Origin of the sequence: Blastopirellula sediminis, assembly GCF_020966755.1 — a bacterium.
Lineage (GTDB): Bacteria > Planctomycetota > Planctomycetia > Pirellulales > Pirellulaceae > Blastopirellula > Blastopirellula sediminis.
On the sequence record NZ_JAJKFT010000002.1, the window covers coordinates 461372 to 519042 of the forward strand.

36 protein-coding genes and 16 tRNA genes (2 of these 52 running past the window's edge) are annotated in these 57671 nt (G+C 59.5%); 23 read left to right on the top strand and 29 right to left on the bottom strand.

Annotated features, from left to right (window positions below):
* Both LOC68_RS02330 and LOC68_RS02335 read left to right on the top strand, forming a co-directional pair.
* Positions 1–2755: the 3' portion of a PVC-type heme-binding CxxCH protein gene (locus LOC68_RS02330; protein ID WP_230215224.1), read on the top strand. Its footprint begins 1088 nt before the window's first position; 2755 of the gene's 3843 nt are visible here — the last part of the coding sequence; the start codon falls outside the window, past its left edge; the stop codon is at positions 2753–2755.
* 245 nt (positions 2756–3000) lie between these two features.
* Entirely contained in the window at positions 3001–4350 is a 1350-nt protein-coding gene (locus LOC68_RS02335; protein WP_230215226.1) for an arylsulfatase, read from the top strand.
* A 9-nt stretch (positions 4351–4359) separates the two neighbouring features.
* Here the strand turns inward: LOC68_RS02335 and LOC68_RS02340 are convergent, their stop codons facing one another.
* The 4 genes from LOC68_RS02340 to LOC68_RS02355 all read right to left on the bottom strand — a co-directional run bounded on the left by LOC68_RS02340 (position 4360) and on the right by LOC68_RS02355 (position 11423).
* Positions 4360–7728, bottom strand: coding sequence for a peroxidase family protein (locus tag LOC68_RS02340; protein ID WP_230215228.1), 3369 nt, complete (start codon positions 7726–7728; stop codon positions 4360–4362).
* Between the two features lie 524 nt (positions 7729–8252).
* Entirely contained in the window at positions 8253–8696 is a 444-nt protein-coding gene (locus LOC68_RS02345; RefSeq protein ID WP_230215230.1) for a hypothetical protein, read from the bottom strand.
* A gap of 152 nt (positions 8697–8848) precedes the next feature.
* A complete protein-coding gene (locus tag LOC68_RS02350) occupies positions 8849–9856 on the bottom strand; it encodes a DUF1559 domain-containing protein (protein WP_230215231.1) in 1008 nt (335 codons plus the stop codon).
* A gap of 373 nt (positions 9857–10229) precedes the next feature.
* Positions 10230–11423: an AraC family transcriptional regulator gene (locus LOC68_RS02355; RefSeq protein ID WP_230215233.1), complete on the bottom strand. Its 1194-nt coding sequence runs from the start codon at positions 11421–11423 to the stop codon at positions 10230–10232.
* Between the two features lie 383 nt (positions 11424–11806).
* Here LOC68_RS02355 and LOC68_RS02360 point away from each other — a divergent pair, with 383 nt between their 5' ends.
* The 3 genes from LOC68_RS02360 to LOC68_RS02370 all read left to right on the top strand — a co-directional run bounded on the left by LOC68_RS02360 (position 11807) and on the right by LOC68_RS02370 (position 14733).
* Positions 11807–13111, top strand: a complete 1305-nt coding sequence (locus tag LOC68_RS02360; protein WP_230215242.1) for a carcinine hydrolase/isopenicillin-N N-acyltransferase family protein — start codon at positions 11807–11809, stop codon at positions 13109–13111.
* A gap of 58 nt (positions 13112–13169) precedes the next feature.
* Complete coding sequence (locus LOC68_RS02365) at positions 13170–13973, top strand: BPL-N domain-containing protein (RefSeq protein WP_230215244.1); 804 nt, start codon at positions 13170–13172, stop codon at positions 13971–13973.
* A gap of 61 nt (positions 13974–14034) precedes the next feature.
* Positions 14035–14733, top strand: a complete 699-nt coding sequence (locus LOC68_RS02370; RefSeq protein WP_230215246.1) for a hypothetical protein — start codon at positions 14035–14037, stop codon at positions 14731–14733.
* A 37-nt stretch (positions 14734–14770) separates the two neighbouring features.
* Here the strand turns inward: LOC68_RS02370 and LOC68_RS02375 are convergent, their stop codons facing one another.
* Positions 14771–15256 (bottom strand): VOC family protein, encoded by a 486-nt coding sequence (locus tag LOC68_RS02375; protein ID WP_230215248.1) that lies wholly within the window; start codon positions 15254–15256, stop codon positions 14771–14773.
* Between the two features lie 458 nt (positions 15257–15714).
* On the opposite strand from LOC68_RS02375, the gene LOC68_RS02380 reads away from it, so the two are divergent.
* From LOC68_RS02380 to LOC68_RS02430, 11 genes are all read left to right on the top strand, one after another.
* Complete coding sequence (locus tag LOC68_RS02380; RefSeq protein WP_230215250.1) at positions 15715–16653, top strand: YybH family protein; 939 nt, start codon at positions 15715–15717, stop codon at positions 16651–16653.
* 38 nt (positions 16654–16691) lie between these two features.
* Positions 16692–18275 carry a protocadherin gene (locus tag LOC68_RS02385; RefSeq protein WP_230215253.1) on the top strand — a complete coding sequence of 528 codons (1584 nt, stop codon included), beginning with the start codon at positions 16692–16694 and terminating at the stop codon, positions 18273–18275.
* A gap of 104 nt (positions 18276–18379) precedes the next feature.
* On the top strand, positions 18380–19039 hold the full coding sequence (locus tag LOC68_RS02390) for a hypothetical protein (RefSeq protein WP_230215262.1): 660 nt from the start codon (positions 18380–18382) through the stop codon (positions 19037–19039).
* A 33-nt stretch (positions 19040–19072) separates the two neighbouring features.
* Positions 19073–20719, top strand: coding sequence for a HEAT repeat domain-containing protein (locus LOC68_RS02395; RefSeq protein ID WP_230215264.1), 1647 nt, complete (start codon positions 19073–19075; stop codon positions 20717–20719).
* A 194-nt stretch (positions 20720–20913) separates the two neighbouring features.
* Complete coding sequence (locus LOC68_RS02400; RefSeq protein WP_230215266.1) at positions 20914–22356, top strand: SWIM zinc finger family protein; 1443 nt, start codon at positions 20914–20916, stop codon at positions 22354–22356.
* A gap of 37 nt (positions 22357–22393) precedes the next feature.
* Positions 22394–24190 (top strand): HEAT repeat domain-containing protein, encoded by a 1797-nt coding sequence (locus LOC68_RS02405; protein ID WP_230215268.1) that lies wholly within the window; start codon positions 22394–22396, stop codon positions 24188–24190.
* A 40-nt stretch (positions 24191–24230) separates the two neighbouring features.
* Positions 24231–25352: an ATP-binding protein gene (locus LOC68_RS02410; RefSeq protein WP_230215270.1), complete on the top strand. Its 1122-nt coding sequence runs from the start codon at positions 24231–24233 to the stop codon at positions 25350–25352.
* Positions 25349–27703 (top strand): DUF5682 family protein, encoded by a 2355-nt coding sequence (locus LOC68_RS02415; RefSeq protein WP_230215271.1) that lies wholly within the window; start codon positions 25349–25351, stop codon positions 27701–27703. The genes LOC68_RS02410 and LOC68_RS02415 overlap by 4 nt, the downstream gene beginning before the upstream one ends.
* Positions 27704–27718: 15 nt before the next feature.
* Complete coding sequence (locus LOC68_RS02420) at positions 27719–28918, top strand: VWA domain-containing protein (RefSeq protein WP_230215273.1); 1200 nt, start codon at positions 27719–27721, stop codon at positions 28916–28918.
* 189 nt (positions 28919–29107) lie between these two features.
* Complete coding sequence (locus LOC68_RS02425) at positions 29108–34030, top strand: PVC-type heme-binding CxxCH protein (RefSeq protein WP_230215281.1); 4923 nt, start codon at positions 29108–29110, stop codon at positions 34028–34030.
* 56 nt (positions 34031–34086) lie between these two features.
* The gene (locus LOC68_RS02430; protein ID WP_230215283.1) at positions 34087–35112 is read left to right on the top strand and encodes a ThuA domain-containing protein; all 1026 of its coding nucleotides are present in this window, start codon (positions 34087–34089) and stop codon (positions 35110–35112) included.
* Between the two features lie 33 nt (positions 35113–35145).
* Here the strand turns inward: LOC68_RS02430 and LOC68_RS02435 are convergent, their stop codons facing one another.
* From LOC68_RS02435 to LOC68_RS02455, 5 genes are all read right to left on the bottom strand, one after another.
* Complete coding sequence (locus LOC68_RS02435; RefSeq protein WP_230215284.1) at positions 35146–36537, bottom strand: RtcB family protein; 1392 nt, start codon at positions 36535–36537, stop codon at positions 35146–35148.
* A 345-nt stretch (positions 36538–36882) separates the two neighbouring features.
* Positions 36883–38493, bottom strand: a complete 1611-nt coding sequence (locus LOC68_RS02440) for a TROVE domain-containing protein (RefSeq protein WP_230215286.1) — start codon at positions 38491–38493, stop codon at positions 36883–36885.
* Positions 38494–38846: 353 nt separating this feature from the next.
* A tRNA-OTHER gene (locus LOC68_RS02445) sits at positions 38847–38992 on the bottom strand.
* Between the two features lie 629 nt (positions 38993–39621).
* Positions 39622–40404: an RNA ligase family protein gene (locus tag LOC68_RS02450; protein ID WP_230215288.1), complete on the bottom strand. Its 783-nt coding sequence runs from the start codon at positions 40402–40404 to the stop codon at positions 39622–39624.
* Between the two features lie 37 nt (positions 40405–40441).
* Positions 40442–40514 (bottom strand) — tRNA-His (locus LOC68_RS02455).
* A 243-nt stretch (positions 40515–40757) separates the two neighbouring features.
* Between LOC68_RS02455 and LOC68_RS02460 the strand changes: the two genes are divergently transcribed.
* Together LOC68_RS02460 and LOC68_RS02465 are read left to right on the top strand one after the other, a co-directional pair.
* Positions 40758–42095: a GDSL-type esterase/lipase family protein gene (locus tag LOC68_RS02460; protein WP_230215290.1), complete on the top strand. Its 1338-nt coding sequence runs from the start codon at positions 40758–40760 to the stop codon at positions 42093–42095.
* Positions 42096–42271: 176 nt separating this feature from the next.
* Positions 42272–42841, top strand: a complete 570-nt coding sequence (locus LOC68_RS02465; protein ID WP_230215292.1) for a hypothetical protein — start codon at positions 42272–42274, stop codon at positions 42839–42841.
* 2 nt (positions 42842–42843) lie between these two features.
* Here the strand turns inward: LOC68_RS02465 and LOC68_RS02470 are convergent.
* The 17 genes from LOC68_RS02470 to LOC68_RS02550 form a co-directional block, all read right to left on the bottom strand.
* A tRNA-Ser gene (locus LOC68_RS02470) sits at positions 42844–42931 on the bottom strand.
* On the bottom strand, positions 42923–43342 hold the full coding sequence (locus LOC68_RS02475) for a hypothetical protein (RefSeq protein ID WP_230215294.1): 420 nt from the start codon (positions 43340–43342) through the stop codon (positions 42923–42925). Before LOC68_RS02475 ends, LOC68_RS02470 begins: the two co-directional genes overlap by 9 nt.
* A gap of 48 nt (positions 43343–43390) precedes the next feature.
* A tRNA-Glu gene (locus tag LOC68_RS02480) sits at positions 43391–43462 on the bottom strand.
* A gap of 18 nt (positions 43463–43480) precedes the next feature.
* Positions 43481–43557, bottom strand: a tRNA-Leu gene (locus LOC68_RS02485).
* A 27-nt stretch (positions 43558–43584) separates the two neighbouring features.
* Positions 43585–43658, bottom strand: a tRNA-Leu gene (locus LOC68_RS02490).
* An 18-nt stretch (positions 43659–43676) separates the two neighbouring features.
* Positions 43677–43750: transfer RNA gene (locus tag LOC68_RS02495), tRNA-Leu, on the bottom strand.
* Between the two features lie 28 nt (positions 43751–43778).
* Entirely contained in the window at positions 43779–44048 is a 270-nt protein-coding gene (locus LOC68_RS02500) for a hypothetical protein (RefSeq protein ID WP_230215296.1), read from the bottom strand.
* Positions 44049–44072: 24 nt separating this feature from the next.
* Positions 44073–44144: transfer RNA gene (locus tag LOC68_RS02505), tRNA-Val, on the bottom strand.
* A 12-nt stretch (positions 44145–44156) separates the two neighbouring features.
* Positions 44157–44227, bottom strand: a tRNA-Ala gene (locus LOC68_RS02510).
* Between the two features lie 13 nt (positions 44228–44240).
* A tRNA-Trp gene (locus tag LOC68_RS02515) sits at positions 44241–44311 on the bottom strand.
* 190 nt (positions 44312–44501) lie between these two features.
* Positions 44502–44576: transfer RNA gene (locus LOC68_RS02520), tRNA-Asn, on the bottom strand.
* An 8-nt stretch (positions 44577–44584) separates the two neighbouring features.
* Positions 44585–44655: transfer RNA gene (locus LOC68_RS02525), tRNA-Gly, on the bottom strand.
* A 23-nt stretch (positions 44656–44678) separates the two neighbouring features.
* A tRNA-Thr gene (locus tag LOC68_RS02530) sits at positions 44679–44750 on the bottom strand.
* An 11-nt stretch (positions 44751–44761) separates the two neighbouring features.
* Positions 44762–44833: transfer RNA gene (locus tag LOC68_RS02535), tRNA-Lys, on the bottom strand.
* Between the two features lie 148 nt (positions 44834–44981).
* Positions 44982–45054 (bottom strand) — tRNA-Pro (locus tag LOC68_RS02540).
* Between the two features lie 13 nt (positions 45055–45067).
* Positions 45068–45140: transfer RNA gene (locus LOC68_RS02545), tRNA-Glu, on the bottom strand.
* Between the two features lie 324 nt (positions 45141–45464).
* The gene (locus LOC68_RS02550; RefSeq protein WP_230215298.1) at positions 45465–46955 is read right to left on the bottom strand and encodes a class I adenylate-forming enzyme family protein; all 1491 of its coding nucleotides are present in this window, start codon (positions 46953–46955) and stop codon (positions 45465–45467) included.
* A 359-nt stretch (positions 46956–47314) separates the two neighbouring features.
* Here LOC68_RS02550 and LOC68_RS02555 point away from each other — a divergent pair, with 359 nt between their 5' ends.
* Both LOC68_RS02555 and LOC68_RS02560 read left to right on the top strand, forming a co-directional pair.
* Positions 47315–51457 carry a DUF1592 domain-containing protein gene (locus LOC68_RS02555; protein ID WP_230215300.1) on the top strand — a complete coding sequence of 1381 codons (4143 nt, stop codon included), beginning with the start codon at positions 47315–47317 and terminating at the stop codon, positions 51455–51457.
* Between the two features lie 34 nt (positions 51458–51491).
* On the top strand, positions 51492–52793 hold the full coding sequence (locus LOC68_RS02560; RefSeq protein WP_230215302.1) for a DUF1552 domain-containing protein: 1302 nt from the start codon (positions 51492–51494) through the stop codon (positions 52791–52793).
* Positions 52794–52807: 14 nt separating this feature from the next.
* Here LOC68_RS02560 and LOC68_RS02565 read toward each other — a convergent pair whose 3' ends face one another.
* Complete coding sequence (locus LOC68_RS02565; protein ID WP_230215304.1) at positions 52808–53644, bottom strand: formyl transferase; 837 nt, start codon at positions 53642–53644, stop codon at positions 52808–52810.
* A 549-nt stretch (positions 53645–54193) separates the two neighbouring features.
* On the opposite strand from LOC68_RS02565, the gene LOC68_RS02570 reads away from it, so the two are divergent.
* Positions 54194–55225: a DUF1559 domain-containing protein gene (locus LOC68_RS02570; protein WP_230215306.1), complete on the top strand. Its 1032-nt coding sequence runs from the start codon at positions 54194–54196 to the stop codon at positions 55223–55225.
* 81 nt (positions 55226–55306) lie between these two features.
* Positions 55307–55783: a hypothetical protein gene (locus LOC68_RS02575; protein WP_230215308.1), complete on the top strand. Its 477-nt coding sequence runs from the start codon at positions 55307–55309 to the stop codon at positions 55781–55783.
* Between the two features lie 2 nt (positions 55784–55785).
* On the opposite strand, the gene LOC68_RS02580 is transcribed toward LOC68_RS02575, so the two are convergent.
* Positions 55786–56757 (bottom strand): DUF4886 domain-containing protein, encoded by a 972-nt coding sequence (locus tag LOC68_RS02580; protein WP_230215317.1) that lies wholly within the window; start codon positions 56755–56757, stop codon positions 55786–55788.
* Positions 56758–57013: 256 nt separating this feature from the next.
* On the opposite strand from LOC68_RS02580, the gene LOC68_RS02585 reads away from it, so the two are divergent.
* Positions 57014–57671: the beginning of a Gfo/Idh/MocA family oxidoreductase gene (locus LOC68_RS02585; protein ID WP_230215325.1), read on the top strand. 698 nt of this gene lie beyond the right edge of the window; only the first 658 of its 1356 coding nucleotides appear in the window; the start codon lies at positions 57014–57016; the stop codon falls past the right edge of the window.

Below are 57671 nucleotides of genomic sequence, written 5' to 3' on the forward strand. Positions count from 1 at the left end.
ACGACTCTACCGCGTCACCTACACCGGCGACAAACCGGCGGTCTCCAAAGAACCGGCTCACGCTCCGCTGCAAGGCGCTACCACCGCCCAGTGGATCGGTTCGCTCGCTCATCCGTCGCACGCCGAACGGATGCGGGCCGAATTCGCCATCGCCCGCTCGGCCGACGCTGTTCGTCGGGCGAACAAGTTGATCACCGACGCCAGCGCCGCTCCGCTCGCCAAGATCCACGCCATCTGGGCCGGTTCGGTACACAGCGAAAGCGACGCGATCCCAGCCGCCGACAAAGTCGATTCAACCCCCGTTTGGATATCCGCACTGAACGACGCCAACGGCGACGTTCGGGCTCAAGCGGCCCGCGCCCTGGGCCTGCATCGTACGCAGCAGGCAACCCAGGCGCTCGCCCAGCATCTGCAAAATGACGGCGATGCGACCGTTCGCTTGCAGTGTGCCGTCGCCCTCGGCCGAATCGGCGATGTGCTGGCGGAGAAAAAGTGGCGGAACGTCGACAGCATCGAGTCTGGCGTCATTCGGGCTCGGGAAGACGACAAGAATTACATCTGGCCGACGCAAGGAAATCGCGATCTAGCGAAGCTCCTCTGGCCGGCCCTCGCGGACGAAGATCCGACCGTCCGCCACGTGACGATGCAGGCCTTGCGTCTGGTCAACAATTGGCAAGACGCCCCGGAATACTTGAAAGACGACAAGACCGCCGCGACCGCGCTGGTCACCCTGACCGGCGTCTATGATCTCGACGCGATCGAAACGCTGCGGCAGTTTGCTCTCACCGGTTCGAATTCTGCCGAACAAGCCAAAGCGGTCGCCGCTTTGAAAGAAGTCTATAAGCAGTCCCAACCGTATGAAAAAGGATGGTGGGGAACGCAGCCTGCCCGCGGCAAACCGGCCCGCAGCAAGAATATCGCCTGGTCGGGGACCGAACCGGTCGCTGCGACTTTCCGCGACGTGCTGAACGCGTCGCAGGTTAGCGAGGTTCGCCTGGCCGCGATCGAAGCGCTGCAAGACGTTCAAGACGAACAATGCATCGAACTCCTCCGTCAGATCGCCGCGAGCGGCAAATCGGCCGATGAGTCGACCGCTGCGATCATGGCGCTCGCCCAGCTGAAAGACCGCGCGTCGGCCGAACTTTTCGCGTCAATCGCCGGCAATGACAAACTGGCCGACGCCACTCGCCGCGAAGCGATTCGGGGCCTGGCGATTCTCGGTTCCGACACCGCCATCGACCAGTTGTTGGCAATTACCGCTTCCAGCGGCGGAACTCCCGAACTGAAAATCGTCGCCTTGGAAACATTGAGCACCCTCAAGAACGCCAAGTCGGTTGATCCGGTTCGCAAGCTGCTGGCGGACGGAACGCCGGCGATTCGCGCCTCGGCGATCAAGGCGCTCGGCCACATTCAAGGGGCGGACGCAGTCGCGGCGATTTTGCCGACGCTGAAGGATGAGAACGCTGATGTCCGTAAAGCGGCCCTCAAAACCCTCTCGTCCCTTCAGTCAGCCGAGGCGGTTCCCGCGATGTTGACCGCGGCGGATGATCCGGAAGTTCAGTTTGAAGCGCAGATGGCGCTGGCCGCTGTGCCTGATCGCCGGGCTCTGCCGCATTACATTCGCGGCGTCACCAGCGCGAATCAAGAGCTGCGCACCGCGACGATGAACGCCCTGCTCGCGATTCGCGACTCGATCCGAGACGATATCGTCGCCCTCAACACGACCGGCGAACTGGCCAACAATGCCCGTCGTCCACTGCAGGGCGTCTTCGAAAAGCCAGCGCCGATCCTGAAGTGGGATCTGATCGGCTCGTTCCCGAAAGAAGGGGACAACAGCGAGCCGCCGGGCTTCAACTTTGCGGGGGCGCCTGACCTGGGAGAATCATTCCACGTCGGCACGCGCAGCGTTGCGTGGCAAAAGATCGAAACCCAGGACAAGGATGGCCGCGTTTCGCCGGCCAACTATCTCAAAGGACCGCGCGAAGGAGTTTGGTGTTACGCCTATGCCCCGGTCGAACGCGACGAAGCCGGCCTGGCGACGCTGCAAATCGGCAGTGACGACCAGTTGATGATCTGGGTCAACGGCAAGCAAGTCTACGACTTCAATCGCAACAGCGGCTGGTCGAAGGATCGCGATACGATCAGCGTTGAGTTCAACGCCGGCGTCAATCATCTCTGGCTCCGCTGCGGCAACGACGGCGGACCGTGGGACTTCTCGGTGGCGATCGGCCAGCGCGACAAGAAGCTGGCGTTCCTTTACCAGGATGTTCCCGAGAAGCTCGACATCGCCTCGTTCCGCGACTTCGCCGGCAAGAACTCCGGCGACGTGACTCGCGGCAAGAAGTTCTTTGAGAACACCCAAGGCGCTGCCTGCGTGAAGTGTCACGCCGTCAACGGCGTCGGCGGTAAGGTTGGTCCTGACCTGGTCGGAATTGGCTCGAAGTATCCGCGGGAAGAGCTGATCCGGTCGATCCTCGAACCGTCGCTGCGTATCGCCAACGGTTACGACACCGGCGTCGTGATGACGGTCGACGGCACGGTCGTCACCGGCGTCTTGAAACTGGAAAGCCCCGAAGCGGTCGAACTGATGACCGCCGACGGCAAGACGATTCGCATCGCCGATGACGACATCGAAGACTTCAAGCGCAGCCCGCTGTCGTCGATGCCGAACGGCATTCAGGAAGGAATGCAGCTGCAGGACTTCGCCGATATCGTGTCGTACCTGGAAAGTCTGAAGATTGCGGACAAGCCGTAGTTTCTGACCTGCAAATCTGACGAACGAAAAGCCGCTGGCGCTCGCGCCGGCGGCTTTTTTCTGTCTCATGGTTTGGATGGTCAACGTCGCACCAACCATGGGGAGCGTATTCAACACGTCATTCTTTGTCCGACTTTCCCCAATTCTCCCAACAATTTCCGAGCCTTGCGCATCTAACCTACAATAGAGTTGGTCGCGAAGAAGAAACGCGGCCTGAACTTCGACTTCTGACGAGGGATAACGTTTTGATTGCTGCTCTTAGAATCGACCGTCGTGCGCTGCTGATTGCGGCGACTTTGTCTGTAATCGCGCCGCTTGGGCTGAAAATCTGCAACGCCGCGGAGAAAACCCCCGACCGGCCGAACGTGATCTTTCTGTTGGCGGACGATCTCGGCTACGGCGATCTAGGCTGCTTCGGTCAAAAGCTGATCAAGACGCCGCACATTGATCAGCTGGCTGCCGAGGGGATGCGATTCACCCAGGCGTATGCCGGTTCGACCGTCTGCGCTCCGGCTCGCTGCTCGCTGATGACCGGTCTGCATACCGGGCATAGTGCGATTCGGGGCAATAAGGAACTCCCCGGCGAAGGGCAAACCCCGATGCCCGGCGACACCTTTACGATCGCCCAACTGATGAAGCAGGCCGGCTACGCCACCGGACTGATCGGCAAATGGGGTCTTGGCTATCCCGGGTCGGAAAGTACGCCCAACAAAATGGGCTTCGACTATTTCTATGGATACAACTGCCAGCGCCAGGCGCATGAATACTACCCAGAATACCTGTGGCGGAACGACGACAAGGTGATGCTACTCGGCAAAGAGTACTCGCACGACCTGATGGCGGACGAGATGTTGCAGTTCGTCAAGCAGCATCAGGAAGAGCCCTTCTTTCTGTACGTCGCGTTCACCATTCCTCACTCGAAGCTGCAAGTGCCAGAGCTGGGTGAGTACGAAGACAAAGAGTGGAGCGATCCCGAGAAAAAGGTGGCGGCGATGATCACCCGGATGGACAAGGATGTCGGCCGCTTGATGAGCCTCTTGAAAGAGTTGAAGCTCGACGACAACACGCTCGTCTTCTTCGCCAGCGATAACGGAGCGGCGCATAACTTCAAGCGATTTGATCACTCGGGCCCGCTGAAAGGTCGCAAGCGTTCGATGTACGAAGGGGGAATTCGCTCGCCCAGCATCGCACGTTGGCCCGGTCACATTCCGGCCGGCGTCGTCAGCGAGCAAATCTGGTCGTTCTGGGACATGATGCCGACCTTGGCCGATCTCACCCAGCAGAAGCTGAAAGTCGAAACCGACGGGATCTCCTTCTTGCCGGCGATGGTCGAGAACCGCGTCGTCGAACACCCGCCCCTTTACTGGGAGTTCCACGAAGGCGGCTTCTCGCAAGGGGCGCGGATCGGCGACTGGAAAGCGGTACGCACCGGAGTCGGAAAGCCGATCGAGATTTACGATCTCACCCAGGATATCGGCGAAGAGCGTAATCTGGCCGCCGAGCGTCCCGAGCTGGTGAAACAGTTCGCCGCTTATCTCGATTCGGCCCGCGTCGATTCCGATAACTGGAAGGTAAAAGCGAAGCCGAAGCGTTAACCGCTGCGGCTAGACGATTTCTTCCATGCTGGTATCTTCCGCAAACACCTGGTCGACATCCTCGTCGGCCAGGTTCTCCGAATCGGTTGATTCTCCTTCGAGCAAGTCGATCAACGAGAGGACCTCGTCGACATACTCGCTGCTGAAGTAGACCGAGCTGCCGACCATCTCGAAGTATTCGATTCCGGCCGCCAACACTTGCGAGAACTGCGAGTTGCCGGAGACGACCGCCCGTTGGAACGAGAAGCTGTACGCCGTGAATGGGTTGCCGGCAGGATCGGTGAAGGCGCTGCCGAACACGACCGAGAAGCTGGTATCCGGCAGCGACCCGCTCAGATCGAAGCTGAAGATCCGCGTCAAATTATTCCAGCGCGGATTGAGCGGCGTGACGATGCCGGAGATATTCCCGATGACGGTCATCGCCGCCAGGATATCGGAGAGCGGCGCGAATTCGTTCAGCTGCACCTGAAGGGTGAAGTTGCTGGTGTTGGCGCTAACGACCAGGCCGTCGGAGCTCGGCCCGGTTGCGACGACGTGCGGCGCGATCGTATCTAGCGTCAATGTCAGCTTGCGGGTGAGCGTCTGACCGAACTCGTCGGTCGCGGTCACGATGACGTGATTCGCTCCTTCGGTCAGCGTCACGTCGAAGCCGTAGCTCGCCCCATTTTCGTACATGCCGGCGATCATTTGCCCGTCGATCACGCCGTCACCGTTGACGTCAACGGTGACCAGCGCACCCGGCGTGGCGACGCCGCACAGATGCACCATCGCGGTCGAAGTGATTCCATCGCCGAGAATGCCGGTATCGGAGGCGGGATCCAATTGCGCCGACAAGTAGATCGGCTGCAGCGTGGTGCCGCTCCAAAGGTTACCGGCCATATATTCGATGTCCGATTCGGTCAGAAAACCGTCGAGATCGACATCGAATCGCGAAAGTAAGTAGTTGCTGGCGCTACCGGAGATGCTGGACGCAATCGCGTGCTCCAAGGCTCTGACGACATTCAGAACACTGACCGTACCGCCCCCTTCCGAATCTCCAGTGAGCAAGGCCTGCAAAATGAAGCTGCCGGTCGTTCCATTCTGGCCGGTGACGACGATGTGATAATCGCCGGGAGTCAGGTTGGCCATGACGAAGCTGGAGTTGCCGTCGCTGGGCGTATTTTGCCAGACGATGCTCCGCGGAACGAGCTGTCCCTGTGAATTAAAAATCAAAACCGCCGCTGGATCGAGCGAACTCCCTCCAGTCGCGATCACCTTCCAGCCGATCTTGATCCCACCTTCAGCCATGCTGAAGTCGCTGGCCGAAACGGAAATGTCGAACGTCTGCGGCAGTCCCGGAAACTTGATATCGCCCGAGAAGTGGGCGAATACGTGCCCCGATTCCGATTCGTCCTGCGCAAGTTGGATCGCAGGGAGAATGACGTTTTCGGCGCCGGAGTAAACCTCGTGCCCCAGCAAAACGTTCACCTTGCCGGAGGTGTACTCGTAGGTGACGTTGGTCACCGGGTCGACGTAAGCGGAGCCGTCGATGTTCAGATCGTTGCTGACGCCGCCGGGGGTCAAATCGAGGTCGTGATCAAGCAACTGTCCCCAGAAGACGAAGAAGCCGCTCGTTCCCCCGGAGTTTGGAACCGACGCCGACTGGGCCATGACGGTATTGCTGATCTCGCGCGTGCCGGGACGATCGGCGCCGGCCGGCGTAAAGTAACCGTCGCCGTAGGAGACGGTGAAGTTTAGCGCGAGATTGTCATTCGTCGCCCCGGCGCTCGGATCAAGCAAATTGTTACCGGAGCCGTCCGCAGTTCGGTAGTCGGTCGAAACGATCGTCGCCAACGTAGGATTGGCGGTCGGCGACGTCCCGGCTCCGCTCAGCAAAAATGCGTTGGAGTTCATTCCGGTGATCGACGTGTTTCGCTCGATCAACGACGTCAGCGTGGTCCCTTGGATTAGCGCCAATTCAGCGGCGGTAAACTGACCGTTTTCAAAGTAAAAGCGGTCGCCGTCCCGAGAGCGTTCAAACTGGTCGGCGATGATCTTCTGGAAGAGAGGACCAACTTGGGCGCCGGCGACGTGATCTTCGGCGATGCCGCCGACCCATACGTCGATCAAGTCGACGTCACCATAAGCCGCTTCCAAACGCATCGCGACGACAGGATCGGACGTAATCTCGCTGAACGAGGTGACGGCCGGGAGACCGAAATCAAGCCGCGCCTGGTTATAGCTGGGCAAGCCAAAATCGCGACCGCGCTGAATATTAATTGCGGGCAGGTCGAGTCCGCCGGCGCCGGGCGGGCCGAACAGGAAGTTCCGCACGTCGTCGATCACGAAAGCGTCGATCTCTTCTGATTGGCTCTGGAACAAACCTCGCAAATAGGGTTCGATACCGTCATCGGCAACCGCTTGTGGATTGAAGAACGCAAACTTCAGCTCTAGCGATCCGCCAGGTAATGAATCGAGGTTCTCGTCCAGACGCTGGATCTCACTGAACAACTGCGTGTGTCCAACGCGGTAAGCGGCGCTGGAGAATATTGCGCTCACGGCGGGATCTACCGCGTCATCGTAGCCGGAATACGTCGGCAAAGCGTTCGTACCAAGCATGATCGGCAGATATTCGTAATAGGTAATCTGCTGCACGATCCCGCCAACCAGGCGGCGCGCTTGCTGGTAGATCTCTTCATCGGTCAGCGAAGGACTCGCCGTTTTGATTTCGTCGGCCAGGCGATTGTGCTCGCGCACCAGCAGCGTGTGAAGCGACGTGAGAGCGACGTTTTCGTTGGCCCGCACGTCGCCGCCGACGAACAAGCTCGCTGCGTCGTACGGACCCGCGTTGTCATTGTCGAGCATGCCGTCCGGGAACGTCGCCAGATTGTTGAGCGGCAGCAGTTCGCCGTCGCTCGTCTTCAGCTTGCCGTCCACAAACGTGCGCAGCGCCGCGGCGCGATCAGCATCGCTCCCATAGACCATGCTCGCGTCGAGGAAGCTGGTGATCAGGTTTTGATGTTGCAGCGGATTGGCCACGCTATCGCCGGTCGTCCCATCGTACCGAGCGCGCTGCATCGGTATGGTGACGGTTCCCGTGTTATACGGATCAAAGTAGGGATCGCCTGCCGGAACGGGAATATTGAAAGAGTCGGTGGGTAAGGCGCTCCAGGGCAACTCGATGGTGAAAAAGCCTTGCGAGTCGGTCACCGTCATGCGACCAGCCAACTCGACCGGTACGCCTGCGAGCGGCTCGTTGTTCTCGCTGAGGATTTGCCCCGTGATCAACGTGCTGGAGCCGGCCGGTCCCAGCTCGGTCGCGTCTTCGCCAAGCTGCGCCACGGCGAACATGGCCCGCTGTTCGAGCTGCTCGTATCGAACTTCGGAAACCGTTTCCATCCAACGTCGGTTTCGGGGTGACCTTCGCATCTGACTTCGCTTCCAATTTTGACTCGGGGAGGACAAACCAGGTGACTCAATCGCAAGCAACTTCATCCGGCGCGCTGACGCTGCGGATCAAAGTGGGTCAAGAAGCGGGATCGTGACCGTGTGCCGGGAGAGATGGCTCCGCGAACCTGAGAATCAACGACGTTTACCACTGCGGGAAACATGAAAGCTTCCTCGGCAAAAAAGGGTACGTCTGGGGGGTGTCATATAGAACTGATCATATAAAACCCCTCTTAAGCAAGCAATAGGCTGGCGGTAATAACCCGCAAATTTTACCTGACATTCCCAACCGCACCATTCACTCGGACTATTGGGGGGAATCAAGAGAGAAGTCGAACCTGAGAAGGCGTTCGACCATTCGAGGCGAAATCAGCCTCATTACCTAAGGGCAAACGTGAAGAATGCGTGAAGCTGAGTTCAACGCGGCCGCGATTCGTCAATTCGAACCGCGGCTCGGCGACGTTGCTGTGAAGCGCCTATTGCTCGCTCTCTTGAGCCAACCAATCGGAAGCTTTGCGCGACGGCTTGCTGACCAGATTGAAATCGAATTGCCGTCCCTCTTTCGCATCGACAGTCACGGCGGCGACTCCTTTTTCGCTGTAGATCTTCGGAATCGTCACCTTCTTGCCGGACCCGCCAAATGAGGTTTTGTCAGTCATAAAGATCTTGGCCGTGTAGTTCCCTGGAGAAGCTCCCTTACCATAGCGCCGCGTCGACAACTCATATTTCCCTTCGGCGTCGGTAATCCCAAACGCCATCGGCAATTCGTCCGATTGAAACGCAACTTCGACGTTTTCGACCGGTTTCCCCTCCAGCTGAACGATTCCCTGTACCGAAATCGTTTCGATTTGGCTGGAATACATGTTGCAGCCGCTCATGGCGAACAAGGCGCCCAGATAGATCGGCAAGTATCGTTTCATGCGGTTGACTCTTGGCAAGCGAGGTTTGCGGGCGTCGGCTAACGTTACTTCGACGCAAAACTCAGTTCTCCTCGGGCGGCTCTCGGCGTCCGCAATTTGGATCGCCGAGAACGATTTGAACGCGCCTTATGCTCTTGCGTACCGGCCCCGGTTTAGAATTCGCCGACCACTTCGCCGTCATCGCGGACCGCAATCCGGTTGACCAAAGCTGGATCGATGGTCGCGGCGATGAAACGAGCGCTGGCGTCCGCCAGCACGAACTGCGCGCCGCCGCTATGATGCGAACCGAACGCGTTGCTGTTGGTGCCGTTGATGATGTACTCTTTACTGGTCGAACCGCTGGCGATGACTCCGCGGAAGGTTTGAATCGTCGCGACGTTGCTACGGACGCCGGCCGACGAAGCGCCGTTGGCTGTGATGCCGATCCAGACGGCGCCACGATAGTCGATCAACGAGCCGGAGCTGTTGGTCGTTCCGTTCGGACCGTAGGGGACCTCGCCGACCATGACCGTGTTGGTGGTGCCGTCCGTAATATCGCGGAAGCGAACTTTGCTGTTGGGCGAGAAAACGCCATTGCCGCCATCGACGCAACTGCCCGCGTAGTAGGAGCAATTCGGGAGCGTCGAGCTGTAGCTCGCTTGCGTGTTGCGATCGCCGAAGACCCCTTTGTAGGTCGAAAGGCCATGCGCCGGCACGGTCGACGAACTGGGAAGCGACTCGTTCAGGTCGCCGCCCGGGGTGCTCGGACAACGATAGGCGCTGATCGGCGACTGCGAATAGGTGAGAATGCTCGCGTCATCCGAGGCCGGACGCGTGTTAGGGCTGAGCCCGTCGAACCGGTTGTTCTCTTCGATTTGGGGCAGAATCATCGCTCCCCAACCCCAGCCTGGACCATTGAAGGCCGAAACGCTCGAGTCGTCATTGTGACGATAGTATCCGGCCGGAAACGACCCATGAATGTCGTGGTAGTTGTGCAGGGCCAAGCCCATCTGCTTCAGGTTGTTGCGGCACTGCATCCGTCGGGCCGCTTCGCGGGCTTGTTGTACCGCCGGCAAGAGGAGAGCGATCAACACGCCGATGATGGCGATCACGACCAGCAGTTCGACCAGCGTAAACCCGCGACGAGCGGCAGCGGTCTGCGAGAGATTTCGCGAAGTCATCGTTTCCCCTTTTTCCGCATTCGATAAATGGATGGATAAAAAACAAAAAAAGGTCCCAAGCGTCACGGTTTGCTTGCCTGGCAGAGATTAAGTTACGTTCACATTCCGGCCGCTCCTATGGTCGTTCACGCAAAATGATTAACCAATTTTGCAAGGCCGGCTCAGTTTTTTATTTCATCGAGGTCGTCCGCACATTTCTTGGGCGCCAGAGGAACGGCACACGTCAATTCAGTCCGCAGTAGTCGGAACGAAACGATAAAATTCGAAGCCGACGCAGAGTGTAGAAATGCTTGAAAACCAAGCATTTGTCTATCGAGCGCACGTAAAAAAGAGAGTCGTCTGCGCAATACGATCACTTCGCGCGGACTACAAATTAAGAATGCGAAGCGCTGACCGGGTCGTAGTTGCGGCGATATTCGCCGGGGGTCATTCCGGTCATCCGTTTGAAGAAGCGAAGGGTGGCGTTCTCGCAGCTAAAGCCGGATCTCGCGCTGATTTCCGCCAATGAAAGATTCGTCTGGCGCAGATAGTCTTTCAGCACCAACAGCCGCGCATGGCGGATCTCTTCGGCCGGCGTTCGGTTGAGCGCCTTGCGAAAGCGGTCTTCCAGCGAACGCCGCGAGACGTCCAGGTACCGCGTCAGATCCGAGACGTTAATCGCCGTGTCCGAATTCCGTTTGATGAACGCTACGGCGTCTTGAACCATCGCATCGGCCGCAAAAATCGTATCGGTCGACGGCTTTTCGATGATTCCTTCCGGAGCGATGCAGATCGGTTCTTCCCGCGGCGTTCCCCCGGCAATCAGCCGGCGAAGTTCGCGAGCCGCCTCGTATCCGACCAGTTCCGGACGTTGCTGGATATACGAAATTGGCATCGGCGAAAGCTGCGAAATGAGCGGATCATGCTCGACGGCCAGCACGGCGACGTCGTTCGGGACATTGATTCCTTCGGCAGAGCAAGTCAGCATCACTTCCCGGGCGACCAGCGTCGAAAAGGCGACGATTCCGATCGGTTTCGGCAGCGCCCGGACCCATTCGACCAGGCGAGCCCGTTGATAATCGTAGTCGGACGAAGGGGAGGCCGGATCCGGCGAAAAGGCAGAGACCGAAAAGCCGGCCTGGTTCACCACCCGCTCGACCGCCGGCAGCACCGGGTCGCGATAGTTGAAACAGAGGGGCGGACCGATGTAGCCAAAATGCTGAAATCCCCGCTCCACAAAAAAATTACCCGCCAATTGACCGCATCCCTGGGGATCAGCGATCACCTTGGGAAAGCGATTGGAATGTGCGCTGTGCCACGAAACATTGACAGTGGGGAGTTTGTGACACTCGAGCGACTCCTGGACGCGCTCGTCGGAAATCCGCGCAATGATCCCTTCTCCCTTCCAGTCGGACGGCATCAGCGCCTGCGTCTTCATGCCGCGGGGATTCAGCCAGAAGTCCCAGCCGCCGTGCTCGGCTGCAAACCGTGAAATCCCTTCGAGAATCGAGCGACTCCAGTGACTTTCGTTCAAAACCAAGAGCGCGATGCGGAGTCGATCAGGGTATACCGAGAGTCGTTGGATCATGCGGAGTAATTCTTACTCGGTTGAAAATTTGGCCCGTGGGGAACTGGTGAGAGCGGCTGAAAGCTTCCTCCTCCGCCCGAGGATCCAGCCTGCCGTTCCAATCATCGCCTTAGAATAGCAATTCCCGGACCGAAAATGGGTGCGGGTTTCGCCACTAGCCGTTTTTCATGGGTGATGATTCCTTCACACATCGAGTTTCGATTTCGCCATCTGGCCGGAAAAAACGAACATTTTTCTGCGCATAAAATCATTGTGACGATTTCCGCCAAAGCGATACTTCATAAAAAGCAGGCGAGCCTGCACAGAATAAGTGCAGTCGCCTCATTGCCATTACCCACCGATGCGTCTGAACGCTTCCCCCAAACGAACTTCTGGGAACCAACATGGATCGACGAACCTGCGCCCATCCCACATCGATTCTCCTTGGTTTGTTGGCGATGTCGGCAAGCTTGTTGAGCGGCGTCGAAAGCCGAGCTTGCACGACGGCCGTCATCAGCGGCAAAGCGACCATCGACGGTCGGCCGATTCTTTGGAAGAACCGCGACACGACTTCGTCGATTCATAACGAAGTCGCGCTGTTCGAAGAGGGCAAGTACAAAGCGATCGGCATCGTCAACGCCGGCAATCGGGGCGCGATCTGGATGGGGATGAACGAAGCCGGCTTCTGCATCGAGAACTCGGTCAGCCGAGATCTTTCGGTGCAAGGGGAAGGGAAGGGGCCCGGCAACGGCGGCTTGATGAAAAAAGCGCTGCAAACCTGCGCCACCGTCGAAGACTTCGTCAAATTGCTCGAAGAAACGAATCAATCAGGGCGCAGCACCGTCGCCAACTTCGGCGTGATCGACGCTTCCGGCGGCGCAGCGCTCTTTGAAACCGGCCCGAAATCGTACAAGAAGTTCGACGCCAACGATCCCGAAATCGCGCCGAACGGCTACGTCGTTCGCTCCAACTTCTCAACGACTGGACGGAATCTCGACGCGAATCCGACGCCGGAAGAATTAGGCGAAATCTACTCGGCCGAGCGTTACCTGCGAGCTTGCTCGCTGATGAAGATCGAAGATGGCTCAAAGCTCTCGGTGGAACATGTCGTTCGTCGTTGCACGCGCGACATGGCGGCGATTGATGGTCCCCATCCCGGCACCGTCAATTCGCCGGAAGGGAAGCTTCCGGAAACGATCGCCACGACCAATACCATCAGCCGGACGACCACCGTTTCGGCCGCCGTCTTCCAAGGCGTGCTGCCTGGCGAAGACGCCTCGCTGACCACGATGTGGGCGATCCTGGGAGACCCCAAGTTTTCGATCGCCGTTCCTTGCTGGGTCGCCGGCGGAGTCGCCGACGAGTTGGAAGACAAGCGGGGCGGAGAGTTGGGAGAGATTGCGATCTCGCTTCGCGACTGGAACCTGACCCCGGACAAAGATGGCGTTTTCACCCACGCCCTGCCGGGAATCTGGAATGACCTGTGGGCGACCGAAGACGCGCTGCTGGCCGAGACGAAAAAAGTGAAAGAGTCGTGGGCCAAACGCAAGATCGCGCCGGCTGTCGTCGCTCGCTATCACGCAAATAGCGCCAAGCGGGCGATGAAGGCGATGGAAAAAGAATTTGTTGAGACGAAAGAGGCCGCGCTCGCGGTTCCGCAGCCTGCAGTTCCGGCGTTCGCTCCGGAAGCGACGTCGACCAATCCGTAGTGACGTTTCGCGCGGAACCTTCGACTTCCCTTCGATTCTCTCAGGATAAAAATACGCTATGACCTCTCGCTTCCTCCAGATCGTTTCGCTTCGCCTGATTGTTGGCTTGACCCTGTCGCTGGCGGCGGCGCCAGCCATCGCTTTGGCGGAAAAAGACGCCAGCGAATCTTCGAGCGAACTGATTCGCGTCGCGATCTACAGCCACTCGGTTCCTGACGGTCCCACCTCAGGACCGACCAATCTGCAGCGTTTCCTTTCGTCCGAGAATGGCTTCCAAGCGGTCGTCGTCTCGCCTGAGGATATTCGCGGCGGCGTCCTGAAAGACTTCGACGTCTTGGTCATGCCCGGCGGATCGGCCAGTCTGCAGGCCAAGAAGCTGGAAGAGAGCGGCTGCGAAAACGTGAAAAACTTCGTTCGCGAAGGAGGGGGCTATGTCGGCATCTGTGCCGGCGCCTATCTCGCTTCGGCCCAGTATTCGTGGTCGCTGGGGATTGTGAACGCCAAAGTTTGGGATCGTTCCCACTGGGCTCGCGGTACCGGCGAAGTTTCGCTTTGCCTCACTCCGGCCGGCTGCGACGTGTTGCAGTCGAAGAATGCGAACCTCGACGTTTATTACGGTCAGGGCCCATTGCTCGTTCCGCACAATTCGCCGGAACTGCCGGGCTACGAAGTGCTGGCGACCTACAAGACCGAAATCGCGGAGAAGGGGGCTCCAGCGGGGGCGATGGTTGGAACGCACGCGATTATCCGTACGATGTATGAAGATGGTCGCGTTATTTGCTTCAGCCCGCACCCGGAAAAATCGGGCGGTCCCAACTCCATCATGATGGAAGGGATTCGCTGGGCCGGATCGGGGCGCTAATCACGCCGCGAAGTTAGGCGGAACCTGGAATTCGCGTTTTCGTCATCGAGGATCAGTCGTTTTGTTTCGTTCTCGTCACGCTCCGTTGCCGTTGCTTGCAAGTCAAAAGCTGGCGAGCATGCCGTCTCTCTGCACGGCGCGGCATGCAATCGAGTACCACTATCCGTGGTCGATTGACGACTTGTTCGATTCGCCCGGCAAACGATTGCCGCTGATCGGATATGGGAGCCTGATGAATTTGGCCTCGGCGCGACGCTCGCTCAACGCACAATGTTTGGCTTCGGCCAAGCCGGTGATCGTGCTCGGCGCTCGGCGCGTCTACGAATATGTGATGAGTCCGAAAGGACGCGGCGTCTACGGCGACTCCGTCGCGCACGACCAATTCGGCGTTTTGAATGCACAGTCGACCGGCGATCGTTCCGATTGGTTCAACGGCGTGATGTTTCAGGTTGGCGCGGATGATATTCCGGCGCTTCTCTCGCGCGAATCGGCCTACGATTTGATGCCGGCGTGGACTCTCTCTTGGAATGAAGCCTCGCCGCAGCCGTATATCGCCTATTTCCTGTCGTGCCGCCGCACCTCATACGCGGGTCGACAGCTCATAGATTCGCAGATTCTGCCCCATCCGCATTATCATGCGATTTGCGAAGAAGGGTGCCAGGCGATTTCTAAAGACTTTCTGCACGCCTTCCGTACGACGACGTGGGTCCGTCAGTCGCGACTGATCGACGCCGCCGATTACCAATTGGAATCGGCTTAGGCGTCGTCGCTTTTTCAATCGTCGCTCGCCAAGTCGGTTACTTGGCGAACAGATTCCCCAGGTCGCGAAATCCTTTGATTTCGATCGCATTCCCTGACGGATCGAAGAAGAACATCGTTCCTTGTTCGCCCGGTTGGCCGGCAAAGCGGATGTAGGGAGCGATCACAAACTCGATGCCGAGCGACTTCAAGCGTTCGGCAAGTTCCGCCCAAGTTTCTAGGTCAAGTACGACGCCAAAGTGCGGAACAGGAACGCCATGTCCGTCGACTTCGTTATAGGCCGGCGTATCTTTTTTGTTCTTGTTCACGTGGCAGACGAACTGATGACCGAAGAAGTCGAAGTCGACCCAGGTCTCGGCGCTTCGTCCTTCCGGACACCCCAACAGCTCACCATAAAACTGACGTGCTGAGGCCAAGTCATGCACTTGAACCGCCAGGTGAAAGGGGCGAAGCGGCTTGTCGGCTTGCGCGGTAACGGCGCCCGCTGAAACTTGCGTCACATCATCTGCTGAAGAATTCGGCATCGGTGGTTTCTGTGTGGGGTAAATGTTGATTTTTCGCAACCAAGCGAGAGTATCCAAAAGAAAACGCAAGAATCATACCGGCAGATGCTCTATCTAGGCGAAATTACGCATGGAAAACGCCGGATGTTTGCGTAGGTCGGACGCAGCTTAAAACGCGCAGGTTCGTGGTCGGATTCGGGCGCCAAATGAGATTTTTCCAGCAAACTCCCTGAAGATTGTTACGGATGTTCCCTTGGTGCAGATTGGTCGGCCACCGCCGCAAGCGTTCTCCGTCTCATCGCGATTTGTCGCTCCCGCCGCAGGCGGGCGTTTTCTGGCAAATTTGATCTGAAGCGACAAAATTGCTAGTTAGGCGAAACTATGTTTTACTTAACGTAAGCGTCACCCACAGCCGGAGGAGGATGCCGGTTTCTTGGTCGCAGGACTGCGGCGATTCCCCCTCATTATGGATTGCACCCGTGACTACTCTCTTTACAGCGACGCGAGCCGCGTTGCTCGCCGCCCTCTTGTTGCCGATGACCGTATTCGGCGCCGAAGGGGATGCGAAAGAAGCCCCGGTCGCTCAAACCGACCAAAACGAAGACCTCTCTGCGATTCGCGAACAGTCGAAAGCGTTCGTGACCGCCTTTAATGCCGGCGACGCCGCGGCCGTCGCCGCGATGTGGACCGAGCATGGTCAGTATGTCGACGACTCGGGCCGCAGCTACATCGGGCGCAAAGCGATCGAAGCGGCGTATGCCGATCACTTTAAACAGCACCCGGGGATGAAAATCGACCTGAAGATCGATTCGCTTCACTTGCTGAGTGACGAAGCGGCGCTCGAAGAAGGGCGGACGCTCGTCACCCCGGTCTCCGACGGCGACCCAGGTTTTAACGCCTACTCGGCGATTCATGTGAAGATTGACGGCAAGTGGCAGATGGCGTCAGTTCGCGATCGTTGGGTCGCGATGCCTTCGGCCCATCGCAACATCGCTGACCTCGAGTGGCTGATCGGCAAATGGTCTGCGGAAGAGTTTGGCGTGCAAATCGATTCCGAATGCCGCTGGATCGCCAACAAGAGCTTCGTGGAACGGAGTTACACGACGACGAGCCCCGGCGGAGCGAAAGCTTCCGGCGTTCAGCTGATCGGTTGGAATCCAATTCAAGGACGGATTCAATCGTGGAACTTCAGCCCGGACGGAGGTCATGCCGTCGGCTTGTGGACTCCGATCAAAAACGGCTTTGTCGCCGAAATGCGCGGCGTGACCGGCGGCGGACTGCCGACCGAATCGGTCAACACGCTGACCAAACTGGACGACAACGCGTACGTCTGGCAATCGACCGGTCGTTCGATCGGCGGTACGCCTCTTCCCGATACCGGCGAAGTGGTGATCAAGCGTCAAACCTCGCAGCCGTAATTCTCCTCCCCAATTCAAACGCATAACGGATATTAGCCATGAAACGTCATCTTTCCTGGACGGTAACCTGCGGGCTTGTGCTCGCAATCGCCAGCACGCAATGTTGGGCGCGCGGCGGCTTTGGCGGCGGCGGCGGCGGATTCCACGGCAGCATGGGTGGCGGCGGCTTCGGCGGCGGCATGCATGGTGGAATGGGAGGCGGCTTCGGCGGCGGCGGCGGAATGCCTCACGGCGGTAACTTTGGCGGCCTCGGAGGAGGCGGTCTTCCTCACGGCGGCGATTTCGGCGGCCTGGGTGGCGGCGGAGGCAACTTCGGCGGTCTGGGCGGCGGTGGAGGCAACTTCGGCGGACTGGGCGGCGGTGGTCTCGATCACGGCGGAAACTTTGGCGGCCTTGGCGCTGGGGGACTTGGCGCCGGCGGTCTGGGCGCTGGAGGTCTCGGCGGCGGTCTCGACCGCGGCAATTTCGGCGGCCTTGGCGGCGGCGCTGGTCTTGATCGCGGCGGTCTCGGCGCCGGCGCGTTCGGCGGAGCGGCCCCAAGTCGCAGCCAATTGAACAGCTTCCTGGGGCTTCCTTCCGACGGCGGAATGCATGGCCTCGGCACGAACGTGAATCATTACAGCCACGACGGCAACTACTTTGACGTCAACCACGCGTCGGTCGATGGTCCGCGCGGCGGCGCTGCCGCCGGAACGACGGTCACCGGCCCGCGCGACAATACGGTTGGTCGCGGCGCTGCCGTTGGTCCTAATGGCGGCGCAGTCGCGGGACGTGGTTTTGAAGGCGCCGGCGGAGCTGCCGGCGGTCAAGCGGTCGCTCGCGGTCCGCGCGGCGATGTTGCGGCCGGGGGCGCGGTTCGCGGTCCCAACGGCGGAGTCGCCGCTCGCGGCGCGGTGGTCGGGCCTCATGGCGCGGCGGCCGGTTTCGTCCGCGTTTCTCCGTCCGATCGGTATAGCTGCGCCGTCGGCGTTCGCACCAACTTCAATCATTGGGGCGTCTATGGTCCTGGCTGGTACACCAATCATCCTGGCGCCTGGTTCGCCGCGGGTTGGACGGCCGGCTATTGCTGGCGAGCCGCCACTTGGGGTTCGGTCGACGCATGGATGGGCTACTATCCGGTCGCGCCGATCTACTATGATTATGGGAACACGGTCGTCTATCAGAACGATTCGGTTTACGTGAACGGCCAGAGCGTCGGCACGCCGGAACAGTATTACGATTCGGCCAGTACGCTCGCCGAAGATGGCGCTCAGGCCGACGCCTCGTCGGACGGCGATTGGATGCCGCTCGGGGTTTTCGCCCTGTCGAAGTCAGGCGAAACGACCTCGGACGTGACGATCCAATTGGCGGTCAACAAACAAGGGATCATCCGCGGCAACTATACCGACACCACGTCCGGCAAGACGCAAGTGATCCAAGGTTCGGTCGACAAGAAGACGCAGCGCGTTGCGTTCACCGTCGGCGACAATACGAACAACGTCGTCGAGACCGGACTCTACAACCTGACCAAGGATGAAGCGCCGGTTCTGATTCACTTCGGCAAGGACAAGACCGAGCAATGGCTCCTCGTTCGCTTGAAGAAGCCGGACGATTCCAACTCGGAAGATCCCTTGAGCGAATAATCACGTCGCGCTCATCGAAAACTCACAAATCGGCGATCTCTTCGGAGAGCGCCGATTTGCATTCTCCTCCAAGATTCACTTCTCGATCCTAGAGAGTTCGCAAAATGAAACTGATGTGGTATTCGCTCCCGGTCCTCCTCCTTGCAGGCGTCGCCTTGGCGCAGCCGGCCGGCTATCCGCCTCCGGGATACGGCTATCCTTACTATGGCGGCGGCTATCACGCTGCGACCGCCGAAGAATCAGCGATGAATGGGATGGCGAATCTGACGAGCGCTCAAGGTTCGTACAACCTGCAAACCGCTCAAGCCGCCGTCTATGCGACGCAAGCGCAGAGCCAAGAGATCGCCAATCACCAGCAATACGCCAACACTTACTTCCAGATGCGTGAGCAGCGCGACGCCTATGAAGCGACGAAGCGCGTTCACCCATCCGAAGAACAGCTGGCCTATCTCGCCCGCGAAGCGGCGCCGAAACCGCTGACGCCCGACCAGGTCAACGCCGTCAGCGGCCAGGTGAAATGGCCGACCTTGCTGCAATATCCCTCCTTCGAAGCCGAGCGTCAGGAATTGACCTCGCTGTTGGAAAAGAAGGCGACCAACGGCGACCTCGGTTACCAGGACGTCAATGCGTTTATCCAAACGGCGGACGATATGAACGCCAAGTTGAAGAGCGGCATCCAGAAAGTTCCGCCGCAGCAGTATGTCGAAGCGAGCTCCTTCTTGAAGAGCTTACTCTATCAGACCTGCCAGGTTGGTTTGCAGTAATTCATCGACGCCCTCATCCCAGAGATTTCAACCATGCGTATTTCTTTCCCCCGCTTTCTGGCGTCGATCGCGATAACCGCGTCGCTGGCGTTTGCCGGCACGGCCTATTGCGCTCCGTCAACGGTCGAACAATCGATCGCAGCGCTCTCGTCGACCGACGAAGAGACGCAGATTTCCGCCATTAGCCAGTTGGGCGTTGCCGGCAATACCGCCGCCGTCGCTCCGCTGACCAAACAACTCATGTCGACGTCCCCGCTGATTCGCGCTCACGCGGCTCATGCCCTGGGAGCGATCGGCCACGACGCCGCGCCGGCCGTCGACGAACTCGTCAAACTGGTCGGCGATGCCGATCCGCTCGTTCGCCGTCAGGCGATCGACGCGCTGCAAGCGATTCATCCTGATCGCCAAAAAGTGATTGGTCTGTTCGCCACTTTGCTCAGCGACTCCGATCCGGCGGTTCGCCTGCGGGTGATGCACGCGATTTCCGACGCCGGCAAAGCGGCTGTTCCCGGTTTGTCCGCAGCGCTGAAGAATGAAAAGGCGGCCTTCTGGGCTTGCTTGATCTTGCGTGAGATGGGACCGGAAGCGAGCGAAGCGGCCCCGGCCCTGACCGCGCTACTATCCGAAGCGCCGATCGAAACGCAGCGCGAAGCGATTTTGGCTCTAGCCGCGATGCCAGAAGCCGCGGAAAAATCAATCCCCGCGATCTCGAAGTGCCTGGATGCCGACCATTTGAAACTTGCTTCGACTTTCGCTTTGGGTCGGATCGGCAAGATTCCGCCGGAAGCCAGCGAACGAGTCATGGCCAACGTCAACAGCCCGGATCCGCTCCTCGGCCTGATGAGCCGCTGGGCTTTGGCGCGTGCCAATCCGACGGACGAACCGTTGCAGAAAGACGTGGTCGAGCGGTTGGCCAAGGGAGTCGCTAGCGAAAACGGCTGGATTCGCTCTGCGTCGGCTCAGGCCCTGATCTCGCTGCACGCGAAGCCGGACTTGGTGATCGCCGAACTGCACAAGACGCTCCCTGGCGCCGATCCGGCGATTCTCGGCGATGCGATCCAAGTGCTGGCCAGCCTTGGTCCGGAAGCGATTCCGCACCTGACGGCGGCCCTGAAGAATCCGCAACTCCGTCAACCGGTCGCGGCGATTCTCGGCGAAATGGGCGCCAAAGCGGCCCCGGCTGTGCCAGCGCTGATCGGTCTGATCGACGACGAGAATCCGCGTACCGCCAACGCCGCGATCTTGGCGATCGGCAAGATTGGTCCGGCCGCCAAAGAGGCGGTGCCGCGTTTGACGAAAGCGCTCGAAGAAGGGGAAGGGCAGACGCCTCATGATGCGGCGCTGGCCCTCGGCCAAATCGGCCCCGACGCCAAAACGGCCGAGCCGGCCCTGACGAAAGCGATGACCAGCAGCGAAGACGTGACGCTTCGCGTATTGTCCGCTTGGGCGCTGCTGAAGATCGACGGCAAGTCGGCGGCGGAGAAAATCTTGCCGGAGCTGACGGCGGCGATCAAAGCGAAAGCCCCGCTCGCTCGCAAAGGCGCCGCAGAGTTGCTCGGCCAATTGGGAGCCGCCGCGAAAGAAGCGGCGCCAGGCCTAAAAGGTCTGTTACAGGATGACGACGCGGCGGTTCGCGACGCGGCCGCACAAGCGCTGCAATCGATCGACGGCGAAAAGTAACATCATCACTCGCTGATGAAAAAACAAAAGCCGCAGTCCTTCCTGACAGACTGCGGCTTTTTTTCTGCGCGAATCGAATTCAAAAATTTCAATCAATCTCCACGTTCGCAACTTGAAAGTCACTTCCCCCCCGGCAACAATGCGGCGGTCCCGGATGGACGGTCTCCTCTAGTCAATGCGTGGGATGGATTTTCATGATTTCGATTGACGCCGACTTCGTCGCTGCCGCAGCGCCGAACGCCGCAGCCGCCGCCAATGGTCGCGGTCTCGTCCTGAAAAATAAGTTCGTCAAACTGCATCAGTCGGACGACGAAACGTTGTTGTTCGGCGAATGCCAGGGAAGCGGGAAGACGCCGTATCTCTGCTCGGCCGACTTCACCAATCCCGAAACGGTCACCTATCGCTGCAGCTGTCCCAGCCGGCAGTTTCCCTGCAAGCATTCGCTCGGACTTCTCTACGCCTATGTCGAAGGGAAAAAGTTCACCGAAGCCGAAGTCCCCGCGGCGATCGCCGACAAGCGGGAGAAAGCGGCGGTGCGAGCCGAGAAGAAGAAGGCGGACGCCGACAAACCACGGACCGTCAACAAATCGGCCCTCTCCAAAAAGATCAAAGCGCAGCTCGCAGGGCTCGACCTGCTCGAAAAGCTGACGCACGATCTGGTGAAGCTCGGCATCGGCAATATGAACGCCAAGTCGGCGGCCGAAATCGAGAAACAAGCCAAGCAACTAGGCAACGCCTATCTCCCCGGCGCCCAATCGGCCCTGCACAGCTACACGAAGCTCTTCGCTGACCACGACGAGGACAAGAGCTCCACCCAGCGCGAGTCGGTTTACAGCGAAGCGCTCGATCAATTGGGACGGCTCAGCTCACTGGTTAAGCAAGGACGCGCCTACCTGGAAAAGCGTCTGGCTGACCCCGAACTCGCCCCCGAAACCGAGTCGAGCATCGCCGCGTGGCTGGGACATGCGTGGCAATTGCGCGAGCTGAAAGATGCCGGACTGGTTCAGGAAAACGTCGAACTCGTGCAGCTCGCCTTCAATGCGTATGACGACGTCGCACGACGCGAGTACGTTGATACCGGCATCTGGATGAACCTCAGCAACGGCGCGATTCAACTGACGCAAACGTTCCGTCCCTACAAAGCGGCGAAGCATATCAAAGCGGAAGACAGCTTCTTTCAGGTCGCGTCGGTCAGCGAACTTTGCGTTTATCCCGGCGACGTTAACCCGCGAATTCGCTGGGAAGGGATGACGATGCGGCCGTTGGACAAGAAGGACTTCAAGAAAGTCCAAAGCTGCGGTCACGCCAGCTTTACCGACGTCATCAAACAGGTCAAAACGCAGCTGAAGAATCCGCTCGCCGACAAGCTGCCGATTTACGCTTTGAACTACGCCCAGATCGGCATGGTGGGAGATCAGTACGTCGCGGAAGACGCCAAAGGAGAGCGTCTGGTGCTGACCGAAACAGGCCTCGACGAAGAGCCAAAGACCTGCAATTTGCTGGCGCTGCTCCCGTCCGACTTGCTGAAAAAGCAAACGCTGATCGCACGGTTCCGGCACGACCTCGATACCGGCAAGCTGCAGATCAAACCGTTGTCGATCGTCACGGCCGACGCGATCCACCGTCTCACCTTCTAACTTCGTCTTTTCTCGCTTCGGCTGAAGGAGTCTTCCGATGAGCATTCCCGTGCTGACCCAGGTCTACGACGAAGTCCGACGGTTGTCGATCGCCGGCAGCAGCGTCGCGTGCGGCGACTTTCGTCTGAAAAAGCTCGTACCGCCGCTCCAAAAGGCAGGCGAAAAGGCCCCGGTCTTCGCCAAGGTGGCCGAAGCGGTCAACAACGTCGTGGAAAGTAACGAAAAAACCGCGCCAGAGGCGCTGCTCAGCCTCAGCACGCTGATTAACGCGATCCTCTACACGCAAGGGGCGACTGGCGCCGAAGGGAAACTGGCGCCGATCGAGCGCGTCGGCGAGGGGATCACACCGAAACGTTCCCCGGCCAGTCTGCTGAAGTCGGTCGCGACCGCGCTGACCAGTACCGGTTCCGGTCGGTTGGAAGTAATTCGGGAATCGCTCGAGCGAAACCCGTTTCCCGATCCGCGCCTGTTGGGTCCCGCAATCGCGGCGCTCGACGGCTCGTATCACGAGGTTTGCGATTTCGTCGAAGCGAACGTATTGGCGCAGTACGGCAAGTCGATCGTGCCGATGATCGTCGAGAAGTTCGATCAAAAGGGTGGGGCAGGGGACGCGCGGCGGTTATCGCTCCTCTATCGCGTCGATCCCAAAGGCGCCGACAAGTATGTCCGCAACGCCCTGAAAGAAGGCTCCAAAGAGGTCAAAGTGGTCGCGATCGCCAAGCTCCGCGATCCGAGCGACGTCCCCTTCTTGATCGAGCAATCGTCCGCCAAAGCGGCCGACGTTCGCGAGGCCGCCTATTTGGCCCTCGCCGAAATCAACTCGAAGGAAGCCGCTACCGCGCTCGCTGAAGGAATCCAAAAGCCGCGCAATTTGCAAGCGCTAAAAGCGGCCCGTCAAGGGAAGCATCCCCTCGTCGTCGCCGCCCTTCATTCGGAAACGCGGACGGCTCTCGCCGAATACCTGGCGACCAAGCCGAAAGACAAAAACCTCGCCGCGCGCAGCGCCCGCTTGCATGAGCTGCTCCAGGCCCTGCGAGATCGTAGCGACAAGGATACCGAAGCGCTCCTCATCGAACTGTTCGAGCAGCGTGCCGCGATTACCAAGTTGGAAGGAACCGGCTCGTACGATTCGATCGTCTTGCTAATCCTTCGCGCCATGGCGACCTCGACCGACAAAACGCGCGACTTGGTGATCGCCAACCATGAGTCGCTCGACGAACATGGACTCGACATCGCAGTCGAAGCCGCGATCCGCCAAGAAAAACCGAAACGATTCTACGATCTCTTTCATGGCTATCTGATCCCGCCCAAGGATGGCAAGAAGGGGAAAGCGGCGGCAGCGGCCAATGCGAAGGCGGAGGCGGTCTCGAGCACGCTGATCAGCCATACGCGGCTCCCGAATCTTCTGTACGACTATCAGCCTGAGATACGGAATGTGGTCGAACTCGATCCGCGTTGGCTCGACCTGGCGATCGAGGTCGACGATCTGCCGCTGGCGATTCAGATCGCTCGGCCGAAACACCCCGGCGTTCAGAAGTACCTAGAGGAGAATGTCCAGGCTTTCCTGAAGGGCAAGACCGAATCGTACGAGATGCTCGAAGCGCTCCAGGCGATGATTCGCATCAATCATCCCAAGGCGGTCGACTGTTTAACCCAGGCGATGCTCAAAAAAGTGAAGTACGCCGTCAGTTACTACTCCGGAATATTCAGCCGGCTCATCGGAATGCTCACGCCGGCCGACGTTCCGAAGCTGGAAGCCTGCATCGCCAAAATGGACGAAGCGGACGCCGACCGCTACATCGTTGCAATCGCCGACCTGAAGAACCGCACCTAATCGCACAACTCTCCCAACTTTCGCTTGCAAGGAATCGCCCATGGCGAAGAAATCGAGTTCCGCCGCCGCCAAACCTTCCTCGGGAGGCGACCTTCGCTCTCCAGCCGAAGAGCTCTACGCTCACGAGATCGAAGCCCTCATCGAGCAAGACAAATACGACAAGCCGCCAGGCTGGCGAATGTCGGCTCGGGCTGTTCATACCTATATCTGCGGCGGCAAGGCAGGGAAGCTCGACATCACGCCAAAGTACATCGGCTACAACCGTCTGGTCGAGATCGCCATCGCAACGCTGGTGACCGACCGCGCGCTGCTGTTGATCGGCGAACCAGGGACCGCGAAGAGCTGGCTCTCGGAACACTTGGCCGCGGCGATCAACGGCGACTCGACCAAAGTGGTGCAGGGAACCGCCGGCACGACCGAAGAGCAGATTCGTTATACCTGGAACTACGCGATGTTGATCGCCCGTGGTCCCAGTCATGAAGCCCTCATCAAAAGCCCGGTGCTGCGAGCGATGGAGTCCGGCTCACTCGCGCGGTTCGAGGAAATTTCCCGCTGCGCCTCCGAAGTGCAAGACGCGATGATCTCGCTCCTCTCGGAAAAGCGGGTTTCGATTCCGGAACTCGCGACCGAAGTGCCGGCCCAAAAGGGATTCTCGGTCATCGCGACCGCCAACACCCGCGACCGCGGCGTCAACGACATGTCGGCCGCCCTCAAACGACGCTTCAACATTATCGTGTTGCCGACGCCGAGCACGATCGAAACCGAGATCGAAATCGTCGGCAAACGGGTCGCCGAACTCGCCTCCAACCTATCACTCAAGTCGGACCTCCCCTCCGAAGATGCGATCGAGCAGGTCGTCACGATCTTCCGCGAACTTCGCACTGGCCAAACGCTCGACGGCAAGAACAAACTGAAGTCTCCTTCCGGCGTCCTTTCGACCGCCGAGGCGATCTCGGTGCTCGCCAACAGCATGGCTCTGTCGGCTAGCTTCGGCAGCGGGTCCGTTTCGGCCGAAGATGTCGCCGCCGGTCTGCAAGGCGCCGTCGTCAAGGACGAAGAGAAGGACAAGGTCGCGTGGCAAGAGTATTTGACCAACGTCTTGAAGAAGCGGGGCTCCGCTTGGCGTCCGTTGTTCAACGCCTGTTCGGAGCATAACGGTTGAGTTGGAAGATCCACGTATTCGGCGTTCGCCATCTCTCTCCGATGGGAGCCTGGCAGCTGCGCGCTTATCTCGATCAGATCAAGCCTGACGTCGTGCTGATCGAAGGGATCGACGACGCGACGCCGCTGATCGCCGACATGACGCGTCCAGAGACGAAGCCGCCGATCGCGATTCTCGCATACACCGATTCGCTGCCGGTTCGCACGATCGTCACGCCGCTGGCCCGCTACAGTCCCGAATACCAGGCGATCTGCTGGGCCAAAGAAAATGACGCCGACGCCCAGTTCTTCGATCTTCCGTCCGAATGCTTCCTTGGCCTTCTCGACGCCGAATATGAGCAGCGGGAAATCGAACGAAGGGAAGCGTTGCTGAAGCAGGAAGAAGAGAAGGAATCGCCGCCGGAGGAAACCGCCGAAACCTCGGAGATCGCCGCTGAGCTCGACGAACCGAAGGTCTCGCTGTATCAGCAAGTCGCCCACGCCGCCGGCGAGACCGACTTTGAAACCTACTGGGAGCGCCAGTTCGAGCACAACGTTTCGCTCGGCAGCTATCGGGGCGGCGCCTATGAGTTCGGCCAGGCCGTACGCGAGCTGGAAGAAGACCGCCCCCGCTGGCGTGCCGAAAACCTGGTTCGCGAAGCCTACATGCGACGTCGGATCGAAGAGACGATCGCCGCCGGTACGCCGCCGGAAAAGATCGTCGCCGTCGTTGGCGCCTTCCATGCCTCTGCGCTGACCTCCGACTTGCCTGCGATGACCGACGAAGAGCTGGAGTCGCTTCGTCGCCGCACCAGCAAGTTGACGCTGATGCCGTACTCCTACTTCAAGCTCTCGTCGCAGTCGGGCTACGGCGCCGGAAATCAGGCGCCTGCCTACTTCGAGCTGATGTGGGACGCGCTCAACGAAGGGAACGTCCGCGGGCTCTCGCATCGCTACCTGTCGAGCGTCGCTCAGCATCTCCGCAAGGCCGGCACCCATCGCTCGACTGCCGAAGTGATCGAAAGCGTCCGTTTGGCCGAAACCCTCTCCGCGCTCAAAGATGGCCTGGCGCCGACGCTCTCTGACCTGCGCGACGCGGCAATTACGCTCCTCGGTCAGGGAGAAATAACAACCGTCAAAGAGGCGCTCGCTCATGTCGACGTCGGTACCGAGATCGGCGAACTGCCGGACGGGGTCAGCCAAACTTCGATCCAGGCCGACTTCCAGCGGGAACTGAAACGGCTCAAGCTAGAAAAGTACAAAACGACGGTCGAAACGCCGCTCGATTTGGACCTGCGAGAGAATCGCCAGGCCAAGAGCGAAGAGGCGGCCTATCTCGACCTGAATCGTTCGTCGCTGTTTCATCGTTTGCGGATCCTGGAAGTTCCGTTCGCCAAGTGGACACACGCTCGGCAAGAGTCGACCACGTGGGCTGAGCGGTGGATGATGCAGTGGACGCCGGAGAGCGAAATTGCCCTGGTCGAAGCGGTGCTGGAAGGGGAAACGATCCTGCTAGCGACGGCGTTTCGCTTCAACTCGCGGCTCGAAAAGTGCGTCACCATCGCCGACGCGGCGCACCTGGTCAACGACGCTTGCCAGTGCGGCATGATGGCCGCGATGGATCAAGCCCGCGCGCGACTGCAGGAACTGGCCGTCGTCACCTCCGACTTTGGCGCGATCGCCGATGCGGCGTTTGAGCTGATGCAGGTCGTGCGCTACGGCAGCGTCCGCCGCTTCGATCCGGAGCCGCTATTGCCGCTGCTGGAAGAACTGTTTGTCGAAGGCGCCCTTTCGCTCTACAACGCCGCAGGCTGCGACGACAAGGCCGCGAAGGTCTTGCTCGAAGCGATCGATAAGCTGAATCGGGTCGGGTTGGAGTTCGCCGAACTGGTCGACGAAACGCTTTGGACGACCCGTCTGCAACAATTGGCCGACTCCGACGATCGAAACCCGCTCCTATCGGGCTATGCGTGTGCGATTCTGCTGGAGCGTGGTTTGATCCCGAACGAAGATCTGTCGCGGGAGGTATCGCGACGTCTTTCCCCTGGCGTTCCAGCCGATCTTGGCGCCGGCTGGTTTGAAGGACTCGCGCAGCGGAATCGTTACGCGTTGATCGCGCGGCAAGCCCTGTGGGAACAACTGGCCGACTACGTATCCTCGCTTGACGACGATCAATTCGCCCGGGCCCTCGTGTTCCTTCGCCGTGCCTTCAGTACGTTCGTCCCGCGCGAGCGCCGGCAGATCTGCGAGAACCTCGGCGAACATTGGGGGCTGAACAAAGACCAGACGGCCGAACTGCTGGAAGCGCCTCTCTCCGAAGAGGAAGAGGAAAAGCTCTCCGACCTGAACGACTTCGATTTCGGCGATTTCTAGAAAGCGACGATCAACATGGATGCGGAACAACTCGCTCGCTGGCGACTGATTCTCGGGGCAAGTTCCCAGGAGTCGCTCTGCAATATGGGATCGGGCTTCCAGCTCTCGTCGCAGCAGATGGAAATGGACGCCGCGCTCGCCGAAATCTACGGCGGCGACGATTCCGAGTTGTCGCAAGAAGAATGGTCGGAAAAGCGCGTCGGGCACGGACCAGCCAAAGGGCGCGTCGCGCCGAAAGTGGCAAAGTGGCTCGATCAGATTCGCAATTTCTTTCCGACCGACGTCGTCACCCTGATTCAACATGACGCCATCGAGCGCCGCGGGATGAAGGAGCTGTTGTTCGAGCCGGAGATCTTGTCGAAGGTCGAACCGTCGCTCGATCTCGCCAGCACGGTCCTGCAGCTAAAGAACCTGGTTCCCGACAAAGCGAAAGCGGCCGCCCGTGAACTGGTCAGCAAGGTGGTCGACGACATTCGCAAACGGCTCGAGCAGCGATTCGTGCAAGCGGTCCGCGGCGCCCTCAATCGCAATCGTCATTCGCCGTTTCGCAGTCTGCCGAATCTCGACTGGACGCGCACGATTAGTCAGAACATCAAAAACTACAACCCGACGATCAAGACGATCATCCCCGAGCAAATGTCGTTCTTTAGCCGCCAGCAGCGGCAGAACGACTGGAACATTATCATTGCGATGGACCAGTCTGGATCGATGCACTCGTCTCTTATCTTTGGCGGCATCATGGGAGCGATCCTCGCCAGCATGCCGGCGGTCGAGACCCACGTCGTCGCTTTCAACCATCATGAGGTGGTCGATCTAACCGAACATTGTCACGATCCGGTAGATCTTCTGTTTGGCGTGCAGCTAAGCGGGGCCGAAGACTACTGGATGGCGACCAGCTACTGCGAACGCTTTATGCATACGCCAGACAAGACCCTCTATATCGTGTTGGGGGATCTCTATGACACCAGCCCCAACGAGAATCGCTTCGTCCGCAAAATGGAGGCGTTGCTCGAAGGGGGGTTAAAGGCAGTCGGGCTACTGGCGATTTCCGATCAAGGGCGCCCCTCGTTCAACGAGAACCTCGCCAACAAGTTGGCGAAGCTGGGAATGCCCTGTTTCGCGTGCACGCCGAACCATCTTCCCGACATGCTGGAAGCCGTATTACGGGGTCAGGACCTGAAAAAGTTCGCGGAAATCGCCTCTCAGAAGGAGTAGTGCACAGATTTCGGAAGTTGTGATCAATAGCGGCGAAATGACCACGCAACGGTTTGCAACAACCCCCGGAATCTTGCCTTAGCCTGGAATTGACGTAGGTTTGAGTTTAAGATTGGCCTCACCTCCACTCTTATTCACGTAGGGTAACTACGTCATTTCCAACTCCCGCCCCGATTGAGAATTGACTCTATGCGAATCGCCCTCCCGTCTTTGATGGCGTGCCTGTTGCTGTTGGTCGCCACGAGCGCTAACGCGGAACCGCTCACTTTGAAACAGGGAGACCACGTCTCCGTCATCGGCAACACCACCGCCGATCGAATGCAACATCACGGTTGGCTGGAAACCTACATCCATGCCCTCCATCCGGAACTGAATCTCACCTTCCGGAATCTTGCGTTCCCCGGCGACGAACTGAAGAGCCGCCCGCGTGAAGATAACTTCGGCAGCGCCGACGAGTGGTTGGCCAAGAACAAGACCGACGTCGTCTTCGCCTTCTTTGGATACAACGAAGCGCTGCGCGGACCCGCCAACCTGGCGACCTTCAAGAAGGACCTGGAAGAAACAATCGACGGAATGCGCGCTCAAAAGTACAACGGCGCCAGCGCTCCGCAGCTTGTCTTCTTCTCGCCGATCGCTCACGAGAATCTTTACAGCCGCCATCTCCCCGACGGTTCGGCCAACAACGTCAACCTGAAGGCCTACACCGAAGCGATGCAGCAAGTCTGCGCTGCGAAGGACGTCAAATTCGTCGACCTCTTTACGCCGACGCAAGAGATGTACGCCGCCGCGAAGAAGCCGTTGACGATGAACGGCGTTCACCTGCTGGAGAACGGCGACAAAGCGGTCGCCCAAGCGGTGGTGAAAGAACTGTTCGGCAAGGGGGCGCCTGCCGACTCGGACCTGATCGCCAAACTACACGACGCGGTTCTCGAAAAGAACTATTACTGGTTCAGCCGCTATCGCGTGGTCGACGGCTACAACGTCTTCGGCGGTCGCTCGAAGCTCGCGTGGTTCGGCCAGTCGAACGCCGACGTGATGCTGCGTGAAATGGAAATCTTCGACGTGATGACCGCCAACCGCGACAAGGTCGTGTGGGGTGCGGCCAACGGTCAGCAGATCGCTCCCCAAGACGACAACCTGCCGGAAGAGTTGGTCGTCAAAGCGAACCGCGAAGGGGACAAGCCGGACGGCAGCTTCTCGTACCTGACCGCGGAAGGGGGTCTCGAAAAGCTGCAAATGGCCGAAGGGCTGCAAGCGAACATCTTCGCGTCGGAAGAAATGTTCCCCGAGCTGATCAACCCGGTGCAGATGGCGGTCGATCCGAACGGACGTTTGTTCGCTTCGGTCTGGCCGAGCTATCCGCACTGGAATCCGGTCCAGCCGCGTCATGATCGCATCGTCTGCTTGCCGGATGACGACGGCGACGGCGTCGCCGATCGCTGCACCATTTTCGCCGACGGCTTGAACAGCGTCACCGGTTTCGAGTTCTGGGGTGGCGGCATGATCGTCGCCGCGCTGCCGGAACTCTGGTTCCTGAAAGACACCGACGGCGACGACAAGGCCGACGTCAAGATTCGCATCCTGCAAGGTCTTTCCAGCGCTGACTCGCACCACTCGGCCAATGCGATGGTTCTTGGTCCGGACGGCTGGATCTATTGGTCGCGCGGTATCTTCAACGTCGCGGCGATGGAAACTCCGACGCAGACCTATCACTCGACCACCAGCGGCGTTCACCGCTTTAACCCGCGGACCTACGAAATGGAGTTCCATTTCCCGATCGGTCCGAACCCGCACGGCGACGTCTTTGACAAATGGGGCTTCCAGTTCGCCAACGACGGCACCAGCGGTACCGGTTCGTACGTCAACATCGGCAAAGGACGCGGCAACAAGCAATGGTTTGACAAGCGTGTTCGTCCTGTCGCCGCAACCGGCATCCTCAACAGCAGCCACTTTCCCGAGAAGTTTCAGAACAACTTCCTGATCTGCAACTGCATCGGGTTCCTCGGCGTGTTGCAGCATGAAGTGAAGTACAACGGCGCCGACATTCGGGCCGAAGAGATCGAGCCGATCCTCGTCTCGTCCGATCCCAACTTCCGTCCCTCCGACGTCGAAATCGGTTCGGACGGCGCCCTCTATGTCGCTGACTGGGCGAACGCGCTGATCGGGCATATGCAGCACAACATGCGTGACCCGAACCGCGATCATCAGCACGGCCGCATCTTCCGCGTCACTGCGAAGGATCGCCCGCTGGTCAAACCGGTCAAGCTGAAGGACAAACCGCTCGCAGAAGTTCTTAACGCCTTCTACGCACAGGAAAGCGCGACCCGCTACCGCGCTCGTATCGAATTGAGCGGCCGCGATTCGGACGAAGTGGCCGATGCGGTCGCCAAGTTCGTCGATACCAAGGACGTCAACAATCCGGAAGACGCCCAGGCGATGCTCGAATGCATCTGGGTCCACGAAGAACACCGTCTGCCGAACCGCGATCTGGTCGCCCGCGTTTGCGGCGCCGCCGAACCGCGGGTTCGCGCCGCCGCGATTCGCTCGCTCGGTCACTGGGCCGGTAAGGTCGACGACTGGGCCGAGCTGCTGCTTGCCGCGGCGCAAGACTCGGAACCGCTGGTTCGGGCCGAAGCGATCAAAGCGGCCGTCAACTTCGAAGGCCCCGACGCGGCGGAAGTGATCTTCCTCGCCGCTTCGCAGCCGACCGATCCCGAAATCGACGCCGTGCTGGCCTATGCCCGCGGTCAGATTAACGTCGACGCGATGATCACCGACGCGATCGCTTCGGGTAAAACCCTCTCGCCGGCAGCCGTTTCGTACGCGTTGCAAAAGGCGAGCACCAACCTCTTGCTGAAGTTGGACCGGACGCCGGAAGTTTATCAGGCGATTCTGAGCCGCAGCGGCGTGCCGGCCGACGTTCGCGTTGAAGCGATCGCCGCCCTCGCGCAAGCGTCGGGCCGCACTCCGATCGCCGAAACGTTCTTCTGGGTCGGCAAGGCGGAGCAGGACAAGCTCGCCAGCCTGAATGACCTGACCAACCTCCTGGCGAAAACTTCGCCCGAGAAGCTGACCGGCTCGGAAGAGCTGCTGGCGGAACTAGCCGATACGGCGTCGACGTCGAAGGTTCGCTCCGCCGCGTACCAGGCCTGGATTCAATCGGGCCGGGCCGAAGACGCTTGGGCCAATGCGATCGAATCGCGCGATGCCCTCGCCGATTTCCTGGCTGCCGCCAAGCAAGTGAGCAAGGCGCCGCAAGCTTCGTCGCTCTACGCTCACATTCGCCCGCTGATGTTCCAGCTGCCGGCCGCGTTGCAGCCGATGGGACAGACCGCCGCGACTTCGGACGCTCCGGCGGTTGCGTTTGAATACTACGAACCGCACCCCGCGCAGAACTGCGCGAAGGAAACGCTTGACGCCGTCAAACCGACGATGGTCGGCCGAATGGAGAACTTCAACAAGTACGTTCCGAAGGGACGTCATGATGAGTTCGCCACGCGAATGACCGCCGCGATCGACATTCCCGCGGCCGGCGACTACACCTTCTTCACCGCTTCGGACGACGGTTCGCGGATCTATATCGACGGCGCCTTGCTGGTCGATCATGACGGTCTGCACGGCATGACCGAAAAGGGAGGCAAGCTCAACCTGACCGCTGGTCTGCACGAAATGGTCGTCACCTACTTTGAAAATGGCGGCGGCGACGGACTGCGGATTTCGTGGGACGGACCTGGCATCAAGAAGCAGCCGATCCCGACCTCATTCCTCCGTCCGGCTGGACAGACGGACCTTCGCCTGGCCGCGATCGATACGATTTCGGCCTGGCCCGGTCATCAGGCCGACAAGATCGCCGACTTTACCAAGCTGAGCTTGGGCAAAGAGAACGCGGCCGCTGGTCTGGAAGCGCTCGCCGCTTTGCCGTCGAAGCCGGTCATCGATGGCCTGGCTCCGGTGGTTCGCGCCGAAGTGCTGAACAAGCTGATCGAACTCGCCAATCAGGCGACGCCGGTCGATCGTCAGGCCGACCGCTATTCGCGGCAATTGAATCTGGGCGAAGCGCTCGCTCGCACCATGACTTCGGATCAAGACAAGTACGCCAAGACGCTCCGCGATCTGCGTAATAGCATCCCGGTCAAAGTCGATCCGCAGATCCTGGCCATGGGCAAGGAAGTCTACCTGCGAGAAAGCCACTGCGCCACGTGCCATCAACCGCACGGCCAGGGGATGCCGAACCTTTACCCGCCGTTGGACGGCAGCATCTGGGCGACTGGTTCGGAAGATCGATTGATCAGCATGGCGCTCGACGGCATGCACGGTACGATCGAAGTGAAAGGAAAGCGTTATAGCTCGCCGCCGCTTCCGCCGATGACTGGTTTCCGCCAGTTGCTGAACGACGAAGAGATGGCCGCGGTGCTAACGTACGTCCGCAACAACTGGACGAACCGCGCCAAGCCGATCACGCCCCAGCAAGTGGCGAAGATCCGCGCTGTCGATCGTGGCGACGCCACCTTCTGGTTCGCCAACGACTTGCTCGCCAAGTTCCCGCTGGAAGATGGCAGCAAGCCGATTATCGCCGAATCGACCGGAGACGGCTGGACGCCGAAGTTCGTCAAAGAATGGAAGCTGGCCGACCTGACCGCCGACAAAGTGACGAGCGAAAAACGTTCGTTCGCCACCGGTCAGGTTTACTTTGCTCGCCTTGGTTGCGCCCAGTGCCATCAGTTGAACGGCAAGGGGGGCAACTTTGGTCCGGATCTGTCGAAGCTCGATCCGCGCCGTCAAACCGCGGCCCATGTGCTGGAATCGATCCTCGATCCTTCCAAGCAGATCGACCCGCAGTATCGGATGCAGTCGGTCTTGACGGTCGACGGCAAAGCGATTTCCGGCATGGTGATCAAGGAGACCGATAAAGAGCTCCACCTCCTCACCGATCCGCTCAGCCCTGACAAGCCGACGGTCATCAAGCAGGACGATATCGACGACGTCGCCAAAACCAACACCACGATCATGCCGAACGGCCTGACCAACTGGTTGACCGAGGAAGAGATCTACGATCTGGCCGCCTTCGTGCTGTCAGGCGGAGACGAGAAGAGCAAGGTCTACGGCAAGTAGTCCCTTCTCGTTCCCCGTCGTTAGTCTCTCGAATCACACTTTTGGAAAGTCCCGACATGATCCGCTTTGGTTTGCTGCTGATCGCTTCCCTGTTCGTCTTCCCGACGGCGATTCTCGCTGAATCGCTCGTCTACGAAGGGGAAGCCGGCGTCGGCAAGGGAAAACATATCGTCTTCCTCGCTGGCGATCATGAATATCGTTCGGAAGAAGCCCTCCCGGCGCTGGCCCGTATTTTGGCCAAGCGTCACGGCTTCAAGTGCACCGTCCTCTTTTCGGTCGATCCGAAGACCGGCGACATCCTCCCCGGTTCCAGCTATATGCCGGGAACCGAGGCGCTCGAGACCGCCGATCTGATGGTGATCTTCCTCCGCTTCCAGAACTTTCCGGAAGAGCAGATGCAGCCGATCGTCGATTACCTGGAACGCGGCGGTCCGGTGATCGGCATGCGAACCGCTACCCACGCGTTCAAAATCCCCGGCGACGCAAAGTTCGCTCGCTTCGACACGAACTTCAAAGGGAAAGAGTACGAAAAAGGATTCGGACGCCAAGTGCTTGGCGAGACGTGGGCCGGCCACTACGGCACGAACCACAAGATGAGCACGCGGCTCGATATCATTCCCGAGCAAAAGGATCACCCGATCCTCCGCGGCGTCGAAAAGCCGTGGGTTCAATCAGGCGGCTACTGGGCCGATCCGATGCCCGATAGCGTCGTCCTGGCCAACGCGCAGCCGCTCAGCGCCATGACTCCCGACGCCGCCCCGGCCGAAGGGAAAATGCCGTGCCCCGGCGTTTGGGTTCGCACTTACGAAGGAAAAGATGGCGCCGTCGGTCGCGTCTTCACCACCACCAACGGCGCGTCGGAAGATTTGCTCGACGACGACTTCCGCCGGATGCTGATCAATGCGACTTATTGGTCGCTTGGTCTGGAAGAGAAGATCACGCCCGAGTTGGCGATCGACTTCGTCGGCCCGTATCAGCCGGTTACGTTCAGCTTTGGCGGACACCGCAAAGGGGTGCAGCCGCTCGAGCTGAAAGGTTGGGACTCGCCGATCCTGCCCGACCATTCGCAAGAAAAGAAATAGACGAGAGCCAGGCGGACTCTCGTCTATTCGTGGTTAATCTTCGGCCTTGCTGCCGTCATCGCACATCTTCACGATCTTGGGATCGAAGCGGGCGATGATGTCGACCAGGTCGGCCTGCTCGTTCATCACCTGGCGAATATCTTTGTACGCGCCAGGCACTTCGTCCGCGCCGGCCGAGAGTACGCGAACGCCCTTCCTTTCGAGGTCGTTCTTCACCGCTTTCCAGCTGTACTTCTCCTTGGCCTTGGTGCGCGACATTTGCCGGCCTGCGCCGTGCGACGCCGAGCCGAGCGACGCAGGATTTCCCTTGCCGCGGACGACGAACGCCGGGTCAGCCATCGAACCGGGAATCACGCCCAATTCGCCCTTCGCGGCCGGCGTCGCTCCCTTGCGGTGAACGATCACTTCCTTGCCGCCGTGCGTTTCCTTCCAGGCGAAGTTGTGGTGATTCTCGACTCCAGCGATGATGTGCGAACCCAACAGCTTCGACACCTGACGGTGAATCACATCGTGATTCGCCGCGGCGTAGTCGCCCATCAAGTTCATCGCCGCCCAGTATTCCTGACCCGCTTCCGAGTTCAGGTCGAGCCACGCCAACCGGCCGAAATCTTCGTACCGCTTTGGCAGCGACGTTTGCGCGATCGAGCTGTACGTCGAGCAAACCGCGGCGCCGGCGCCACGGCTTCCGCTATGGCTTAGCAGCGCTACGTAGTTACCCGCGTCCAGGCCCAACTCGTCATCTCGCTCGGCCAGCGTTAGCAGACCGAACTCGACGAAGTGGTTGCCCGAACCCGACGTACCTAGCTGCTTCCACGCGCGGTCCTTCTTCTCGCGCGTAATCCGCGTGATCGACCAGTCGGCGTCCATCACGTCGTGCGACATCGGCTTTTGATACTCGCCGCCGACGCCGAACCGCGTACCGCCTTCCAGCGCTTCTTTGAAGCGATTGAACTCCGAATCCATCGACTCCGGCGCAATGTCCAGAACCGACAGCTTCATACGGCACGCAATATCAACGCCAACCGCGTACGGGATGACCGCGTTTTCGCACGCCAACACGCCGCCGATCGGCAAACCGTACCCGACGTGCGCATCCGGCATCAGCGCGCCAGCGACCGCTACCGGTACGCTGCATGCTTGCCGCATTTGGTAGTGCGACTCCAGGTCGATCCCTTCGCGACCCCACGTTTCGTACGCAACCGGTTCCGGCCGGACGAAATCGCGGTCTTCAATCAGCGCTTGCGCGAACTGGCCGAAGTGCTCGTCCGCCACATAGGCTTCCGGAGCATCCAGGATCTGCTTGATCGTCGTCTTGATCTGCTTGCTGTTGGTCGCACCCGAAGAAATCGCGAATTGAATCGCCGTGATCGCCTCGCGGTGACACGTATCCGGTACGCCGAGCTTTTGCAGTTGCCGTCCGTTCATAAAATCAACGCTATCCAAATGGGAAATGGTCGCCGCTCCTCTGGGCGACCTGTAGTCTATCGCACTTTACGATGAAAATCTTCTAAGCCAACCAGGACAGAGGAGCGCAAAGAAAGGTTCAGCCACGAATCATTACTAGCCCGCAGCGCAAGCGAGGGAATGCGTTTGGAAAAATGACGAATGTCGAAACCAGAATGACGAAACGAGGTGAGATTCGTCATTCGAGCTTCGACATTCGTCATTGACTTGCAGCCTCATTCCCTCGTTCGCGCTGCGGGCTTGTGTTGGCCCTGTGCACGCAAAAAAACGCCCCTGGCTCCACTCGCAAAACCAGGGGCGTTCGCATTACAGCGCGATCGCTTCGACCTCGCGGACGAGCCGCGTTTGGTCGTCGCGGAGGAACGCGGCGACCACGTTGAACACCGCGTCACTGAAGCCGCCGACGTTCAAAATGTCCTCGCGCTCCGGCGCCTGCGTCGTTTGGTACGGCTGGATGTCGATGCAAACCAACTTCGGCGCGCTTACGCCCAGCTTCTGTTGATTCGCGACGAACTCGTTCCAAGCCGTCATCACGCCGGTCGAGCCATGACGGCCGCGGCCGACCCAGCTCTCGTTGTCGCTGACCAATACGCAGCCTGCAAACTTCCGCTTGCCGTACTTCTCGTTGGCCGCACGCAGCGGCAGCGAGCAGTCCGTTCCGCCGCCGCCGTACTTCGCCAGCCGCTCCGACAGACTCAAAATCGAGTCGTCCGGGTCGAGCCGCGCGTCGTAGGCCTTGGTATCGAACGGAATCACCACGCTGTCGGGGTTGCGACGCAGGATCGCCGCCGCGAACAACGCCGCCACGTCGACGCACCGCATCTTGCTCGTTGCGCCGTGGCCGCGATTACCGGTCACCGACCAGGTCATCGAACCCGACGTATCGAGACCGATCACGATCGGACCCGGCAGCTGCGGAATGTTGCCGCAAGCGATCTCCGCCGCTTGCTTCAGCGCCGCACGTACCTCGTGCGGCATCTCCGGATCCGCGTTCAGGTACGCTGCCAGGTACTGGTACGGGAACTGACGACCGCGGCGGACTTCCTCCGCATCCCCCAAGCGATCCGCCACAAAGCGAATCATCTCCGGGTCGCGCAGCACGTCGTGCCGACGGAGCGTGTTCAGGTTCATCCGGAGCGCCTGCGGACCCATTTGCCGCGCGATCTCGGTCCAAACCTGGCGATTGATCGCCGCATCCGCTAGCAAGTCCCAACGAACGTTCAGGCCACGGGCGATTTCCGCCTGCGCCTCGCCGCTGTTCGCCTTGCGGTACGCAATCAGTCGCTGCACCAATTGCGGCAAGTCGGCCTCCGTCGCCGGCGCCCACTTCTCGACTTCCTTATCGGTTAGCCAACCGAACAGCGCACGCCGTGCGTTATCCTTCGGCGTTGGCCGAGCCAGACGTAGCACGTCGCGCAGCGATGGATTCGCGCCGATCGACGCCGACAGCAGCTTGCTTTCCGAAGCCTCGTTCAGCCAACGCTGGAACGCACGTTGCAGCGACGCCGAGAGGCTCGTCCGGCCAAATTGGCCCGAGCGAATCATTTGGAACAGCGTCCGCAACACGCGACCGTTGTCGACAACCCGATCAAAGATCTGGTGCATCAGCTTCGTGTCGCGCTTCGCCAGCGCCAGCAATAGCGCGGCCGGCATGTCCTTCATGAAGGCCTTCTCGCGCGCGTAGAGCGCCAGCTTCGCCAGGAAGCGGTTATCGTCGACCTGCGCGATCAAACCCAACAGCTCGTCGAGCTGCATCTCGGCCGTCGTGTAGAAGGCGCCGTTGAAGCAGCCGGTCGCCGCCAGCTGCGCAAGCGCATGCTTCGGCACCAATCGATACGCGCGACCGCCGGCTTCGTTGCGTGCGGCGGCTCGCGGTAGTTTGCTGTTACGACCCGAGAATAGACTTTTGTTGGCCATCGTGACCTCCTCATGAGAGTCCGCCTGGTCGCGCCAAGAATGGCCCGCGACCAGGGCTCTCCAATAAAAATGGATCTGACGAAGATTGGACAGAGAAACCGCCCAAACAAAGGGCGTTTGCCGGACTTGAACCGGCGTAGCTTTGCAAGCTAGTTACCATGTACTCTGCACCGGCAGTCAGACCGTTGTGCCGGTAAGAACAGGTGGGTCGAAACCACCGAAAGGTTCGACGTCGCCTGCTCGATTTTTCTTGACGCCGCAGCGTCCGTATCCTCGCTAAATAAAGTTCCCGACGAGGGGATGAATCAGAGACGGCGCTCTGCCATTGAGCTACAGCGCGACGCACTTAAAAGTAGCGCCGGCGGGACTCGAACCCGCAACCTCCGGGGTCATGATCCATGGACTCCAATTCGGCAGTCGGGAATGTACGTAAAGAAGGGGCTGACGAAGTTTTTGAACCAGAGAATTCTCGATGCTCTCCCAGTTGAGCTACGACGCGTACGAGAAACACGTCGATTGGAATCGAACCAATAACCTTCGAATTAACATGTACTCCGACTCGGCAGTCAGCCTCAATCTTCTCTTTTCAGTTGTCTGAATAGAACTGACGAAGTTTGTCATCGAGAGCGTTTCCGCCGCTCTCCAGTTCGCATCTATCGGTCTTGCGACCAATAGGCGGGACTCGAACCCGCAAGCCCTGTTCGGGCCACGAAATTTCATGGACTCCCGATCTGCAGTCAGTTCGCGATATCAAATTACGTCCGACGAAGGATAACGAAGAGGCAGGCTCTCACCTATTACGATCGTCCCATATCGGCACTCGCGTAGGCCGATGGTTGACAGGCCCCATTGTCTGCGAGAGACTCCGGCGCCACTGACTAGTCGGTCGCCCGACATCGCTACCTTAGGACCGTCATGGACTCCACGTTGGCAGTCGGACGTTCGTCGCTAATAAAGTCCCCAACGAAGAAGCGCCAAGAGATCGGTGCGCTTTCGCGCTTACCGTACCAGGGTAATGATGTACTCCTGACAAGCAGTTGGGTAAAGGATCAGACGACAGAGCAGGGGAAAGGTTCAGACATTTCTGTTTAAATCAAAAAGAATGTCTGAACCTACGTTCCTGCCCGCTCACTTCGAGCGCTGCTTCGCGTATCGCTTGGCGGTGCGCTCGTAGTCTTCGTAACGAATCTTGACGATCTGGCGGCGATCGTTCGTGCGCACGACCACTCCTTCCGGTCTACCGCCGGCCGCTTCGTCTAGCTTTACCAGGCTCGTCGGCATACAACCGATGAGCCACTCGTGCGTCGCTTCGATTGAAGTTGGAATCCCGTCGACCACCGCAATCCGCGGCGTCAGCTCCAAGTCCATTTCAGCGACAAAGGCCGCCAACGCGCCTTCGTCCAAGAATTCCTGGCCGCCGTTTTCGCGCCAGAGCGCAATCGCCTCCGGCTCTTCTTCGAGTCGGCTGAGCGATACGCGGCTGACGTCGAAGACGCGGTAGCCGAACTCGCGGCAACTGGTGTACTGCTTTGCCGCCGCGGTCGTCTTGCCGCCGTACGTTTCGAGGTAGACCGTCGTGACGGTATCCTCCGGCGTACGGTAACGAGCGACAATCCGCTCCGCCGTCGCCCGCAGCGTTTCAACAATGCCAAGCGCCGGGTTGCAGACCAGGTCTCCCCGCGCGTGCAGCAGCTCTTCGCGACTGCCGATCAGAAAGTATCCGTCCGGCATCACGATCATGCGGCTGTTCGTGCCGTCGACCTTTTCGGTCACGATCAGCGCATCGCTTTCCAGCGCGATCGCCTCCTCCAGCAGCACGCCTCGTTCGCCGATCGCGTGGTAGGTAGGAATCGATGGGTACTTCGTTGCGCTGTTAAGTCGGCGCAGATTGATCTCGCGGGTGTTCATCATGGTTGGACCTCCCTGGTTCCGTGGCTTGATAAAGAAGGGCGGCCGAAGGGAGTTGAACCCTTACTTCCTGCTTCACAGGCAGGCGTGCATTCCACGTACACTACAGACGCCAGAGTTTTCGAAGCGACGAAGAGCTCGCTCCGATCTTTGTTGGGAAATCGTCGCCCGGCCATTCGCCGAAAAGAGTTACCGGACAAGTTCCTGCTGTCAAAAGAGACGTACCGCCGGCCAGGGTTCGCGCCTGCTCCTAGATTTCCGGCGTGATCCCCAAGGTGCATCCCGTTTTTCGGCCGACTATAATGGGCCCCAATTCACCCGCTTCCCACCGTCGCCTTCCCATCATGGATTCGCCGATGATTTCTACGCAAAACTTCCGCAGATTGCTCGCCGCCGCTTTACTTTTTTCGATGTCGCTCACGCTCGTCGCGCAGGATGCGGCGCCGGCGGACGCCAAATTCGAGATTCCCGCGACCGATGATGGTCTGCCGGGCGCCGGGCCGATTCGCCGTTACGATTGGTTCCGCAATCTGTGGCGTTCGCGTCGTAGCCAATGGGCCAAAAAGGTCGAGGCCGATCAAGGCGCCGTCGTCTTCCTGGGCGATTCGATCACGCAAGGTTGGGGTGACAACATGGGGGGCGGTTTCGGCGACATGAAAGTCGCTAATCGCGGCATCAGCGGCGATACGACCCGCGGCATGCTCCTTCGCCTGGATGAAGACGTCCTGTCGCTCCATCCCAAAGCGGTCGTCATGCTGATGGGAACGAACGACCTGGAAGAAGGCGCCGAGCCGGCCACGATCGCCGCCAACTTGAAGCTGATCATCGCGGCGCTGAAAAAGCACAACCCGGACATGCCGATCATCCTGTGCGAAGTCTTCCCCAGCTCCGAAACGAAGCGTCGTCCGGCCGACAAGATCAAAGAGATCAACCGTCTCTACAAAGAAGCGGTGCATGGCGATCCGCAAATCACGGTGGTCGATACCTGGACGCTGTTTGCCGACAAGGAAGGGAACGCCAAAGCGGCCGAGTTCCCCGATCTGCTCCACCCGAACAAGGTTGGCTACGCGATGTGGACCGCCGCGCTCCGCCCGATCTTCGCCACGCTCGGCTATCTCGAAACCGAACCAGACAACTTTGAAGTGGAGCCCGGCTTCGTCAGCCTCTTCAACGGCAAAGACCTGACCGGCTGGATGTTCAAGAAGACGCCGGAAGGGCAGAAGTTTCCGAAAGGCCTGGCCTGGCCCACCTACAGCGAAGACGTCGTCTTCGATGGAAAGACCAAAAGCGACGATGGCCGCTACGAAGCGATCCATGATCGCCTGGTGGTGACGACGCCGGCCGAAGGTCGCCGCATTCAGCAATTGTGGACCACCAAAGAGTTCCCCAGCGACTTCATCCTGAAGCTCGAGTTCCGCGCCACGCCGAACGCCGACAGCGGCGTCTTCCTGCGAGCCCCGCAGCTGCAATGCCGCGACTATCCCCTGGCCGGCCCTTACAAAGAGCTGAAGAACTACAAGCCGGGGGACTGGAATGAAATGGTCGTCACGGTCAAAGACAACGTCGCCCACTGCACCTGCAACGGCGAAGTCCTGGAAGAAGCGCTGAAGCTGCCCGAGACTGGACCGATCGGCCTGGAAGGAGACCGCGGGCAGATGGAATACCGCCGGATTCGGGTGAAGGAACTGAAGTAGTCTTCTCCCGCGACCACAAAACTAAAAACGCCGATTGTTCCGCAATCGGCGTTTTTTTATGCGTTTGGTTGGTCGACGGTTTTTAGGGTGTCGCACGCGTCTCGAATTCGTAAGAGCTGATCTCCCGCGCGCTGGATTACGTGGTATCTGCTCGTGAATTCGGCTACGATTTTTCTATGGACTCTTCGGAAGAATCACCAACGGTTGGCCTCCCTCAATCGCGCTACGTGTACGCCGTGCTGAGCGTCGTCGCGGCGGTCGTCATCCTGGGGATCTTGATGATCGTCTTGCGCCAGATCGTTCCGGCGAACCCTGTGTTCTACATGAGGAATGTGAAACCGGCTTGGGCCCGCTTCAATGCCCCGAAGTCCGCCGTCTATCTGATCGTCCAGGGTCTTCCCGATCGGACGATTCTGGCCGAATGGAGCGACAATCCCAAGAACTTCAACGCTTGGCTCGCTGAACAAGCGAAACGCCCCGGCGTGACCGATTTTCAGCAACAAAAAGTCGTCGAGCCAATTGACTATCCCTATCCCAATTCGCTCCTGACCTGGGGGAGCAGCGCCACTGCCGAGAAAGGCCAGCGAGCCACTTGGCAGGAAGGGGATCGTACGTACGAAGTGCTCTGGGACGACGAATTTGGCAAAGAATTCGGAGAGATGCTGATCAACTACGTCGAGCGGAACGCTCCTGTCGGCGTCGCTGACGACACGAGCAGCGCAGCTGAGCTGCCAGAGTCTGAGTGAAGCGGAAGGCATGGGATTCGAACCCACAAGACCCTTTCGAGTCGCACTGTTTAGCAAACAGGCCCGGCAAGCCGTATCCGGCTACCTTCCGTAGATTTTTTGGCGGCGAACTCTCTTTCCGCCGCGGCGAAAGCGCCGCACGCCGTGCGGGATCGCCGCGACTTGATGTTCGTCGCTGTACTCGATTTCGCCAGGACGTTTGGTCCGAATCCGGCGGACGTGGGCCCCTTGGTCGCTCAGAATCCAAACCAATTCCCAAATGCGGGCCATCATCTGTTGCGAACTGGCCCGAAACCAGAAGATGGCTTGCTGACTGAACTCGTCACTCGGCGGCACGGGGAGGTTTTCATTAAACCACCCAAGCGATTCGCAGAGCGCACTCCGTTCGGCCGGAGTCAAATCAAAGTTGTCTTCGACATGACCGGCCGAAATGAAAATCCCCCGTCGGCGTCCACAGCCAGGACCGCGGATATCGGTTTGAAAACGAATGTAGGTTTCCATCGCGCATCTACGAATCCTCGCGGATCTTGCCAAGTGCCGGAAAAAAAGTGACCCGTGCGGGAATCGAACCCGCGTCGTGAGAATGAGGGTCTCACATCCTAGCCGCTAGAAGAACGGGCCATGTCTCGTTGCGTGAAGTAGCACGGGCGGGAGTCGAACCCGCAATCGATCACGAAGGTTTGAGCTTCGTCGCTTTTCCGTTTGCGTACCGTGCCGCATTCGCTTGCGATTTCTTTTCGCAGTAGCCCGGGTGGGATTCGAACCCACAGCATAGCTGATTCTAAGTCAGCTTGGTCTGCCAGTTGCCTACCGAGCCATGTCGCTTGTTGCACAGTGCCTAGAGCAGGACTTGAACCTGCAAACATTCGGGTTTAAGCCGAACCGCTCTGCCGATTTGCGTATCCAGGCGCCTGCACGAAGGCGTTGCGATCGTGCGTTAGTTTTTCTCACGGCGCGAACTGTCGCCGGTTTGCTTGCGATGCGCGCGGATCGCTTTGTGCGAATCGGGGACGTCGTCGCTGTCGAGAATCGCGAGGCCGACTTCTTCCACGATCCAGCCGTCGGTCCACTGGTCCTGCTCATCGCGCAAGCGAAGGACGCCCCCTTGCTTGGCGAATTGTTCCGGGATGTAGGACGTCGCGCGGAGCGTGCCGTCATTCAGTTGACGCCGCAAACCGCATTGGACGTAGCGTACCTGTTTCGTCATCGTCGCTTCTCCCCATTGCGTAAGTAGTCCCGGACGGAATCGAACCGCCGTTCTCTGTTTGTAAGACAGATGTCGTCGCCGCTGGACCACGGGACCAAATTGACAAAGTGGACCTACCGGGAGTTGCACCCGGATCGCCGGTTTGCAAGACCAGCATCTTCCTGTTAGACGATAAGCCCGTTCGTTTGTAAGCACGTCCCCAAGGATTTGAACCCTGACCAACTGGGTTGGAACCAGTGATGCTGCCGTTACACTAGAGACGTAAGTTTCTGCGGGAAGAATGGAACGCGGAAGCCACGGATGAATCACGGACGAGCACGGTAAGAAGAGAGGAATTCGGAGGTTGTTTGACCGATTTCCTTCGCGAACACTCCTTCTTCTAAATTTTTGTTTCTTACCGTGCTCGTCCGTGCTCTTCGCCGCGGCCTCCGTGTTCCATTCTTCTGAATCAAGCTGCGGTGGCAGGAATCGAACCTGCGACAAAGCGATTAACAGTCGCCCTCCAGTACCAACACTGGATCCACCACAATAAAAAGAGCGCCCAGTGGGAGTCGAACCCACACTTCCGCCATGGCAAGACAGTAGGCTGCCGCTACATCATGGGCGCAATAGGTTGTTATCAAACTCGAGAGCACCGAGCCGGAGTCGAACCGACGTCGCCGTAGTACGAGTACGGAGTCTTCGCCACTAGACCACCGATGCGTCTGAGTAAGTGAGGCTGGTAGGATTCGAACCTACGCCGTGCAGATTAAAAGTCTGCTGTGCTGCCGTTACACCACAACCTCAAAATGAGTTGCGGCGTACGTTTAGGCCGTAATACGCGAAACATGTTCATTCTCCTGTAAAAAGTGATAGCCCTGAGAATCGAACTCAGCGTCATCTGGATATCAGCCGGATGAGGGCGACCAGCCCTCGACTACCGTCGCTAAAAAGTCGGGCACCTCGGAGTCGAACCGAGAGCCTCCGGTTCCCAAAACCGGCGTGCTTCCTTCTGCACCTCTACCCGAAAATTGAAAAAGCAGCCCGTGTGGGAGTCGAACCCAACCTACGCGGATTGAAAAACCGCTGACCTCACCCGAAGTCGAACGGGCCAAAATGTACCCAAAGTCCACAAAAAAAGGCCTGATGCCGCTTGCGACATCAGGCCTTCGTGTAAGGCTTCAGGCACATGTGCCTGCGTCACAAGCGTAGCGGGAGCGCTTCCGGAATATTCAGTTCCGGTCCGGCGAGCAAGCCGAGACTCTTACCGCTTTCAGGTTTCGTATTGAAGAGTTGGAGCAACATGGCTTTGTATTTGCACTTAATAAGGTTGGCGTCTTGGTGACTGAAAGTTAGACGATCGACTCGCCAGATGGTTCGCAATTTTTTCCACAAAAGCCACGATGCGCGTCGCGAACCGATTATTGGCGTCATTTCTCAGCTGGGCGAAAGTTTTTCGATCGTCCACTGTTTCAGCGCCTCGCGATTGACTTTTCCGCTCGCGGTGAGCGGCATCGTCGCTAGAAACACGATCTCTTCCGGCGCCTTATAGCCGACCCGCTCGCGTGCGAATTGAATCAGCTCGGCGCTGGTCGGCCGCTCCATGCCCGCTTTCACGGTGACGAACGCGCGGACGTTTTCGCCATGGATCACGTCATGCACGCCGATTACGCCGACCTGATCGATCGCCGGATGGGCGGCGACCGCTTCTTCCACTTCCTGCGGGCAAATGTTCGAGCCGTCATGAATGATGATTTGTTTTTGGCGGCCGCAGAACCAGAGATAGCCGTCGTCATCCAACCGAACCATATCGCCGGTATCGAGCCAACCTTCCTTAATCGTCTCAGCGGTCGCCTCCGCGTTGCGCCAATATCCAGTCATGTTGGTGCTGGACTGAATCCAGAGACGACCTTCGACGCCGACCTCTACTTCGTTTCCTGCGGCGTCACGCAGCGACATCCGATAGCCCGGGCAAAGCTTGCCGAGCGAGCCGAGCCGAATCTCTCCCGACGGCGGACTGATCGTCGCGAGTCCGATTTCAGTCATCCCGTACGACTCGTCGATCGGCATGCCGGCCAGTTGAGCGAACTCTTCTTCCAAAACGGCCGAAACCCGATCGCCGCCGGAGACGCACAAGCGAATCGATGCGAAGTTGTCTTGCCGCACCTCATGGTCGCGCACCAGCGCGATCAGCGGCGCCGGCAACATCAGCATGACGGTCGGGCGAAACGTTTCGAGCAGCGGCAAGACTTCTGGCGCGTCGGCCGTGCGCGGAACCAACAGTCGCCCCCCGGCTGTCAGCGTCGCCAAACCAAAGAGAGATGCGCCGATGTGCGAAAAAGAGGAGGCCGGCAGGAAGGTATCGTCCGGCGTCAGTTCCATCCCCGCGATGACCGACGTCAGCATCGCGTTGAACGTCCGCTGCGTGTGCACGACCCCTTTCGGTTTGCCGGTGCTGCCGGACGTGAAATAGATGAACGCCGGACTGTCAGCGTCCGGCGTTTCCAACGGAGCGTCGACAGGCGCTTGCCCCATCAGCGATTCCCACTGCAAACCAACCGAATCTTCGGCCCGATAGCGAATCGTGCCGTACGGCAAATGCTCGATCATCGGGCACGCGGCGACATCAGCGTCGCGCTCGCCATGATGCAGCAAGATTGATGCGCCGCTCAGCTGCAGCGCATGGTCGATCTCCGGCGGCATGTAGCGATAGTTGAGCGGCGTGGCGACCAGCCCCGACTTGAGACAAGCCAAGTAATGAATCACCAGCGACGTCCGGTTCGGCATCAGCGATGCGATGCGATCGCCGGGTCGCAATCCCAGTTGCAAATACTGTTGCGCTAAGTGCGTACTGACGTCGTCGAGTTGGCGCCAGGTCCATTGCATCTTCGCCGACGCGAGCGCCACACTCTCAGGGTCGCTACGCAATCCCTTTCCCAGCAGATCACCAATCGGAATGGTTTGATTGATCGGAGGTCCACTCCAAGGCATCGCTACGTCCTGATGTTGCGAAGAAAGAAAAAAGCCGCGAGCTGGCCGCTAGAATTCTAACCTTCTTTCGGCGGTCGATCTCGCCATTTTGCGTGATGAATCGCCACAACGGGTCAAATATCGAATCGCCTCTGAGCTTCTTTTTGCTTAAAGCGGGAAGGTCAACTTTGTTGCCGGGAAAGAAGTGACAACTTTCGCCGCATCGAGTAGATTCAGGAATCCACAGAGACTCCTTCCCACGAAGCTTCCGCTTCACGTTTCTCGCCCCACATCCCTTCTGCAAAACGGATCCGCACATGCGGTCTGCTCCGCTTTCACCGGCCTCCTTCATCCAACGATGTTACGCTTGTTGGATCGCGGCCGTCGTTCTGTTAGCAACCAACCAAGCAGCGCTCTCGGCCGACGAGTTTCCTCCCCTCGCCGAGCAATACGAATCCTCGGTCCATGCGCTGCTGAAAAGCTATTGCCTTGATTGCCATTCAACCGACGCCAAGGAAGGGGAACTCGATCTGGAGCGCTTCGCCGACCTCGCCGCGATCCGCAAAGATCCCGCGCCATGGCAGCGCGTTGTCGAGATGGTCGATCATGGCGAAATGCCGCCGGAAGAGAGCAAGCAGATGACGCCGGCCGAGCGTCAGCAGCTGTTGGCCTGGACGCGAAGTTATCTCGACGCCGAAGCGAAAGCCGGCGCCGGCGATCCTGGCCCAGTTCTCCTCCGTCGCTTGAACAACGCCGAATACGCTTACACGCTGCACGATCTCACCGGCGTTGCGATCGACCCGACGCGCGAGTTCCCCGTCGACGGCGCCGCCGGCGAAGGCTTTACCAACACAGGCGCTTCGTTGGTGATGTCGCCGGCGCTCTTTCGCAAGTACCTCGACGCAGGTCAGCAGATCGCCCAGCATGCGATTCTGATCCCCGAAGGCTTTCGCTTTATCGAAGGGACGACCCGCCGCGATGCGACCAACGAGATCATCGCCGAGATCCGTCAGATCTACTCACGTCATACGCTCGACGGCAGTGACCCCAGCATTCTCAATCGCTGGAACGTCGCCGACCCCGGCACCAGCACGCAGCTGGACGGCCGCGTCGATCTCGACCTTTACCTGACCGCACTGGTCAAACACCGCGATCGCCTCCGCGCCGAACCAAACGCCGCGACCGTAATCGCCGCGGAAGAGAAGATCAATCCCAAGTACTTCGCGCAGATCGCCCGTTTGCTGCTGAGCGATCCGACCGGTTCGCCGCTACTGGACGATCTCCGCAAACAAGTCGCCGCGGCAGGTCCCGAGGACGGCAAGCAGATCGCCGGCGTCATTCGTGCCTGGCAAACGACCCTCTGGAAGTTCAACAGCGTCGGCCACTTCGGCAGCATTCGTCCTTGGCAACAAGCGGAGAACGCGCTGACCGCATCGCAAGAGTTCCGTTTTCCGATCACTTCGGGCGAAGATTCTCTGCTGCTGACCGCAGGCTCCGTTGGCCAGCAGAACGCCGTCGCCGTTTGGCGCAATCCGCGCTTTGTTCGTAACGGCGGGCGTACGATCCCGCTTCGCGATTTGCGCGACATCGCGGCTGCCCATGAGCAGAATCGCCAGGCGGTCTCGAAGGACCTCGCCAAATACCTGGCTGCCGCTTGGGAAGTAAAGACAACAGCCGAGTCGCCTGATTTGCAGGAGATCGCGGCGAAGCGTGAGCTCGATCCGATCTTGCTGTCAGCCTGGACGCGTTACCTCGGCATCGCGCCGAACCAACCGGTCACGATTGCCGAGTATCTCGATCTGCCGCTCAACAACAGCGCGGCGATTCGCGGCTGGGGCAGGGGAGGGCTGCAAGATCTGTCGCTAATCGCCAACTCGTCGGACGAATTGCTCCGCATTCCGGGCGACATTCGGCCCCACACGATCGCCGTTCATCCGCGCCCGGAACGTTGGGTCGCCGTCGCGTGGCGATCGCCGGTCGACGGGACGTTTCGAATTCGCTCGGAAGCGTTCGACGCCCATAACGCGTGCGGCAATGGTTTCCAGTGGCGTCTCGAACTTCGCCGACCTGGGGAGCGGCGCGTCCTGGCCGCCGCCGACGTCGATTCCGGCCAGGCAGCCGAAATCCCACCGATCGCCGATCTGGAAATGAAGCAGGGAGAAATGTTGACCCTGCTGATCGGGCCGCGCAATCAAGAGCATACGTGCGATCTAACCGGCATCGATCTGGAAGTGACCTCGACCGCCGATAGCGGTCTCAACTGGTCGCTGTCGAAGGATTGTGCCGATTCGATCGCCGCGGGCAATCCGCAGGCCGATCAACTCGGCAACGCCGACGTCTGGCACTTCTTCACCGAGCCGCTCGATCCGTCCCCCAGCGGCAGCCAGGTCGAGAACCCGCAGATCGCCCAATGGCGCTCGGCCGCCGACGCCGCCAAAGCGCATGAAATCGCCTTGGCAATTCAAACTCACATTGAATCGGATTCGAACGCCGACCTTTATCGCGCACTGACGTCGCTCGATGGCCCGTTGCTCTCGTCGCTTCCGGTCGAGGAGCTGTTGAAAGTTCGACGAACGGCAACTTCCGAAGCGGGATTGCCGTCGGAACGCTTCCTCGCCAGCGGCGACCTGCAATCCCAGGCGCCTGAGACGATCACGATCACGCTTCCGCCCAATATGCTGACCGACTACGCGTTTACCGTCACCGGCACGCTCGCGGACCAGTCGCACGCGGAGGGAAGCGTGCAGATGGAGGTCGGAACGTCGCCGCCATCCTCCGGCCATTTGGTCCCCGGCGGCAAGATCATTACCGTCGCCGAAAGCCCCGGCGGCAAGATCATTACCGTCGCCGAAAGCCCCGCCGCCAAACGCATCGCCACTTCCCTCGAAGAGTTTCGCCAGAACTTCCCGATCGCGTTTTGCTATCCGCAGATCGTGCCGGTCGACGAAGTGGTGACGCTCGTCCTCTACCATCGCGAAGACGAACCGCTGCAGCGTTTGATGCTCTCGGAAGCGGAAAGCGATCGACTCGATCAACTTTGGTCGGAGCTCCGCTTTGTCAGCGGCGACGCGCTGATTAGCGTTGCAGCGCTGGAGCAACTTCTCGAGTATGCGACGCAGGACGCTGATCCAACTGTCTTCCAACCGGTGCGGCAACCGATCCTCGACAACGCCGCCGCCTATCGCCAGCAACTGCTCGATGCGGAGCCGGGGCAGATCGACGCGCTGGTCGACTTTGCCGCAAAGCTTTATCGCCGCCCGCTGACCGCGAAGGAAGAGGCCGGCATTCGTACGCTCTACGCCGACCTTCGCAACCAAGAGTTCGATCACGATCAGGCGTTTCGCTTGTCGCTCGGACGCTTGTTCGCTTCGCCGGCGTTTCTCTATCGGCTTGAAACGCCGCAGGAGGGAAGGGAGTCGTCCCCAGTCTCCGATCGTCAATTGGCGACGCGGCTCAGCTATTTCCTCTGGTCTTCGCTCCCGGACGACGAACTAAATCGTCTGGCGAATACGGAAACGCTGCAAGACGATGCGGCGCTACGCGCACAGGTCGAGCGGATGCGGACCGATGCGCGCAGTCGCCGCCTGGCGATCGAGTTCGCTTGTCAGTGGATGCACATTCGCAACTTCGATCAGTTTGACGAGAAAAGCGAACAGACCTTCCCCGAGTTCGCCGAACTCCGCGGGCTGATGTACGAAGAATCGGCCCAGTTCTTTAGCGACCTGATCCAGCGCGACGGCTCGATCCTCGAGATTCTCGACGCCGATCATACCTTCCTGAATGACCGGCTCGCGCAGCACTACGGCATCCCCAATGTTGGCGGTCCCGAGTGGCGACGCGTCGACGGCGTGCGGCAATATGCTCGCGGTGGCGTGCTTGGGCAAGCGACCGTTCTCTCCATGCAGGCCGGCGCCTCGCGGACCAGTCCGATTTTGCGGGGGAACTGGATCTCCGAAACGCTGCTCGGCGAACGATTGCCGCGTCCGCCGAAGAACGTGCCGATCTTGCCCGAGTCGGCGCCGGCCGGGCTGACTGAACGTCAGCTGACCGAAATGCACACCACCGTCGCCGAGTGCGCCAAGTGTCATGCCCGGATCGACCCATACGGATTTGCGCTCGAAAGCTTTGACGCGATTGGTCGCTTTCGGACGAAAGATACGCAAGGCTCTCCGATCGTGACCGACGCCGTGCTGGTCGACGGCAAGCAACTCGCCGGCTATCGCGACTTGCGCGATTACCTGGCCGGCGATCGTCGCGCGTCGTTCGTACGGCAGTTTTGCCGCAAGCTGCTCGGCTATTCCCTCGGCCGCTCGGTTCGCTTGTCGGACGAGCCGCTGCTGGAGACGATGGAAGAAAACCTGGCTCAAAACGACTATCGAATCGGCGTTGCGCTCGAAACGATCGTCCTCAGCCGCCAATTCCGCGAAATCCGCGACCTTCAATTTGAAGGCGTCGAGTAACCCCACTCCCAAATTGCTCACCAGGATTCAAACCATGAAACGTCGACTATCGCGCCGCATGATGTTGCGAGGCCTCGGAGTCAGCATGGCGCTGCCATGGATGGAATCGGCCAAGGTTTGGGGAGATCAATCGAAAGCGGAGACGGCCGGCGAAGCGCCGCTCCGCTTTGCAGTGCTGTTCGCCGGCAACGGCTTTCATGGCCAAGAGTGGTGGGCCAAAGGCGCCGGCAAGGAGATGGAACTCGGCAAGGTGCTCGCCCCTTTGAACGACTACCGCGAGCGGATGCTGTTCATGCAAGGGCTCTACAACGAAGAGGCGCTGAAGGGGAACATCCACAGTTCGCAGACCGGCAATCTCCTCTCAGGAGCGCCGCTCGCCTCTGGCGGAGAGATCCGATCCGGCGCCAGCATCGACCAGGTCCTCGCCCAGCGCTACGGCAACGGCACGAAAGTTCCCAGTCTGGTTCTGGCCTGCGAAAAGTCGAACCCGTCGGTCCACAAGAATTACTCGATGCTCTACAGCTCCCACATCTCGTGGAGCTCGCCAACGACGCCGACCCCGCTCGAACTTTACCCCGCCTTGGCCTTTGATCGCTTGTTCAAAGAAGGTTCGCATCGAAGCGACGCCAGCGTTTTGGACGCGGTTCTCAGCGACGCGACCGACTTGCGCCGCCAGATCAGCATGGCGGATCGCCGTAAGCTCGACGAATACCTTGATTCGGTCCGCGAGGTGGAACGTCGCATCGAAAGCGCCGGTCAGCGGGGCGAACTGCAAGGCTGGAAGCCGACCCTCGAACAGCCGAACATCGCTCGTCCGGCCGATGGCGTGCCGCAAGATATCGGCGAACATATGCGGCTGATGTGCGATCTGCTGGTCCTCGGCTTCCAGACCGACGCGACTCGCATCTGCACGCTGAAGCTGAACAACGATCACTCGTCGCTCCGGTTTCCGAACCTGGGGATCGACTACATGATTCACCACTTGCTGTCGCACCAGGATTCGGACGACTGGCTGACGGTCAATCAGTTTTTTGTTCAGCAGTTGGCGTACATCGCTCGCAAGCTGGATGCGGTGCAAGAGGGAGAGCGGACCGCGCTCGACAACTCGGCGATTCTCTTCTGCTCCAGCATGCTCTCTGGCCGTACGCATGACGCGACGCAGTTGCCGGTGATCATGGTCGGCGGCGCCGGCGGCAAGATCGAAACGGGCCGCGTCCTCGACTACCGCGGCCAAGAGAATCGCAAGATGTGCAGCTTGTATTTGTCGCTGATGGACAAATTCGGCGTGTCGCTCGACGCGTTCGGGGACTCGACCGAGCGACTCGCGAACATCTAGTTGGTCGCCGCAGCCTAGAAGCTCGACGCCGGCTTGCCGATGTAGATCTCATCGCGCGCCGCGGCAAGTTGCTTCTTGCGCTCGTGCGAGCGACGGCGACGCCAATGGGCGAGATCGTGTTTCCAACTGCGGTCTCGTCCCAGGTAAAGCGATCCCTTTTCGGTCGCCATGTGCCCTTGTACCGTCTGCGTCTCTTCCATCTTGGCCAGCACCCCCGGCAACAGACGCGCGGCGACTTGAGCCGCTTTCACCAGCAGCGCAGATTCGTCATCGTCCGCGGTGATGTCGACGAAACCGTGGGCCAGGATCGGACCAGTATCGATTCCGGCGTCGATCTTATGAATCGTCACGCCGGCGTTTTCGTAGTCGTTGTAGTAGAGAGGCCAGAAGAGCGTATGCTCGCCGCGATAGGTCGGCGCGATTCCCCAGTGAACGTTGATCGTCGCTAAACGGGCCAGGCCGAAGATCTCCGGCTTCAAGATCGGGCAGCCGCACGTCACGATCACATCAGGCCGCAGCTCGCGAATCAGCGCGGCGTTCGCTTCGCAGTTGAAGCCGTAGATCGGGACGACCGATGACTTGAGTCCCGGCAGACTCTCCGTCGACGCCGGTCCCAACAGATGGCTGATCGACCGAAACAGGCGATCGCCGCGCCAGTTGTCGTAACGTGATCGGAGTCGCCGGCGGACGACGGAAAAGGGAGACGACAAAAGCTTGGCGTACTGCCGCCAAGAGGAAGCCTGCGGCGTCCAGACCGGCTGAATCAGATGCGTGAGCGGCATCGATTCATGCAACTTCGCCATCACGTAGCGATGCTGGGGAGTGAGCGTACTGATAGCGACGACGTTCAAGCGGATTGCCCTTGCGAAGGAGTCTTTTGGATGCAGATCGATTTGCTGTCAAAACGGAGGCAGCAGTCCATCGAATCCGAATCGGAGCCTCCGCGCAAAGGCTCTTCTCGCGCCTCGTAAGACCCGTGCGCTGGGATGCTGCCACATCCGCTCGCATCGAGTCGAACAAGCAGTTCAGCCGACAGCAGGGTTGGAAATCTCCCAACGTTCCACCGTTTGGCGTCGCAGCGATCCATGCCTTCCAAGCCATGCTAATCAGGGCAAGCTAGGTGAAAACGGGAAAATCCGTAAAGCATCTAGATTGCTGAAAACCCTTACACGCCAGCGACTTACCCACCACCTCTAGTAGGCACTTAAATGACCAATCCGTAGGAGAGAGAAAATACCACTATTTAGGGAGAAATTAAACGCAATTCACTTGATAATATATATGGCAGATCTTAGATTAAGTGGTAATTCGCCCGCCTGACATGGCATTTAAGCTGGCGATGTTCCTCATTCACCGGACCATCCTGCCGGTTTTCTTACAAAACTTCCTCAGAGATCTCTATGCAGACCCATTTGCGACGCAAAACCGGCTTCACCCTGGTCGAATTACTGGTCGTAATCGCCATTATTGGGGTTTTGATCGCCCTTCTGTTGCCGGCCGTTCAACAGGCCCGTGAAGCGGCCCGACGGATGCAATGCAGCAACCAGCTGAAGCAGTTGGGCCTGGCCCTGCACAATCACCACGACACGTTTGGCTCGTTCCCGGCCCGCGGGGTCGCTTATTCGACGGCCGACTATCGCGAGCGGGTTGGCGGCATGATCTTCCTGCTGCCGTTCCTGGAACAAACCCCGCTGGCCGATCAGATCAAGAATCACGGCCTTGCGACCCCTCCCTATCCCTGGGACACGTTCGCTCCCTGGAACACGCGCCTTGCGGCCCTGTTGTGCCCGTCCGATCCAGGGACGGCCGACGCCCCCATCACCGGCGTGACGACGTCTCCCTGCAACTATCGCTTTTCGATCGGCGACTCGTTCACGGCGATCACCAGCAAAGACAAGCGTCTGCGGGGGATGTTTAACTACGGCACGGCCGCCACGACGGCGTTTCGCGACGTGATCGACGGCACCAGCAACACCGTGATGATGTCGGAACGCTCCGTCGGCACCAACGGCAAGTTGGTCAAACAGGGACAAGCGACTTCGATCGCGTTCACGACCGATCCTTCGGCCTGCCTGGCGGCGGTTTCGACCACCAATCGCAACGAGTACACCTCGACCGGCAGCAACCGCGGCAACCAGCGCTGGAACGACGGCTTTGTCCCGTTCTCCGCCTTCTCGACGGTTCTTCCGCCGAACGGACCTTCGTGCTGGACCGGAACGAACGAGAACACCGCCGATTCGCTTACTTCCCCCACCAGCTACCATCCAGGCGGCGTCAATGTCGTCTTGGCCGACGCTTCGGTCCGTTTCATTTCGGAAACGATCGACACCGGTTCGACCACCAGCGCTCCGGTCACCACCGGCGGTAGCCCTTACGGCGTCTGGGGCGCACTCGGCACGATCGGCGGCGGCGAATCAAAGCAGCTGCCGTAACGCTACGCACTCCTACCTAAGTTTTCCCGCCAGACGAGAGCGCCAAGTTTGGGGCGTTCTCCCAGGAACAAAGAGGCACTCATGTACCGAAACCAACTGCGCAGCCGTTCTGCGCCGACGCTTACCTTTTCACTCGCCGCTTTGGCGATCGCTTGCCTGACCGGTTGCGGCGGCGAAGCGTCCCGCAATCCCGGCGTCGAAGTCTATCCGACGAAAGTCAAAGTGACCTACAAGGGAGGCCCGATCGAAGGCGCCCTCGTCTCGCTCAATTCGACCGAAGCGCAGCGGAGCGCCTCGGGCGTTACCGACGCCGAAGGATTCGCCGTGCTGACCACCTTCGACTATGGTGACGGCGCGATTCCTGGCGCCCACGAGGTGAAGATCTCGAAGGACGTCATGGAAACGGTGAGAGAAGCGAATCCTGACGATCCGATGTCGGCCGCCGTCGTCCGGCCGAAGCACTTGCTCCCGCAGCGCTACGGCGCCTTCAAGACGTCAGGGCTGACCGCCAGCGTCACGCCGGGAGAAAACCAGCTCGACTTTGAACTGAAAGACTAGCGTTACTTTTGCAGCGTCGTCAGCGGTTTCGCCGGTTGCTTGAAATCGGCGACCGTCTGATGAGCCACTTCCTGCAGCAGCTTCAACTCCTCGGCCGGAATTCCTTTCGGCACGAAGCTGTTCTCGCGAATGTCATGCCCGGTCAGCGCTTCGTACCAGACGGCGCCAATCAGATACTCGCCGCGGTCGTTCAAATGTTTGGGGTCGAGCAGCAACTTCGTCTTGTCTTTACTGCGATACCAACCGACTACCAGCGAATTGTCTTGCTTCGGTAGGGGCCCGGTCGGCGACGCTTGAAAGTCGTACTCTTTGTCGACGACATACTGGCGATCGTCGCGGCGGCGATAGGTCTGAATCGCGGAGCCCGACGGCAAGATCGGAACGTCGAACTTCTTCGCGACACGCGAGTAGGCGTCGGTCAGCTTCTCGTACATCTCTTCCTGCGACAGCTGCCACTCCGCAAGCAGCGGCGCATCGGTCCGGTAGGCCCACGTTTGATGAAGCGCGATCTGCGCTTGCGGCGACTCTTTGCCGACCAGGGCGACCAGGTTTTCAATGTACGGGTGATAGGTGTCAGGACGCCAACTGTTGTTGCTCACCTGCTGGATCGTCACCACGTCCCACGGTTCGGCGGCCAGCATCTGCTGCAAGGTCGCCGGCGTTTTCTCTTTCCCTCGGACTAGCGAATAGACCTTTCCTCCGTCCCCTTGCTGGGCCGCCGCGGCGTTGTTCCAGTGCCGCTCGAGCGAACAACCGCCGAGGTTCGCCTTCATCAACACGAGTTCCGCTTTCGGATCGGCGGCGAAGATCTGCGGCAGAAACGCACAGGCATTGTCGGCGAAACTATTGCCGATCGTCAGCAGACGCACGGTCCGGACGCCGGTCGGCTCTTCCGCCATCGCCAAGATGGAGATTTGCGAAACGACAAGAGCGGCAATCAGTGAGCAAAGAAACTTCGACCAGCGAGACGACATCGGTTGGAACTCCGGCGGGAAAGAAAGAGGATCCTCAAGTCTAGCATCGCGCCGGCCAAAACGCGAACAGGTCATCAGTCACGGCAAGGATTCGTATAGTTTCCCCGTCGATGCTGGTTTAGGATGGCGCCAGGGATGCTGGTTCGCCAAATCCCGCTCCTGCCTACCACCCTTGTCCTGCAGCGTCGTACCGCCTGCCGACACGATGTCGGCGCCGCGCGACGCCGCTTCCGCCGACCCAGAGGGGAAAAATCTCGTGTCCAAGAACACCTCGACGCGTCGTCAATTTCTGCAGACCAGCGCCTCGGTTACCGCTGCCGTGGCGACGCTCGGTCCCAGCTTGTACGTCTCGGCGGCCGAAAAAGTCAGCTCCGACAAACTGAACATCGGCATCATCGGCGCCGGCGGCCGCGGCGGCGCCAACTTGAACGGCGTCAAAGAAGAAAACATTTACGCTCTCTGCGATACCAATCCCGAAGTGCTCGCAAAGGTGAGCGCCACGTTCGCCGGAGCGAAAACCTACACCGATTGGCGCGAGGTGGTGCAAGATCCGCAGATCGACGCGGTGGTCATCAGCACGGCCGATCATCATCACGCCTTGTGCGCCTTGGCCGCGATGCGAGCCGGCAAGCACGTCTACTGCGAAAAGCCGCTCGCCGCGACCGTGCAGGAAGCCCGGCTGATGCAGGAGGTCTACGCCCAGAACAAAGGGAAAATCGCCACGCAGATGGGGACGCAGATTCACGCGACGGAAAATTATCGCCGCGCGGTTGAACTCGTTCAGTCGGGCGCCGTCGGCCCGGTCACCGAAGCGCACGTCTGGTGCAGCCGCACGATCAATCCCGTGGAACCGGCCGTTCTGCCCGAAGAAGCGATTCCGAAAGGCTTCGACTGGAACGTCTGGCTCGGCCCGG

Excerpts from the sequence above, each read along its gene's own strand:
- LOC68_RS02340 (WP_230215228.1), bottom strand. The coding sequence starts at position 7,728 with ATGGAAACGGTTTCCGAAGTTCGATACGAGCAGCTCGAACAGCGGGCC.
- LOC68_RS02345 (WP_230215230.1), bottom strand. The coding sequence starts at position 8,696 with ATGAAACGATACTTGCCGATCTATCTGGGCGCCTTGTTCGCCATGAGC.
- LOC68_RS02350 (WP_230215231.1), bottom strand. The coding sequence starts at position 9,856 with ATGACTTCGCGAAATCTCTCGCAGACCGCTGCCGCTCGTCGCGGGTTT.
- LOC68_RS02355 (WP_230215233.1), bottom strand. The coding sequence starts at position 11,423 with ATGATCCAACGACTCTCGGTATACCCTGATCGACTCCGCATCGCGCTC.
- LOC68_RS02360 (WP_230215242.1), top strand. The coding sequence starts at position 11,807 with ATGGATCGACGAACCTGCGCCCATCCCACATCGATTCTCCTTGGTTTG.
- LOC68_RS02365 (WP_230215244.1), top strand. The coding sequence starts at position 13,170 with ATGACCTCTCGCTTCCTCCAGATCGTTTCGCTTCGCCTGATTGTTGGC.
- LOC68_RS02375 (WP_230215248.1), bottom strand. The coding sequence starts at position 15,256 with ATGCCGAATTCTTCAGCAGATGATGTGACGCAAGTTTCAGCGGGCGCC.
- LOC68_RS02385 (WP_230215253.1), top strand. The coding sequence starts at position 16,692 with ATGAAACGTCATCTTTCCTGGACGGTAACCTGCGGGCTTGTGCTCGCA.
- LOC68_RS02390 (WP_230215262.1), top strand. The coding sequence starts at position 18,380 with ATGAAACTGATGTGGTATTCGCTCCCGGTCCTCCTCCTTGCAGGCGTC.
- LOC68_RS02395 (WP_230215264.1), top strand. The coding sequence starts at position 19,073 with ATGCGTATTTCTTTCCCCCGCTTTCTGGCGTCGATCGCGATAACCGCG.
- LOC68_RS02400 (WP_230215266.1), top strand. The coding sequence starts at position 20,914 with ATGATTTCGATTGACGCCGACTTCGTCGCTGCCGCAGCGCCGAACGCC.
- LOC68_RS02405 (WP_230215268.1), top strand. The coding sequence starts at position 22,394 with ATGAGCATTCCCGTGCTGACCCAGGTCTACGACGAAGTCCGACGGTTG.
- LOC68_RS02410 (WP_230215270.1), top strand. The coding sequence starts at position 24,231 with ATGGCGAAGAAATCGAGTTCCGCCGCCGCCAAACCTTCCTCGGGAGGC.
- LOC68_RS02420 (WP_230215273.1), top strand. The coding sequence starts at position 27,719 with ATGGATGCGGAACAACTCGCTCGCTGGCGACTGATTCTCGGGGCAAGT.
- LOC68_RS02425 (WP_230215281.1), top strand. The coding sequence starts at position 29,108 with ATGCGAATCGCCCTCCCGTCTTTGATGGCGTGCCTGTTGCTGTTGGTC.
- LOC68_RS02430 (WP_230215283.1), top strand. The coding sequence starts at position 34,087 with ATGATCCGCTTTGGTTTGCTGCTGATCGCTTCCCTGTTCGTCTTCCCG.
- LOC68_RS02435 (WP_230215284.1), bottom strand. The coding sequence starts at position 36,537 with ATGAACGGACGGCAACTGCAAAAGCTCGGCGTACCGGATACGTGTCAC.
- LOC68_RS02440 (WP_230215286.1), bottom strand. The coding sequence starts at position 38,493 with ATGGCCAACAAAAGTCTATTCTCGGGTCGTAACAGCAAACTACCGCGA.
- LOC68_RS02450 (WP_230215288.1), bottom strand. The coding sequence starts at position 40,404 with ATGATGAACACCCGCGAGATCAATCTGCGCCGACTTAACAGCGCAACG.
- LOC68_RS02460 (WP_230215290.1), top strand. The coding sequence starts at position 40,758 with ATGATTTCTACGCAAAACTTCCGCAGATTGCTCGCCGCCGCTTTACTT.
- LOC68_RS02465 (WP_230215292.1), top strand. The coding sequence starts at position 42,272 with ATGGACTCTTCGGAAGAATCACCAACGGTTGGCCTCCCTCAATCGCGC.
- LOC68_RS02475 (WP_230215294.1), bottom strand. The coding sequence starts at position 43,342 with ATGGAAACCTACATTCGTTTTCAAACCGATATCCGCGGTCCTGGCTGT.
- LOC68_RS02500 (WP_230215296.1), bottom strand. The coding sequence starts at position 44,048 with ATGACGAAACAGGTACGCTACGTCCAATGCGGTTTGCGGCGTCAACTG.
- LOC68_RS02555 (WP_230215300.1), top strand. The coding sequence starts at position 47,315 with ATGCGGTCTGCTCCGCTTTCACCGGCCTCCTTCATCCAACGATGTTAC.
- LOC68_RS02560 (WP_230215302.1), top strand. The coding sequence starts at position 51,492 with ATGAAACGTCGACTATCGCGCCGCATGATGTTGCGAGGCCTCGGAGTC.
- LOC68_RS02570 (WP_230215306.1), top strand. The coding sequence starts at position 54,194 with ATGCAGACCCATTTGCGACGCAAAACCGGCTTCACCCTGGTCGAATTA.
- LOC68_RS02575 (WP_230215308.1), top strand. The coding sequence starts at position 55,307 with ATGTACCGAAACCAACTGCGCAGCCGTTCTGCGCCGACGCTTACCTTT.
- LOC68_RS02580 (WP_230215317.1), bottom strand. The coding sequence starts at position 56,757 with ATGTCGTCTCGCTGGTCGAAGTTTCTTTGCTCACTGATTGCCGCTCTT.